57 protein-coding genes (2 of these 57 running past the window's edge) are annotated in these 54,466 nt (G+C 71.0%); 39 read left to right on the top strand and 18 right to left on the bottom strand.

Annotation, left to right across the window (positions count from 1 at the left end):
- The 3 genes in view from ACFVU2_RS12665 to ACFVU2_RS12655 are tightly spaced (at most 10 nt apart) and all read left to right on the top strand, a layout consistent with a single transcriptional unit that may run on beyond the window.
- On the top strand, positions 1-150 hold the 3' end of the coding sequence (locus tag ACFVU2_RS12665) for a TetR/AcrR family transcriptional regulator (RefSeq protein ID WP_387874697.1). Its footprint begins 516 nt before the window's first position; the window shows 150 of its 666 coding nt (coding positions 517-666); its start codon lies off the left edge, out of view; it ends in the stop codon at positions 148-150.
- A gap of 10 nt (positions 151-160) precedes the next feature.
- Positions 161-1,894 (top strand): ABC transporter ATP-binding protein, encoded by a 1,734-nt coding sequence (locus ACFVU2_RS12660; RefSeq protein ID WP_387874694.1) that lies wholly within the window; start codon positions 161-163, stop codon positions 1,892-1,894.
- Positions 1,891-3,867, top strand: coding sequence for an ABC transporter ATP-binding protein (locus tag ACFVU2_RS12655; protein WP_387874691.1), 1,977 nt, complete (start codon positions 1,891-1,893; stop codon positions 3,865-3,867). Before ACFVU2_RS12660 ends, ACFVU2_RS12655 begins: the two co-directional genes overlap by 4 nt.
- 14 nt (positions 3,868-3,881) lie before the next feature.
- On the opposite strand, the gene ACFVU2_RS12650 is transcribed toward ACFVU2_RS12655, so the two are convergent.
- Positions 3,882-4,664, bottom strand: a complete 783-nt coding sequence (locus ACFVU2_RS12650; protein WP_387874688.1) for a DUF1206 domain-containing protein — start codon at positions 4,662-4,664, stop codon at positions 3,882-3,884.
- Between the two features lie 129 nt (positions 4,665-4,793).
- On the opposite strand from ACFVU2_RS12650, the gene nusA reads away from it, so the two are divergent.
- From nusA to rbfA, 4 genes are all read left to right on the top strand, one after another.
- Positions 4,794-5,807 carry a transcription termination factor NusA gene (gene nusA / locus ACFVU2_RS12645; RefSeq protein ID WP_387874685.1) on the top strand — a complete coding sequence of 338 codons (1,014 nt, stop codon included), beginning with the start codon at positions 4,794-4,796 and terminating at the stop codon, positions 5,805-5,807.
- 34 nt (positions 5,808-5,841) lie between these two features.
- On the top strand, positions 5,842-6,117 hold the full coding sequence (locus ACFVU2_RS12640; protein ID WP_387874683.1) for a YlxR family protein: 276 nt from the start codon (positions 5,842-5,844) through the stop codon (positions 6,115-6,117).
- An 80-nt stretch (positions 6,118-6,197) separates the two neighbouring features.
- On the top strand, positions 6,198-9,029 hold the full coding sequence (infB, locus tag ACFVU2_RS12635) for a translation initiation factor IF-2 (protein ID WP_387874681.1): 2,832 nt from the start codon (positions 6,198-6,200) through the stop codon (positions 9,027-9,029).
- Positions 9,030-9,097: 68 nt separating this feature from the next.
- On the top strand, positions 9,098-9,544 hold the full coding sequence (rbfA, locus tag ACFVU2_RS12630) for a 30S ribosome-binding factor RbfA (RefSeq protein ID WP_387874678.1): 447 nt from the start codon (positions 9,098-9,100) through the stop codon (positions 9,542-9,544).
- A gap of 83 nt (positions 9,545-9,627) precedes the next feature.
- On the opposite strand, the gene ACFVU2_RS12625 is transcribed toward rbfA, so the two are convergent.
- On the bottom strand, positions 9,628-10,497 hold the full coding sequence (locus tag ACFVU2_RS12625) for an A/G-specific adenine glycosylase (RefSeq protein ID WP_387874676.1): 870 nt from the start codon (positions 10,495-10,497) through the stop codon (positions 9,628-9,630).
- A 42-nt stretch (positions 10,498-10,539) separates the two neighbouring features.
- On the opposite strand from ACFVU2_RS12625, the gene ACFVU2_RS12620 reads away from it, so the two are divergent.
- Entirely contained in the window at positions 10,540-11,118 is a 579-nt protein-coding gene (locus ACFVU2_RS12620) for a hypothetical protein (protein ID WP_387874675.1), read from the top strand.
- Between the two features lie 28 nt (positions 11,119-11,146).
- Here ACFVU2_RS12620 and ACFVU2_RS12615 read toward each other — a convergent pair whose 3' ends face one another.
- Both ACFVU2_RS12615 and ACFVU2_RS12610 read right to left on the bottom strand, forming a co-directional pair.
- Positions 11,147-12,154: a ketopantoate reductase family protein gene (locus ACFVU2_RS12615; protein WP_387874673.1), complete on the bottom strand. Its 1,008-nt coding sequence runs from the start codon at positions 12,152-12,154 to the stop codon at positions 11,147-11,149.
- A gap of 71 nt (positions 12,155-12,225) precedes the next feature.
- Entirely contained in the window at positions 12,226-13,746 is a 1,521-nt protein-coding gene (locus ACFVU2_RS12610) for a DHA2 family efflux MFS transporter permease subunit (protein ID WP_387874671.1), read from the bottom strand.
- Positions 13,747-13,841: 95 nt separating this feature from the next.
- Here ACFVU2_RS12610 and ACFVU2_RS12605 point away from each other — a divergent pair, with 95 nt between their 5' ends.
- From ACFVU2_RS12605 to ACFVU2_RS12580, 6 genes are read left to right on the top strand one after another with little or no spacing between them, the layout of a single operon-like run.
- The gene (locus tag ACFVU2_RS12605) at positions 13,842-14,474 is read left to right on the top strand and encodes a TetR/AcrR family transcriptional regulator (protein WP_387874668.1); all 633 of its coding nucleotides are present in this window, start codon (positions 13,842-13,844) and stop codon (positions 14,472-14,474) included.
- Positions 14,471-15,379 (top strand): tRNA pseudouridine(55) synthase TruB, encoded by a 909-nt coding sequence (gene truB / locus ACFVU2_RS12600; protein WP_387874666.1) that lies wholly within the window; start codon positions 14,471-14,473, stop codon positions 15,377-15,379. Before ACFVU2_RS12605 ends, truB begins: the two co-directional genes overlap by 4 nt.
- Positions 15,376-15,744, top strand: a complete 369-nt coding sequence (locus ACFVU2_RS12595) for a hypothetical protein (RefSeq protein WP_387874665.1) — start codon at positions 15,376-15,378, stop codon at positions 15,742-15,744. Before truB ends, ACFVU2_RS12595 begins: the two co-directional genes overlap by 4 nt.
- A 49-nt stretch (positions 15,745-15,793) precedes the next feature.
- Positions 15,794-16,267: a hypothetical protein gene (locus ACFVU2_RS12590; RefSeq protein WP_387874664.1), complete on the top strand. Its 474-nt coding sequence runs from the start codon at positions 15,794-15,796 to the stop codon at positions 16,265-16,267.
- Positions 16,264-17,205 (top strand): bifunctional riboflavin kinase/FAD synthetase, encoded by a 942-nt coding sequence (locus tag ACFVU2_RS12585; protein WP_387874661.1) that lies wholly within the window; start codon positions 16,264-16,266, stop codon positions 17,203-17,205. Before ACFVU2_RS12590 ends, ACFVU2_RS12585 begins: the two co-directional genes overlap by 4 nt.
- Entirely contained in the window at positions 17,202-18,425 is a 1,224-nt protein-coding gene (locus tag ACFVU2_RS12580; protein WP_387874659.1) for a CynX/NimT family MFS transporter, read from the top strand. Before ACFVU2_RS12585 ends, ACFVU2_RS12580 begins: the two co-directional genes overlap by 4 nt.
- Before the next feature lie 88 nt (positions 18,426-18,513).
- Here the strand turns inward: ACFVU2_RS12580 and ACFVU2_RS12575 are convergent, their stop codons facing one another.
- Positions 18,514-19,458, bottom strand: coding sequence for an ROK family protein (locus ACFVU2_RS12575; RefSeq protein ID WP_387874657.1), 945 nt, complete (start codon positions 19,456-19,458; stop codon positions 18,514-18,516).
- Between the two features lie 80 nt (positions 19,459-19,538).
- Here ACFVU2_RS12575 and ACFVU2_RS12570 point away from each other — a divergent pair, with 80 nt between their 5' ends.
- The 5 genes from ACFVU2_RS12570 (at position 19,539) to ACFVU2_RS12550 (ending at position 24,585) form a co-directional block, all read left to right on the top strand.
- Positions 19,539-20,498 carry a sugar-binding transcriptional regulator gene (locus tag ACFVU2_RS12570; protein WP_387874654.1) on the top strand — a complete coding sequence of 320 codons (960 nt, stop codon included), beginning with the start codon at positions 19,539-19,541 and terminating at the stop codon, positions 20,496-20,498.
- Positions 20,499-20,519: 21 nt separating this feature from the next.
- Complete coding sequence (deoC, locus tag ACFVU2_RS12565; protein WP_387874652.1) at positions 20,520-21,542, top strand: deoxyribose-phosphate aldolase; 1,023 nt, start codon at positions 20,520-20,522, stop codon at positions 21,540-21,542.
- A 17-nt stretch (positions 21,543-21,559) separates the two neighbouring features.
- Positions 21,560-23,056, top strand: a complete 1,497-nt coding sequence (locus ACFVU2_RS12560; RefSeq protein ID WP_387874650.1) for an aldehyde dehydrogenase family protein — start codon at positions 21,560-21,562, stop codon at positions 23,054-23,056.
- The gene (locus ACFVU2_RS12555) at positions 23,053-23,913 is read left to right on the top strand and encodes an aldehyde dehydrogenase family protein (RefSeq protein WP_387874648.1); all 861 of its coding nucleotides are present in this window, start codon (positions 23,053-23,055) and stop codon (positions 23,911-23,913) included. The genes ACFVU2_RS12560 and ACFVU2_RS12555 overlap by 4 nt, the downstream gene beginning before the upstream one ends.
- 78 nt (positions 23,914-23,991) lie before the next feature.
- The gene (locus ACFVU2_RS12550; protein ID WP_387874647.1) at positions 23,992-24,585 is read left to right on the top strand and encodes an SGNH/GDSL hydrolase family protein; all 594 of its coding nucleotides are present in this window, start codon (positions 23,992-23,994) and stop codon (positions 24,583-24,585) included.
- A gap of 27 nt (positions 24,586-24,612) precedes the next feature.
- Here ACFVU2_RS12550 and ACFVU2_RS12545 read toward each other — a convergent pair whose 3' ends face one another.
- Genes ACFVU2_RS12545 through ACFVU2_RS12535 form a run of 3 tightly spaced genes read right to left on the bottom strand, consistent with a single transcriptional unit; the run spans position 24,613 to position 26,778 of the window.
- Entirely contained in the window at positions 24,613-25,974 is a 1,362-nt protein-coding gene (locus tag ACFVU2_RS12545) for a M20/M25/M40 family metallo-hydrolase (RefSeq protein ID WP_387874645.1), read from the bottom strand.
- Entirely contained in the window at positions 25,971-26,498 is a 528-nt protein-coding gene (locus tag ACFVU2_RS12540; RefSeq protein WP_387874643.1) for an O-acetyl-ADP-ribose deacetylase, read from the bottom strand. The genes ACFVU2_RS12545 and ACFVU2_RS12540 overlap by 4 nt, the downstream gene beginning before the upstream one ends.
- 1 nt (position 26,499) lies before the next feature.
- Positions 26,500-26,778, bottom strand: coding sequence for a metal-sensitive transcriptional regulator (locus tag ACFVU2_RS12535; protein WP_387874640.1), 279 nt, complete (start codon positions 26,776-26,778; stop codon positions 26,500-26,502).
- Between the two features lie 59 nt (positions 26,779-26,837).
- Between ACFVU2_RS12535 and ACFVU2_RS12530 the strand changes: the two genes are divergently transcribed.
- The 5 genes from ACFVU2_RS12530 to ACFVU2_RS12510 all read left to right on the top strand — a co-directional run bounded on the left by ACFVU2_RS12530 (position 26,838) and on the right by ACFVU2_RS12510 (position 32,571).
- Positions 26,838-27,062: a heavy-metal-associated domain-containing protein gene (locus tag ACFVU2_RS12530; protein ID WP_387874637.1), complete on the top strand. Its 225-nt coding sequence runs from the start codon at positions 26,838-26,840 to the stop codon at positions 27,060-27,062.
- Positions 27,059-29,215 (top strand): heavy metal translocating P-type ATPase, encoded by a 2,157-nt coding sequence (locus ACFVU2_RS12525; RefSeq protein WP_387874636.1) that lies wholly within the window; start codon positions 27,059-27,061, stop codon positions 29,213-29,215. Before ACFVU2_RS12530 ends, ACFVU2_RS12525 begins: the two co-directional genes overlap by 4 nt.
- 168 nt (positions 29,216-29,383) lie before the next feature.
- Positions 29,384-29,812, top strand: a complete 429-nt coding sequence (locus tag ACFVU2_RS12520; RefSeq protein WP_387874633.1) for an RbsD/FucU domain-containing protein — start codon at positions 29,384-29,386, stop codon at positions 29,810-29,812.
- 81 nt (positions 29,813-29,893) lie between these two features.
- Positions 29,894-30,241 carry a DUF6804 family protein gene (locus ACFVU2_RS12515; RefSeq protein WP_387874630.1) on the top strand — a complete coding sequence of 116 codons (348 nt, stop codon included), beginning with the start codon at positions 29,894-29,896 and terminating at the stop codon, positions 30,239-30,241.
- A gap of 170 nt (positions 30,242-30,411) precedes the next feature.
- The gene (locus ACFVU2_RS12510) at positions 30,412-32,571 is read left to right on the top strand and encodes a DEAD/DEAH box helicase (protein WP_387874627.1); all 2,160 of its coding nucleotides are present in this window, start codon (positions 30,412-30,414) and stop codon (positions 32,569-32,571) included.
- On the opposite strand, the gene ACFVU2_RS12505 is transcribed toward ACFVU2_RS12510, so the two are convergent.
- From ACFVU2_RS12505 to ACFVU2_RS12490, 4 genes are all read right to left on the bottom strand, one after another.
- Positions 32,568-33,005, bottom strand: a complete 438-nt coding sequence (locus ACFVU2_RS12505; protein WP_387874625.1) for a MarR family winged helix-turn-helix transcriptional regulator — start codon at positions 33,003-33,005, stop codon at positions 32,568-32,570. The genes ACFVU2_RS12510 and ACFVU2_RS12505 overlap by 4 nt on opposite strands.
- A complete protein-coding gene (locus ACFVU2_RS12500) occupies positions 33,002-33,421 on the bottom strand; it encodes a polyketide cyclase (RefSeq protein ID WP_387874622.1) in 420 nt (139 codons plus the stop codon). The genes ACFVU2_RS12505 and ACFVU2_RS12500 overlap by 4 nt, the downstream gene beginning before the upstream one ends.
- A 91-nt stretch (positions 33,422-33,512) precedes the next feature.
- Positions 33,513-33,698, bottom strand: coding sequence for a hypothetical protein (locus ACFVU2_RS12495; RefSeq protein WP_387874620.1), 186 nt, complete (start codon positions 33,696-33,698; stop codon positions 33,513-33,515).
- Between the two features lie 53 nt (positions 33,699-33,751).
- The gene (locus tag ACFVU2_RS12490; protein WP_387874618.1) at positions 33,752-34,150 is read right to left on the bottom strand and encodes a DUF3224 domain-containing protein; all 399 of its coding nucleotides are present in this window, start codon (positions 34,148-34,150) and stop codon (positions 33,752-33,754) included.
- Positions 34,151-34,226: 76 nt separating this feature from the next.
- Here ACFVU2_RS12490 and ACFVU2_RS12485 point away from each other — a divergent pair, with 76 nt between their 5' ends.
- From ACFVU2_RS12485 to ACFVU2_RS12470, 4 genes are all read left to right on the top strand, one after another.
- Entirely contained in the window at positions 34,227-34,856 is a 630-nt protein-coding gene (locus tag ACFVU2_RS12485; protein WP_387874616.1) for a CYTH domain-containing protein, read from the top strand.
- Positions 34,857-34,993: 137 nt separating this feature from the next.
- Positions 34,994-36,022 (top strand): 6-phosphofructokinase, encoded by a 1,029-nt coding sequence (locus tag ACFVU2_RS12480; protein ID WP_021758361.1) that lies wholly within the window; start codon positions 34,994-34,996, stop codon positions 36,020-36,022.
- 88 nt (positions 36,023-36,110) lie between these two features.
- A complete protein-coding gene (locus ACFVU2_RS12475) occupies positions 36,111-37,034 on the top strand; it encodes an NADP-dependent oxidoreductase (RefSeq protein ID WP_387874614.1) in 924 nt (307 codons plus the stop codon).
- Positions 37,035-37,041: 7 nt separating this feature from the next.
- Positions 37,042-37,449 carry a hypothetical protein gene (locus ACFVU2_RS12470; protein ID WP_387874612.1) on the top strand — a complete coding sequence of 136 codons (408 nt, stop codon included), beginning with the start codon at positions 37,042-37,044 and terminating at the stop codon, positions 37,447-37,449.
- Between the two features lie 26 nt (positions 37,450-37,475).
- Here ACFVU2_RS12470 and ACFVU2_RS12465 read toward each other — a convergent pair whose 3' ends face one another.
- A complete protein-coding gene (locus ACFVU2_RS12465; RefSeq protein ID WP_387874609.1) occupies positions 37,476-37,874 on the bottom strand; it encodes a DUF5997 family protein in 399 nt (132 codons plus the stop codon).
- 33 nt (positions 37,875-37,907) lie between these two features.
- Here ACFVU2_RS12465 and ACFVU2_RS12460 point away from each other — a divergent pair, with 33 nt between their 5' ends.
- The gene (locus ACFVU2_RS12460) at positions 37,908-38,621 is read left to right on the top strand and encodes a LysR substrate-binding domain-containing protein (RefSeq protein WP_387874607.1); all 714 of its coding nucleotides are present in this window, start codon (positions 37,908-37,910) and stop codon (positions 38,619-38,621) included.
- Positions 38,622-38,637: 16 nt separating this feature from the next.
- Positions 38,638-39,918: an alpha-hydroxy-acid oxidizing protein gene (locus tag ACFVU2_RS12455; protein ID WP_387874606.1), complete on the top strand. Its 1,281-nt coding sequence runs from the start codon at positions 38,638-38,640 to the stop codon at positions 39,916-39,918.
- 24 nt (positions 39,919-39,942) lie between these two features.
- On the opposite strand, the gene ACFVU2_RS12450 is transcribed toward ACFVU2_RS12455, so the two are convergent.
- From ACFVU2_RS12450 to ACFVU2_RS12440, 3 genes are read right to left on the bottom strand one after another with little or no spacing between them, the layout of a single operon-like run.
- Complete coding sequence (locus tag ACFVU2_RS12450) at positions 39,943-40,350, bottom strand: DUF1622 domain-containing protein (protein WP_387874604.1); 408 nt, start codon at positions 40,348-40,350, stop codon at positions 39,943-39,945.
- 29 nt (positions 40,351-40,379) lie between these two features.
- Positions 40,380-42,383: an amino acid transporter gene (locus ACFVU2_RS12445; RefSeq protein ID WP_387874602.1), complete on the bottom strand. Its 2,004-nt coding sequence runs from the start codon at positions 42,381-42,383 to the stop codon at positions 40,380-40,382.
- Positions 42,384-42,425: 42 nt separating this feature from the next.
- On the bottom strand, positions 42,426-43,946 hold the full coding sequence (locus tag ACFVU2_RS12440) for an SDR family NAD(P)-dependent oxidoreductase (protein WP_387874600.1): 1,521 nt from the start codon (positions 43,944-43,946) through the stop codon (positions 42,426-42,428).
- 112 nt (positions 43,947-44,058) lie between these two features.
- On the opposite strand from ACFVU2_RS12440, the gene ACFVU2_RS12435 reads away from it, so the two are divergent.
- From ACFVU2_RS12435 to ACFVU2_RS12420, 4 genes are all read left to right on the top strand, one after another.
- A complete protein-coding gene (locus tag ACFVU2_RS12435) occupies positions 44,059-44,385 on the top strand; it encodes a hypothetical protein (protein ID WP_387874597.1) in 327 nt (108 codons plus the stop codon).
- Between the two features lie 58 nt (positions 44,386-44,443).
- Complete coding sequence (locus tag ACFVU2_RS12430; protein WP_387874594.1) at positions 44,444-47,014, top strand: DEAD/DEAH box helicase; 2,571 nt, start codon at positions 44,444-44,446, stop codon at positions 47,012-47,014.
- A gap of 132 nt (positions 47,015-47,146) precedes the next feature.
- Positions 47,147-48,361 carry an anion permease gene (locus ACFVU2_RS12425; RefSeq protein WP_387874592.1) on the top strand — a complete coding sequence of 405 codons (1,215 nt, stop codon included), beginning with the start codon at positions 47,147-47,149 and terminating at the stop codon, positions 48,359-48,361.
- Positions 48,358-48,696 carry a peptidase gene (locus ACFVU2_RS12420; protein ID WP_387874590.1) on the top strand — a complete coding sequence of 113 codons (339 nt, stop codon included), beginning with the start codon at positions 48,358-48,360 and terminating at the stop codon, positions 48,694-48,696. The genes ACFVU2_RS12425 and ACFVU2_RS12420 overlap by 4 nt, the downstream gene beginning before the upstream one ends.
- 50 nt (positions 48,697-48,746) lie before the next feature.
- On the opposite strand, the gene ACFVU2_RS12415 is transcribed toward ACFVU2_RS12420, so the two are convergent.
- Entirely contained in the window at positions 48,747-50,024 is a 1,278-nt protein-coding gene (locus ACFVU2_RS12415) for a uracil-xanthine permease family protein (RefSeq protein WP_387874588.1), read from the bottom strand.
- 78 nt (positions 50,025-50,102) lie between these two features.
- Positions 50,103-50,291 carry a hypothetical protein gene (locus ACFVU2_RS12410; protein WP_387874585.1) on the bottom strand — a complete coding sequence of 63 codons (189 nt, stop codon included), beginning with the start codon at positions 50,289-50,291 and terminating at the stop codon, positions 50,103-50,105.
- Here ACFVU2_RS12410 and ACFVU2_RS12405 point away from each other — a divergent pair.
- The 5 genes from ACFVU2_RS12405 to ACFVU2_RS12385 form a co-directional block, all read left to right on the top strand.
- Positions 50,281-51,606 (top strand): NCS2 family permease, encoded by a 1,326-nt coding sequence (locus tag ACFVU2_RS12405; RefSeq protein ID WP_387874582.1) that lies wholly within the window; start codon positions 50,281-50,283, stop codon positions 51,604-51,606. The genes ACFVU2_RS12410 and ACFVU2_RS12405 overlap by 11 nt on opposite strands.
- Before the next feature lie 94 nt (positions 51,607-51,700).
- A complete protein-coding gene (locus tag ACFVU2_RS12400) occupies positions 51,701-52,012 on the top strand; it encodes a hypothetical protein (protein ID WP_387874580.1) in 312 nt (103 codons plus the stop codon).
- Between the two features lie 35 nt (positions 52,013-52,047).
- The gene (gene trmB, locus ACFVU2_RS12395; protein ID WP_387874578.1) at positions 52,048-52,728 is read left to right on the top strand and encodes a tRNA (guanosine(46)-N7)-methyltransferase TrmB; all 681 of its coding nucleotides are present in this window, start codon (positions 52,048-52,050) and stop codon (positions 52,726-52,728) included.
- A gap of 9 nt (positions 52,729-52,737) precedes the next feature.
- On the top strand, positions 52,738-54,138 hold the full coding sequence (locus ACFVU2_RS12390; RefSeq protein ID WP_387874576.1) for an aldehyde dehydrogenase family protein: 1,401 nt from the start codon (positions 52,738-52,740) through the stop codon (positions 54,136-54,138).
- Between the two features lie 193 nt (positions 54,139-54,331).
- A protein-coding gene (locus tag ACFVU2_RS12385) for an aspartate ammonia-lyase (RefSeq protein WP_387875757.1) crosses the window boundary here: on the top strand, positions 54,332-54,466 show its 5' portion. 1,404 nt of this gene lie beyond the right edge of the window; only the first 135 of its 1,539 coding nucleotides appear in the window; its start codon is at positions 54,332-54,334; its stop codon lies beyond the right edge, outside the window.

The raw sequence follows: 54,466 nt of genomic DNA, 5'->3' as shown, positions 1-54,466 counted from the left end.
TTCTCGTCCGCCTTCCCGACCCTCAACGAGGGCGTCGAGTTCAGCGTGGACGAGCTGGCCCGGATCGCCCTGCTGGGCGTCGCCGGGCGACCGTTCGTCGTCTTCACGCCCTCCGGGGCATCCACCGCCGCCGACGCGGCGCACGAATAGGAGGGCGCACATGCTCCTGAAGCTCCTCGGCCGGTTCCTGCGGCCGCACTGGCGGCTCCTCGTGGGGGTCGTCGTGTTCCAGCTCGCGCAGTCCCTGCTGTCGCTCTGGCTGCCGACCCTCAACGCCGATATCACCGACAACGGCATCGCCAAGGGCGACACCGGCTACATCCTGATGGTCGGCGCCCAGATGCTCGGGGTCACGCTCGTGCAGGTGGCGTGCTCCATCGCCGCGGTCTACTTCGGGGCCAAGGTCGCGATGCGGGTCGGTCGTGACCTGCGCACGGCGATCTTCCACCGGGTGGGGGAGTTCTCGGAGCGCGAGGTCTCGCGGTTCGGGGCGCCCTCGCTCATCACCCGCAACACGAACGACGTGCAGCAGGTGCAGATGCTGGTGCTGATGACGTGCACCCTGCTCGTCTCCGCGCCCATCCTCGCCGTCGGCGGCATCGTCCTGGCGATGCAGCAGGATCTCGAGCTCTCGTGGCTCATCGCCGTGAGCGTCCCGGTGCTGCTCATCGCGGTCGGCCTGATCATCTCGCGCATGGTCCCGCTCTTCCGTCGCATGCAGGAGCGCATCGACCGGGTCAACCGCGTCCTCCGGGAGCAGCTGACGGGCATCCGCGTCATCCGCGCGTTCGTGCGGGAGGATGTGGAGACCGAGCGGTTCGCGGTCGCGAACGACCAGGTGACGGACACGGCGCTCAAAGCGGGTCGCCTGTTCGCCCTGATGTTCCCGATCGTGATGCTCGTCCTCAACGTCTCGAGCGTGGCGGTCATCTGGTTCGGCGGGTTCCGCGTGGACGACGGGTCGATGCAGATCGGAACGCTCACGGCCTTCCTGCAGTACCTCATGCAGATCCTCATGGGCGTCATGATGTCGACGATGATGGCGGTCCTGGTGCCGCGCGCGGCGGTCTGCGCGGATCGCATCGGCGAGGTGCTGGGCACCGAGGCCTCGGTGCGTGCGCCGGAGAACCCGGTGACCGAGCTGCCCGCGCACGGGACCGTCGAGTTCGTGGACGTCGGCTTCGCCTATCCCGGCGCCGAGCAGCCGGTGCTCAGCGACGTGACCTTCCTCGCCCGCTCCGGCGAGACGACGGCGATCATCGGCAGCACCGGCTCCGGCAAGACCACCCTCGTGAACCTCGTCCCGCGGCTCTTCGACGCGACGAGCGGGCTCGTGCTGGTGGACGGCGTGGATGCGGCCGAGCTGGACCCCGAGCTGCTGTGGTCGCGGATCGGTCTCGTCCCGCAGAAGCCGTACCTCTTCTCGGGCACGGTGGCCTCCAACCTCCGCTACGGCAAGCCGGACGCGACCGACGACGAGCTCTGGTCCGCCCTCGAGATCGCGCAGGCGAAGGACTTCGTCGAGGCCATGCCGGACGGCCTGGACTCGCCGATCGCCCAAGGCGGCACCAATGTCTCCGGCGGGCAGCGGCAGCGGCTCGCGATCGCCCGCGCGCTGGTCAAACGCCCCGAGATCTACGTCTTCGACGACTCGTTCTCCGCACTCGACACGGCGACGGACGCCCGGCTGCGTTCCGCTCTGGCGCGCTCGGTGTCCGAGGCCACCATGATCGTCGTCGCCCAGCGCGTCTCGACGATCGTCGACGCCGACCAGATCATCGTCCTCGAGGACGGCCGGGTCGTGGGACGCGGCACGCACGAGGAGCTGATCGAGAGCAATCCGACCTACGCCGAGATCGTCTCGTCGCAGCTGACCGCGGAGGAGGCGGCATGAGCCAGGAAACGGAAGACCGTCGCCCGCCCGCCCGGCCGCCCGCGCGGCGCGGCCCCGGTGGGGGCGGCCCGTTCGGCGGCATGGGGATGCCCGCGGAGAAGTCCCTCAACTTCGGTCCGTCCGCCCGCCGGCTCGCCGGCCAGCTGAAGCCGGAGCGCTGGGCGATCGTCTTCGTCACGCTGCTCGCCGTCGTGAGCGTCGTGTTCGCGGTGCTCGGCCCGAAGCTCCTCGGCAACGCGATCAACCTCGTCTTCGCCGGGGCCCTGTCGAAGCAGTTCCCGAGCGGCGTCACGCAGACCCAGGTCATCGACGGGCTGCGCGCTCAGGGCCAGGGCCAGTTCGCCGACCTGCTCTCGGGGACGACGTTCACCCCGGGCGCGGGGATCGACTTCGTCGCCGTCGGCCACGTGCTGATGTGGGTGCTCGCGCTCTACATCGCCTCGTCGGTCTTCAGCTACCTGCAGGCCTACGTGCTCAACGGAGTGACCCAGCGGACGGTGTACCGGCTGCGCGAAGACGTGGAGGCCAAGATCCACCGCCTCCCGCTCACGTACTTCGACAAGATGCAGCGCGGCGAGCTGCTCAGCCGCGTGACGAACGACATCGACAACATCTCGCAGACGCTGCAGCAGACCATGAGCCAGCTGCTGACCTCCCTGCTCACAGTCGTCGGCGTGGTCGTCATGATGTTCGTCGTCTCGCCCCTGCTGGCCCTGATCGCGCTCATCACCATCCCGCTCACCCTGCTCGTGACCTCGCTGATCGCGAAGCGCTCGCAGAAGCTGTTCGTGGCGCAGTGGCGGAACACGGGTGAGCTGAACGGCCAGATCGAGGAGGCCTTCACCGGCCACTCGCTGGTCAAGGTCTTCGGCCGCCACCGCGAGGTGGAGGAGCGGTTCGGCTCGAAGAACGAGGAGATGTACGAGGCGAGCTTCGGCGCGCAGTTCATCTCGGGCATCATCATGCCGGCGATGATGTTCGTCGGGAACCTCATGTACGTCGCCATCGCCGTCGTCGGCGGCCTGCAGGTGGCCAGCGGCGCGATGCAGCTCGGCGACGTGACGGCGTTCATCCAGTACTCGCGGCAGTTCACCCAGCCGCTGACCCAGCTCGGCTCGATGGCCAACCTGCTCCAGTCGGGTGTCGCGAGCGCCGAGCGCGTCTTCGAGCTCCTGGACGCGGAGGAGCAGTCCGCCGATCCCGAGCGGCCGCAGAGCCCCGACGGGACCAAGGGCCGCCTCGCGTTCGAGGACGTGTCGTTCCGGTACAGCCCGGACAATCCCCTCATCGACGACCTCTCGCTGGTGGCCGAGCCCGGGCAGACGGTCGCGATCGTCGGCCCGACCGGGGCGGGAAAGACCACCCTCGTCAACCTGATGATGCGGTTCTACGACCTGAACGGCGGCCGCATCACGCTCGACGGCGTGGACATCGCGGAGATGACCAGGCACGACCTCCGGAGCCGGATGGGGATGGTGCTGCAGGACACCTGGCTGTTCAAGGGCACGATCCGCGACAACATCGCCTACGGGCGCCCGGGTGCGACGGAGGACGAGATCGTCGCCGCAGCGAAGGCGACCTATGTCGACCGCTTCGTGCGCTCGCTGCCGGACGGCTACGACACGGTGCTGGACGACGAAGGCGGCAACGTCTCGGCGGGGGAGAAGCAGCTCCTGACGATCGCGCGGGCGTTCCTCGCCCGGCCGAGCGTGCTCATCCTCGACGAGGCGACCTCGTCGGTGGACACGCGCACCGAGCTCCTCGTCCAGAAGGCGATGAGCGCGCTGCGGGCCGACCGCACGTCATTCGTGATCGCGCACCGGCTGTCGACCATCCGCGACGCCGACCTCATCCTGGTGATGGAGGCCGGGAGCATCGTCGAGCAGGGCACGCACGCCGAGCTGCTCGCCCGCGGCGGCGCGTACTACACGCTGTACAACGCGCAGTTCGCGGCTCCGGCGGAGGAGGCCTAGAGGCGGGCGGCGGCCTAGAGGCGGGCGGCGACCGAGCGCACCAGCCAGAAGACGCCGTACGCGATCAGCCCGAGCGCGATGAGCACGAGCAGCACCGGGCCGAACGGGAGGCCGACGAGCGTCTTGAGGCTGCCGTCGAGGCCTCCCGCCTTCTCCGGGTCGTAGGTGACGGCGCCGGCGACGACGAGCCCGCCGACCAGGATCAGCGCGATCCCCTTCGCGATGTACCCGATGCGTCCCAGCGTCGTCGTCACCCCCGCCAGCGCGTTCGGGGGCAGGCGCAGGTCGCGTTCGAACCGGTGCGTCACCCCGTTGCGGAGGAAGACGATCCCGCCGATCACGACGCCCAGGCCGATCAGGGCGAGCACGAAGACGCCGCCCGGCACGGCGAGGAGGCGTGCGCTCATCGTCTTCTCCGAGGACGACGCGTCGTGGCCGCCGCCGAGCGCGATGGAGGCCGCCACGACGGCCAGTGCGGCGTAGACCACGCACTTGCCGATCTCGGTCAGGCGCTTGCCCGCTCCCTGCACGGTCACGGCCACAAGGATCTGCCACAGCGAGAGCACGGCGAGCCCGACGACGGCGGCCCAGACGACGAACAGTCCGCCGGGCACGGCGACGATCGCCTGCAGCGCTCCGGACTGATCGGCGTCGCCGCTGCCGCCGAACGCGATCGCGATGGCGATGGCGCCGATCAGGATGTGGAGCAGGCCGATCGTCGCGAGCCCGACGCGCGCGAGTGCCCTCACGGCGGGGTTCTGCGCGGCGCGGGAGGCGGTCCTCGTCGGTGCAGTCATATCCCGCACGGTACCCGCCCGGACGGCCGCGAGGCCGAGGGTCCCGACTTCGCTGAAACTCGGGTACCGTAGATAGTCGAGTCCGTCGCGCCATCGCGCGACGGCGCAATGTGAATAGAGGAGGCCGGCATGGACATCGACCTCAGCGTCTTGCGTCTCATGGAGCGCGAGAAAGAGATCCCGTTCGACGAACTGGTGCACATCATCGAGCAGGCGATCCTGACCGCCTATCTGAAGCACACCAATCAAGCCGAGCACAAGCACGGGCACGGCCACACCGACGAGGTCCCGGGCGCCCGCGTGCACCTGGACCGCAAGACCGGCCATGTGAGCGTCTTCGTCCCGGAGCTGGACGACGAGGGCAACGTCGTCGGCGAGGCGGAGGACAGCCCGAGCGACTTCGGCCGCATCGCCGCGTTCGCCGCGAAGCAGGTCATCAACCAGCGTCTGCGCGACATCGCCGACGACGCCGTGCTCGGCGAGTTCCGCGGCCGCGAGGGCGACATCGTCGCCGGCGTGATCCAGCAGGGCCCGAACCCGCGCATGATCCACGTCGACCTGGGCAGCGTCGAGGCCATCCTCCCGCCCGAGGAGCAGGTGCCGGGCGAGGAGTACGCCCACGGGTCGCGCATCCGCGTCTACGTGACGAGCGTCTCGAAGGGGCCGAAGGGTCCGTCGATCATCGTGTCGCGCACCCACCCGGCCCTCGTGCGCAAGCTCTTCGCACTCGAGGTGCCCGAGATCGCCAGCGGCGTCGTCGAGATCGTCTCGCTCGCGCGCGAGGCCGGCCACCGCACCAAGATCGCCGTGCGGGCGACCGAGCCCGGCGTCAACGCCAAGGGCGCCTGCATCGGAGAGCTCGGCCAGCGCGTGCGCGCGGTGACCGCCGAGCTCAACAACGAGAAGATCGACATCGTCGACTACTCGTCCGATCTCGCGACGTTCGTCTCGAGCGCGCTGTCGCCGGCGAAGGTCACCAGCGCCTTCGTCATCGACGAGTCGCTCAAGGCCGTCCGTGCCCTCGTCCCCGACTACCAGCTGTCGCTCGCGATCGGCAAGGAGGGCCAGAACGCCCGCCTCGCCGCCAAGCTCACGGGCGCGAAGATCGACATCCAGCCGGATTCGATCCTGGATCGCGACTAGGTGCGCGCCGGGTCGCCCGGCGCGCGGGTGTAAGATGGAAGCTGTCAGAACGTGCGTCGGATGCCGTTCTCGCGCCCCCCGATCCTCTCTTCTGAGGATCGTCGCCCGGAATTTGGAACTCGTGGTGGATCACTCCGCCACGCTCCCCGGGCGAGGTGCGTGGCTGCATCCGGTCGACGAGTGTCTCGACAACGCCCTCAAGCGGCGGGCCTTCGGCCGGGCGCTGCGGGTGGAGAAAGCGCTCGACCCGACGGCCATCCGGGCCTACCTACGAGAACAGGCTGAAGAACCAGTGACTTCACATGAGTGACAACCGATGAGCGGCTCGAAATGAGTCCCGTCCGCTACTAACGCCTGCCCTGTCCGGGGTGGGCCCCAGACAGGAGAATTGTGGCTGCAAAACCACGCGTACACGAGGTCGCGAGCGAGCTCGGCGTCGACAGCAAAGTCGCGCTCGCGAAACTCAAGGAGATGGGCGAGTTCGTCAAGGGACCGTCCTCCAGCATCGAACCCCCGGTAGCCCGCAAGCTGCGTGCCGCCCTCGAGGCCGAAGGCCACACCTTCACGGCCGGTGGAACGCCCGACAAGGCGGCCACGGCCGCTCCGAAGGCACCGGCTCCCGGCCCGCGCCCGGCCGCCCCGCGCCCGCAGGCCGCCGAGCAGGAGGCCGAGAGCGGCGCTCCGAAGCCGCAGGCGCCGCTGTCCGTCGCCGAGCGCCAGGCCGCCGCCGAGAAGGCCGCTGCCGAGAAGGCCGCCGCTGAGAAGGCTGCTGCGCAGACCGCCTCGGAGGTCGCGCCCCAGGCCGGCGCCCCGGCCGACGGTCCGTCCGACGCCGCGAAGCCGTCGTCGGCTCCGCGCCCCGCCGGTGGTGCAGGCGCTGCCGGCGCCAGCGGCATCCCCCGCCCCGGCGCCCCGCGCCCCGGAAACAACCCCTACTCGTCCAACCAAGGCATGGGCCAGCGCCCGAGCACGCCGCGTCCGGGCAACAACCCGTTCTCGAGCTCGCAGGGCATGGGCCAGCGTCCGACCCCGAGCAACATCCCGCGTCCGGCTCCGCCGCGTCCGGGCTCGCCGCGCATCGGCGCGCCGGGTCAGGGTGGCGGCCAGGGTCGCCCCGGCGGCAACCGCCAGGGCGGCGGCGCTCGTCCCGGCTTCCAGCAGCGCCCGGGCGGCGCCGGCGGCGGCGCAGGGTTCCAGCGTCCCGGCGGCGGCGCGCCCGGTACGGCCGGAGGCTTCTCGGGCCCCCGTCCCGGCGGTGGCGGCGGTCGCGGTCGTGGACCGGGCGGCGGCACGGCCGGCGCGTTCGGTCGCGGTGGCGGCAAGAGCAAGGCCCGCAAGTCGAAGCGCGCGAAGCGCCAGGAATTCGAGATGCGGGAGGCCCCGTCGCTGGGCGGCGTGTCCGTTCCCCGCGGCGACGGCGGCACGGTCGTCCGACTGCGTCGTGGATCCTCGATCTCCGACTTCGCCGACAAGATCGACGCGAACCCCGCGTCGCTGGTCACCGTCCTCTTCCACCTGGGCGAGATGGCGACCGCGACCGAGTCGCTCGACGAGGCCACCTTCCAGATCCTCGGTGAGGAGCTGGGCTACAAGATCCAGGTCGTCTCGCCCGAGGACGAGGACAAGGAGCTCCTCGAGGGCTTCGACATCGACCTCGACGCCGAGCTGGAGAACGAGTCCGACGAGGACCTCGAGATCCGCCCGCCGGTGGTCACCGTCATGGGCCACGTCGACCACGGTAAGACGCGGCTCCTCGACGCCATCCGCAGCGCGAACGTCGTGGAGGGCGAGGCCGGCGGCATCACCCAGCACATCGGTGCCTACCAGGTGTGGACCGAGCACGAGAACATCGAGCGCGCGATCACCTTCATCGACACCCCGGGTCACGAGGCGTTCACCGCCATGCGTGCCCGTGGCGCGCAGGTGACCGACATCGCGATCCTCGTGGTCGCGGCCGACGACGGCATCATGCCGCAGACGGTGGAGGCGCTCAACCACGCCCAGGCGGCCGGCGTGCCGATCGTGGTCGCGGTCAACAAGATCGACAAGCCGGAGGCCAACCCGGCCAAGGTGCGTCAGCAGCTGACCGAGTTCGGTCTGGTGGCCGAGGAGTACGGCGGCGACGTCATGTTCGTCGACGTGTCGGCCCGCAACAACATCGGCATCCAGGACCTCCTGGACGCCGTGCTGCTCACCGCCGACGCCGGTCTCGACCTGCGTGCGAACCCGAACAAGGACGCCCGCGGTGTCGCGATCGAGGCCAAGCTCGACAAGGGCCGCGGCGCGGTCGCGACCGTGCTCATCCAGTCCGGAACGCTGCGCGTCGGCGACGCGATCGTCGCAGGCACCGCCTACGGCCGCGTGCGTGCCATGGCGGACGAGAACGGCGAGCCGGTCTACGAGGCCGCCCCGTCGCGTCCGGTCCAGGTGCAGGGTCTCTCCAGCGTCCCGCGCGCCGGAGACACCTTCCTCGTCACCGAGGAGGACCGCACCGCGCGTCAGATCGCCGAGAAGCGCGAGGCCGCGGAGCGCAACGCGCAGCTGGCGAAGGCCCGCAAGCGCATCTCGCTCGAGGACTTCACCCGCGCTCTGGAAGAGGGCAAGGTCGAGGCGCTCAACCTCATCATCAAGGGCGACGTGTCCGGTGCCGTGGAGGCGCTGGAGGAGTCGCTCATGAAGATCGAGGTCGACGACTCCGTGAGCCTGCGCATCCTGCACCGCGGTGTGGGTGCGATCACCGAGTCGGACATCGACCTGGCGACCATCGACAACGCGATCGTGATCGGCTTCAACGTCCGCCCGGACGTCAAGGCCCGCGAGCGCGCCGCCCGCGAGGGTGTCGACGTGCGCTTCTACTCGGTCATCTACAACGCGATCGAGGACATCGAGAACTCGCTCAAGGGCATGCTCAAGCCCGAGTTCGAAGAGGTCCAGTCGGGTGTGGCCGAGATCCGCGAGGTGTTCCGCTCCTCGAAGTTCGGCAACATCGCCGGTGTCATCGTCCGGTCCGGGACGATCACGCGCAACGCCAAGGCGCGCGTCATCCGCGACGGCGTCGTGGTGGGGGACAACCTCGCCATCGAGTCGCTGCGCCGGTTCAAGGACGACGTCACCGAGGTGCGTACGGACTTCGAAGCCGGTATCGGCCTCGGCAAGTACAACGACATCCAGATCGGCGACGAGATCGAGACGACCGAGCTTCGCGAGAAGCCCCGCGTCTGATTCGATGCTCAGAAGGCCCGGCGGTTGATCCGCCGGGCCTTCCGGCTTCACAACGAAGGAGAATTCTCATGGCCGACCCGGCACGCGCGAGGAAGCTCGCCGACAGAATCAAGGTCATCATCGCCAAGCGGCTCGACCGCGGCCTCCGCGATCCCCGTCTCGGCTTCGTGACGATCACGGACGTCCAGGTGACGGGCGATCTGCAGCACGCGACCGTGTTCTACACGGTCTACGGCACCGACGAGGAGCGCACGGACACGGCGGCGGCCCTCAAGGCCGCGACCGGCATGCTCCGCAGCGAGGTCGGCAAGAACATCACGGCACGCCTCACGCCGACGCTCGAGTTCCAGCTCGACGCCATCCCGGAGAACGCGGCCCACATCGAGGACCTGCTGCGCGAGGCGCAGAAGCGCGACACCGAGGTGGCCGGCCTGGCCTCCGGCGCGTCGTACGCCGGCGACGAGGACCCGTACGTCAAGCCCCGCGACTTCGATGAGGACGACGAAGAGGAGTGACGTCGAAGTTCATGTCGTGGCGCTCATTCCGAGCGAGTTGGCCGCCACGACGTGAACTTCGACGGGCTTCGGACAGGCGGGCTTCAGGGGAGCGTGTAGCCGCCCTGTGCCCGGACGGCCAGGCCGTCGGCGAGCAGACCCGCGAGCGCGCGATCGCGCTGGGCCGCATCCGGCCAGACGGCCTCGAGCTCGTCACCGGTCACCGGGATGTGCGACCCGCGCAGCTCCGCCATGATGAGGCCGCGCACCTGGCGGTCACTGCCCTCGTACTTCTTCTGGACGGCTTTGCGCGGTCCGTCGTAGGCCGGATAGCCGGCCGCGCGCCAGGCGCACCTCTCGAGCAGGGGGCACTCGTCGCAGCGGGGCGTGCGGGCGACGCAGACGATCGCGCCGAGCTCCATCATCCCGGCGTTGAAGGCGGCGGCCGCCGGCCGCTCGACCGGGAGCAGCGCCTCCATCGCGGCGAGATCCCGCCGTGCACTCGGCGGCCCGGGCTCGGCCTGGCCGTCGACGGCCCGTGCGATGACACGACGGATGTTCGTGTCCACGACCGGATGCCGGTTGCCGTAGGCGAACACGGCGACGGCCCGTGCCGTGTAGTCCCCGATCCCGGGCAGCGCGAGCAGCGCATCCACATCCTCCGGGACGATGCCGCCGTGCTGGTCGGTGATGGCGACGGCCGCGGCGTGCAGCCAGAGGGCGCGGCGCGGGTAGCCGAGCGATTGCCAGGCCCGCACCGCCTCTCCCGACGGCACGGCCGCGAGATCGGCGGGTGTCGGCCATCGGGTCAGCCACTCCTCGAGGCGCGGGATGACGCGGGCGACGGGGGTCTGCTGCAGCATGAACTCGCTCACCAGGGTTCCCCAGGCGGTGAAGCCGTCGCGACGCCACGGGAGGTCGCGGCGGTTGGCGTGGTACCAGTCGACGACGGTCTCGGCGAAGGTGTCACGCATCCTCCGAGGCTACTGCCTGGTCGCCCGGCCTATGCTCGTGGCATGAGACTGCCTCCGACTCCGCGCGTGCTGCTCCTGCGGGATGTGGTGGGGACGATCCGCGCGCATGCGCCGGTCGGCCGGGTGGTGGTCGCGGTCGACGGTGGAGGCGGCACCGCGCCGTTCGCCGACGACCTGGCGGACGTGTTCCGCGAGGGCGGGTCGGACGCCGTCCGGGCGTCGATCGGCGACTTCCACCGCTCGCGTGCCGACCGCACGCGATTCGGCCGGGAGACCCCCGAGGACTACTACCGCTCGTCGTTCGACTACGTGACGTTGCGGCGGGTCCTCCTCGATCCGTTCCGCCTGGCCGGCAGCGCCGGCTTCCAGACGGCCGCGTTCGACGAAGCCAGGGACGTGCCGGTGGAGAGCAGCTGGGAGACGGCCGGACCGGATGCGGTGCTCGTCATCGACGGGGAGTTCCTGCTGCGGCCGGAGCTGCGCGGCGAATGGAGTGCGTCCGTGCTGCTCGTGAACGCCCCCGAGTGGGAGCTGTACGAAGCGGAGGCCCGGCCGCGCGCGTTCGCGGACATCCTCGTCGACGACTCCGACCCGGCCGACCCGGCGCGAGTGAGCCGCTGAACGGGCGGCTCGGCGCCTCGGCAGAGCGTCAGCGCGACAGGAGCGGACGCAGGCGCGTGGCGACGGCCTCCGGAGCGACGAACGCGCCGGTTCGCTCCACCTCGTGCACGAGCGCAGTGAGTTGGGCGTTGACCGGCGCTTCGCGGCCCAGGGCCTCCGCCTCCTGGACGACCGCGCCGTTGAGGTAGTCGATCTCGCTGCGCTGACCGCGGCGGATGCTCTGGAGCGTCGATCCCGGGTTCGGCGTCGATCCCATCCGGCGCTTCATGAGCAGCGGCACGATCTGAGCGGCCCAGCGCGGAGCGCGGGCGACGAAGCGCAGGATGCGGTCGTCGAGTCCCTGGATCGCGCCGTAGCGGATGCCGCGGTCGAGTCCGACGCGGGTCGCCTCCTGCATGCTCGCGGTGATGACCGCGCGCAGTCTTCCGTCGCCGAGCGTCTGCTGCGCGCTCAGGCCGGTGATGGCGGGCATGGCGTTGACCTGGTTGACGATCAGCTTCGTCCACTGGCAGCCGGTGAAGTTGTCGACGGCGAAGGCGGGCATCGCCGCGTCCAGGATGCGGGCGGCGTCGACGGCGGCCTCCGGGGGAGGCCCGTCTCCGGCACCGAGGTAGGTGTTCGCCGTGGTCGTGACCGTGATGCGGCCGGGGGAGAGGTAGCTGGAGGCGTAGAGGGCGAGTGCGCCGACGCAGTCGGAGTCCGGAAGCAGCTCCGTCGCCTGGCGGAGGCCGGCGAGGCCGTTCTGCACGACGACGACCGTGATGCCGCGCAGCAGGTGCGCGTTGTCCTCGATCGCGGAGCGGGCGTCCTGCGCCTTCGTGCAGAGGAAGACCAGTTCCGGCGTCGACTGCAAGGTCTCGGCGGCCTCCACCCGGGCGGTGTGCTCGCCCCAGCCGCCGTCGAGCCGGAGGCCCTCCGCACGGATGGCCGCCAGATGCTCGCCCCGGGCGGTCACCTCGACGATGTGTCCGACGCGGTCGAGCAGCGCCGCGACGGCGCCGCCGATCGCTCCTGCTCCGATGACCCCGATGCGCACGCCGTCCAGCCTACGTCGAGTGCGACGGGCGGGACGGCGTGCGGGGCGGAGTGTGGCACGGAGCGCTGCGCTCAGGCGACCGGGATCGCGGTGGGCGGATCGGCCACGGCGGAGCCGGCGGCGGTCACGTCCGCCGTTGCGGCGTGGTCGGCCTCAGCCGCCGCGGCGAGCCGGGCGGCGAGCCGGGCGGCGAGCCGCCGGCCCGGCAGGGCGAGCGCGATGACGGCGGCGAGGGCGAGGGCGGCGGCGCCGACCCACACGGCCGGGATGGCCGCATCCACGTAGCCCGTCGGGGTCAGGGTCCCGCCGGCTCCGGTGAAGACCGCGGTCAGCACGGCGACGCCGAGTGCGACGCCGATCTCGCGGAGTGTGGAGTTCGCCCCCGACGCCTTCGCGTGGTCCGCGGGGCGCATGTTGGCCAGGACGGCCGTCGAGCTGGGGGCGAAGACGAGCCCCATGCCGATCCCGGCGAGCAGGAACGGCGGCCAGATCTGCGAGTAGGCGACCGTCGCCGACAGCGTCAGCGCGATCCACCCCATCGAGACGGTGAGCAGAACGAGTCCGATGACGATCGGCAGGCGCGTGCCGGTCCGCGACGACACCAGTCCGGTCAACGGGGCGACCACCATCGGGGCCAGCGTCCACGGCATCGTCATCACGCCCGCTTCGAGCGGGGTGTGGCCCTGCACGACCTGGAGGAACTGGATGAGGATGAACACGGCGCCGAAGATGCCGAAGCTGAACGTCATGCCGACGAGGTTCGCCGCGGTGAAGCTGCGGTCGCGGAACAGCCGGAGCGGGAGCAGCGGGGAGGACGTGCGCGACTCCCAGAGCACGAAGGCGGCGAGCAGCACGGCGCCGCCGATCAGCGAGACGAGCACCTCGGCGCTGTCCCAGCCCGCGTCGTTGCCGCGGACGATTCCATAGACCAGCCCGAAGACGCCGGGCGCGGCCAGGAGGAGTCCGACGATGTCGGAGCGCACCCGCGCGCCGAAGCTGTTCGGCAGGGCGAGGAGCACGAGCGGAACGGCGATGACGCCGAGCGGGACGTTGAGCCAGAAGATGGCCTGCCAGTTCCAGCCCTCGACGACCGCGCCGCCGATGAGCGGGCCCAGCGCGACGCCGAGGCCGGAGATGCCGCCCCAGATGCCGATGGCGGCCGGGCGCAGTCGCGCGCTCACGCTGCCCGCGAGGAGGGTGAGGGACAGGGGGAGGAGGGCTGCGGCTCCGGCTCCCTGGACGGCGCGGGCGGCGATCAGCATCCAGGGCTCGGTGGCGAGGGCGGCCGCCGCGCTGGAGAGCGTGAAGACGACGATGCCGCCGAGGAACACGCTGCGCCGGCCGAACCGGTCGCCGAGTCCGACGGCCATGAGCATGAGGGTCGCGAAGCTGAGGGTGTACGCGTTGACGACCCACTGCAGCTCCTCGATGGAGGCGCTGAGGTCGCGGGCGATGACGGGGAGTGCGCTGGTGACGACGAGGTTGTCGAGGGTCGCCATGAACATCGGCAGGGAGGCCGCCACGATGGCGAGCCACACCGGGATGCGCCGGCCGGCGATGGTCCGGGCCGGGGCGAGATCTGTTGCGGTCATGGAGCGGGTGTCCTGTTCTCGGATCGGGGGTCAGATCGAGGTAGTAATCGAATGATTACTCCGGACTTTAGTAATCGACTGATAACCTGTCAAGTGTGACGGACAAGATCAGCGAACGGATCCCCTCGGCCGAGCGCCGCGAGCAGATCCTCGGCGCCGCGGGCCGCGTCTTCGGAGAGCGCGGCTACTTCGGCGCCACCACGGACCAGATCGCCAAAGCCGCCGGCATCAGCCAGCCCTATGTGGTGCGGATGTTCGGCGGCAAGGAGAACCTCTTCGTCGAGGTGCTGGGCCGGGCGCTCGACACGCTGCTCGTCGCCTTCACCGAGACGATCGCGGAGTGGAACGCCCAGGGCCGACCCGCGGCCGGCTCGATCAGCGAGCGCAAGGAGATCAGCCGCCGCCTGGGCCTCACGTACGTCAACCTGATCGAGGACCGCGGCATCCTGCTGTCGCTGATGCAGGCGTTCGGCATGGGACACGACCCGGTCATCGGCGGCAAGGCGCGCGAAGGCTTCATCTCGATCTACCGCATGCTGCGCGAAGACGCCGGCTTCGAGGCCGACGACGCACGGTCGTTCCTCGCCGAGGGGATGCTGCTGAACACCCTTCTCGGGCTCCGCCTGCCCGACGAATACGGCGACGACCCCTGCGCCACGGAACTGCTCGAGAGCACCTTCCGCACCAAGCTCCAGCTCGTGCTCGACACGACGGGGGCCGACGCGTGACCGGCAGCGGCCTGCTGCTGGTCGACAAGCCCGGCGGCATGACCAGCCACGATGTGGTGTCGCGCGTACGGCGGCTCGCCGGGACCCGCAAGGTCGGCCACGCCGGGACGCTCGACCCGATGGCGACGGGCCTGCTGATCGTCGGCGTCAACTCCTCGACGCGCCTCCTGACCTACATCGTCGGGGCCGACAAGGAGTACCTGGCCACCATCCGCCTCGGCTCCGCGACGACGACGGACGACGCCGAGGGGGAGGAGACCGCCCGTGCGGACGCCGAGGCGCTCGCCGCGGTCGCCGACGAGGGCATCCACGCCGGCATCGCAGACCTCACCGGCGAGCTGCAGCAGATCCCGAGCTCGGTCAGCGCGATCAAGGTCGATGGCAAGCGCGCCTACGCCCGCGTGCGTGCGGGCGAGGAGGTCGTGCTGAAACCCCGCGCCGTCACCGTCAGCGAGTTCGAGCTGCTCGCGCAGCGCCGCACCCCGGACGCCATCGACCTGGACGTGCGCGTGGTCTGCTCCTCCGGCACCTACATCCGCTCCCTGGCCCGCGACCTCGGTGCGGGGCTCGGTGTCGGCGGCCACCTGTCGGCCCTCCGGCGCACGCGCATCGGCGACTACGACGTGCGCGACGCCCACGACCTCGATACGCTCGATCCGGAGACGGCGCTGCTGCCCGCGGTGGACGCCGCGACGGCGCTGTTCGATCGCCTCGACCTCACCGAGGAGCAGGCCATCGACCTCACACACGGCCGCCGCATCCACATCGCCGACCGGGAGGGGCCGGGCGGCGTCCCGGTCGCGGCCGTCGCCCCGACCGGTCACCTGGTGGGGCTCGTCGAGTTCCGCGGAAAGGAAGCACGGACCCTCGTGAATTTCCCGACGGACGAGATCGTCACGGCATGATCGAATGGTTCACCGCGGTCCAGGTGATCGTCGCCTGCGCCGCCGGACTCCTGTGCCTCGTGCTCGGCTTCGCCGGCCGCGTCCCGAACGATCTCACGATGGGCGCGGTCGCCCTGGTGGAGGTGCTGCTGCTCGCGCAGCTCGTCGTCACGATCGTGGCCCCGCCGGCCGGCAACGAGCCGAGCGGCAGCCTCCCCGAGTTCTACATCTACCTGATCTCGGCGATCATCCTCCCGGCCGCCGGCGGGTTCTGGGCGCTGATCGAGCGCAACCGCTGGAGCACCGTGATCCTGGGCGGCGTCTGCCTCGCGATCGCGGTCATGGTGTACCGGATGGGTCAGATCTGGTTCGTGCAGGGCGCATGACGACGGCCGGGCCGCGCGTGCACCGCGGGCGAGAATAGAATCGTCTTCGATGTCTCCCCTCACTTCGTCCGCGAGCGAGCGCGCCCAGCGTTCGCCCTCCCGGCGCATCTCCGGCATCGGCCGGGTGCTCGTCTTCGTCTACGGCGTCCTGGCGCTGGCAGCGACCGGCCGCAGCGTCTTCCAGATCATCGACCGCTTCGACGAGGCGCCGGTCGCCTTCACCCTGTCGGCCGTCGCCGCCGTCGTCTACATCGTCGCCACCATCGCCCTGGTCGCGCCGGGGCGGGTCTGGTACCGGGTCGCCTGGATCACCATCACCTTCGAACTGGTCGGCGTCCTGGTCATCGGCTCGCTGAGCCTCTTCGCCCCCGCCGCCCTCGGCCTGCACGACGTCGACCCGTTCGGGCGCGATGCGACCGTCTGGTCGGTCTACGGGATGGGCTACCTCTTCATCCCGCTGGTGCTCCCGATCCTCGGTCTGACCTGGCTGCGCGGCCACCGCCCCCGGACGGACGCATCGTGAAGATCTTCCGCGGCGTCGACGAGGTGCCGGACGGCTTCGGGCCGAGCGCCGTCACGATCGGCAAGTTCGACGGGGTCCACTCGGGCCACCGTGCGGTCATCGCCCGGCTGCGGGAGGTCGCGGCCGACCGCGGTCTGACCGCCGCGGTGATCACCTTCGACCGCAACCCGCTCGAGCTGATCGCGCCCGAGAAGTGCCCGGCGTCGCTGGTCAGCAACGGGCAGAAGCTCGACCTGCTCGCCGGCACGGGGATCGACGCGACGCTGATGGTCGCCTTCGACCGTGCGCTCGCCGACCTGGAGCCCGAGGAGTTCGTCCACCGCATCCTGGTCGACCGCCTCCACGCCGCCGAGGTGCTCGTCGGCAGCGACTTCCGCTTCGGCCACCGCGGCGCGGGCGACGTGGCGCTGCTGCGCGAGCTGGGAGAGAAGTACGGCTTCGCCGTGGAGCTCATCGACGACGTCCGGCCGGAGCACGGCCGCCGGGTCTCGTCCACGTGGATCCGCGAGCTGCTCGCCGACGGAGACGTGGCGCACGCCGGTGAGCTGCTCGGCCACGTGCCGACCCTGCGCGGTGTCGTCGTGCACGGAGCCGCCCGCGGCCGCGAGCTCGGCTACCCGACCGCCAACCTCTCTCCGGAGTCGGAGGGCCTGGTCCCGGCGGACGGCGTCTACGCCGGCTGGCTCACCGATGGCGGCGAGACCTACCCCGCCGCCATCTCGGTCGGCAACAACCCGACCTTCGAGGGCGTCCCGCACAAGCAGGTCGAGGCGTACGTGCTCGACCGCGAGCTCGACCTCTACGGCCACTGCGTCGAGGTGTCGTTCGTGCAGCGCATCCGCGGGATGGTCGCCTACCAGGGCGTCGAGCCTCTGATCGCCCAGATCGCCGCCGACGTCGACCAGGCGCGCGGCATCCTCTCGGCCGAGCCGGCGTGAGCGCGTCCGCGCCGCCCGGCGCGCGACCGCTCTGGCAGGGGCGCGCCATCGCGCTCGTCGGCATCCTGCTCGTCGCCGCGAACCTCCGCACCGCCGTCGCGGCGCTCTCGCCCATCTACGCTGAGATCCGCGCCGAGTTCCCCGTCTCGAGTCTGGGCGTCGGTCTGCTCGGGATGCTGCCCCCGATCTGCTTCGCGGTCTTCGGGCTGATCGCGCCGTCGTTCACGCGGCGCCTCAGTCTCGAAGCGGTCATGCTGAGCGCGCTCGGAGTCATGCTGGCCGGGCACCTGCTGCGGGCCGCGGCGCCGTCGTTCGTCGTGCTGGCGCTCGGCTCCGCGCTCACCTTCGCCGGGATGGGCGTCGGCAACGTGCTCCTGCCGCCGCTCGTCAAGCGCTACTTCCCCGATCGCATCGGGCTCGTGACCTCGCTCTACGCGACGGTGATGTCGGTGAGCACGCTGCTTCCCCCGCTGATCGCGGTGCCGGTGGCCGATGCCGCCGGGTGGCACGTCTCCGTCGGGATGTGGGCGATCGTGAGCCTGCTCGCCGTGCTCCCGTGGCTGCGGATCCTCGTCTCGCACCGGCCCGCGCATCCCGCGCACGACGTCGAGGTGGAGGGGGCGCCTCCCGCGATGGCGGGACGGGTGTGGCACTCGCCCCTGGCGTGGGCGATGGCCGTGGTCTTCGCCGTGTCCAGCCTCAACGCTTACGCGATGTTCGCGTGGCTGCCGCAGATCCTCCACGACGTCGCCGGCACGCCGCCGGCGGAGGCGGGCGCCCTGCTCTCGGTGTACGCGGGAATGGGCATCCCGGCCGGACTGCTGGTGCCGCTGCTGGCCTCCCGGCTCCGCAGCGTCGCCGGGCTCATCTATGCCGCAGTGGCCTTCTTCATCGCGGGATACCTCGGGCTGATCCTCGCCCCCGGCACGGCGACGTGGCTGTGGGTGACCTTCGCCGGGCTGGGGCCGCTGCTCTTCCCGCTCGTGCTCGTCCTCATCAACATGCGCACGCGCACGCACGCCGGCTCCGTCGCGCTGAGCGGCTTCACCCAGGGGCTGGGCTACACGCTCGGCGCGCTCGGACCGCTGGTCGTGGGCGTGCTGCACCAGACGACGGGCGGCTGGACCGTGCCACTCATCGTCCTCACGGCGACGGCGCTCGCGGCGGCGGCGGCCGGCGCGATCGTCGCGCGCCCCCGCGCCCTCGAAGACCGCCGCTGAAACGCGCCGAGAAGGCGAATTCTTCGCCGCCTCGGCACTTTTCGTGCGATTTAGTGCCGCCTGGGCGGGACGGCTGTGGAGTGTGCCGCTAGGCGGGGAGCAGGTTCGCGCGGTGGATGAGGGCCGCGGCCCCGATGAGCGGGCCCTCGGACGAGAGCGCGGACGGGACGATGCGCACCTTTCGCACGAACGGGAAGTAGTGCTTCTCGATCACCTCGCGCATGTGTGCGAAGAGATCGGGCGTCGAGTGCGAGAATCCGCCGCCGATGGCCACGAGCTCCAGGTCGAGCAGTGCGGTGGCCGATGCGATCGCGTGGCCGACCGCACGGCCGGTGCGGGCGATCGCCCGGCGTGCGACCTCGTCGCCTGCGGCGTAGGCGGCGGCGAGCTCCTCGCCCGTGGTGCCCGTGAAGCCGTGCTGTTGCGCCCACGCGACGGTGTGCGGGCCCGAGGCCATCGCCTCGAGCGCGTACGGGTTGCCGAAGGTGTCCTCGCCGCGGATGTCGCCGACCTCCACGTGGCCGATGTGCCCGGCGTTCCCCGTCGGGCCGGTGATGACGTGGCCGCCCACGATCAGGCCGCCGCCGATGCCGGTCGACACCACCATGCCCATCACGTTGTCGACGCCCTGGGCGGCACCCACCCAGTGCTCCGCCATCGTGATCGCGACGCCGTCCATCTCGAGGGTCACGGGCACGTCGAGCCCGGCGGCGCGGGCCTCGGCCGCGATGAAGTCGCGCATCGGATAGTCGCGCCAGTGCGGCACGTTCAGCGGCGAGACGAGACCGCGCACGCGGTCGATCGGTCCGGCGGAGCCGATGCCGACTCCGACGATCGCGGCTCCGGTGGGGAGTGCGGCGAGGGCGTCGCGCACCACGCCGCCCACGGAGGCTTCGAGGTCGGCGACGGTCGCGGTGCGGCCGGTCGGCCGGCGGAAGCGGGAATCGGGGACGAGACGGCCGTCGGCGTCGACGAGCGCCGCCTCGACCTTGGTGCCACCGAAATCGACGGCGAGAGCGAGGGGTGTGGACACGAGCATCACCCTAGACGATTCCCCCATTGCTCATTTGAGCAACGGATGCGCAAAGGTTGCTCACGTCTTAGGCTGGGGGCGTGGCCCTGAACGATACCGACGAGATCCTCGCCGTCAAAGCCGCGGAGCTGTACTACGAGGCGGGCAAGACCCAGGACGAGATCGGCGTCGCCCTGAACGTGAGCCGCTGGAAGGTCGGCCGGCTCCTGGTGGCGGCGCGCGAGCACGGCTTCGTGCGCATCGAGATCGTGCACCCGAGCGCCCGCAGGTTCTCGCTGGAGCGCGAGCTGTGCGGCTTCTACGGCTTGGAAGACGCCGTCGTGGTCCCCGCGGCCGAGAGCGAGGCCGAGACGCAGGCGCGGGTCGCACAAGCCGCGGCGGACTACCTGACCACGCTCCGGCCCGTCCCGCGGACGCTGGGCGTCAGCTGGGGCCGGACGCTGCACGCGGTCGCCGCGCGGCTGCGCCCGGGCTGGGCCGTCGGCGTCAACCCGGTGCAGATCAACGGAAGCGTGTCGAGCACCCGCCAGGCGACGGCCGCGGCCGACACCGCAGTCGTCATCGCCCGCAAGGCGCAGGGCACCGCGACGCTGCTGCCGAGCCCCGCGATCTTCGAGCACGCGGCCACGCGCCGCGCCATCGAGTCCGACCGCTCGGTGCAGTCCGTCCTCGACCTCGCCCGCAGCGCGAGCGCCTACCTCTTCAGCGCCGGCGTCGTCGACACGAGCTCGGTGCACGTCGACTCCGGCTACCTCTCGCCGGAGGATGTGAACGGGCTCGCCGACAAGGGCGCGGTGGGCGACGTGGTCGGCCGGTTCATCACCGGCACCGGCGAGGTCGCCGATCCCGAGCTGGACGGCCGCACCCTCGGCCTCTCCCTCGAGGAGCTGCGCAGCGCCCGCACCAGCATCGCCGTTATCGCCGGCGAGGCGAAGCACCACGTGGCGCACGCCGTGGTCGCCAGCGGGCTCTGCACCACCATCATCACCGACGAAGCCACCGCGAACGACCTCCTCGGCCGCAGCCAGCCGGGCTCGTGAGCAGAACCAGTAAGGAATGACGTGACCATCGAAACCACCGTCCCGCCCGTGCGCACCCTCGCACCGGCGGCGCGTGCCGTCGAGGTGCTCGGCGGCGACCTCACCGAGGCGTCCCTGCGGCGCTACCTGAACGGCATCCCCGGGGTCGACGCCGTCGGCCTGGAGCAGCGTGCGGCCGGTCTGGGCACGCGGTCCATCAAGACCACGAGCAAGCGCTGGGCGCTCGACAAGATCATCGAGCTGATCGACCTCACCACCCTCGAAGGCGCCGACACCCCCGGCAAGGTGCGCTCGCTCGTCGCGAAGGCGCTGACGCCGGATGCAGGCGACCCGGCCACGCCGCGCCCGGCGGCCGTCTGCGTGTACGGCGACATGGTCCCGTACGCGGTCGAGGCGCTCGGCGCCTCGCACGCCGAAGCCCCCGCCGGTGTCGCGGTCGCCGCTGTCGCGACGGCGTTCCCGAGCGGGCGCGCCTCCCTCGCGGTCAAGCTGGCCGACACCGCCGACGCCGTCGCCGCCGGTGCCGACGAGATCGACATGGTCATCGACCGCGGAGCCTTCCTCTCCGGGCGCTACGGCCTCGTCTTCGACGAGATCGTCGCAGTGAAGGAGGCCTGCCGCCGCGCGGACGGCACCTCCGCGCACCTCAAGGTCATCCTCGAGACCGGCGAGCTGAACACGTACGACAACATCCGCCGCGCCTCGTGGCTGAGCATCCTCGCCGGCGGCGACTTCATCAAGACGTCCACCGGCAAGGTGTCCCCGGCGGCGACGCTGCCCACGACCCTCCTGATGCTCGAGGTGGTCCGCGACTGGCACCGTCTCACCGGCGAGGAGATCGGGGTCAAGCCCGCCGGCGGCATCCGCTCGTCGAAGGACGCGATCAAATACCTGGTGACCGTCGCCGAGACGGTCGGCGAGCACTGGCTCCAGCCGCACCTCTTCCGCTTCGGCGCGTCCAGCCTCCTGAACGATGTGCTGCTGCAGCGCCAGAAGCTCGCGACCGGGCACTACTCCGGCGCCGACTACGTGACGATCGACTGAGACGAAAGCAGATCAGAATGAGTTTCCTCGAATACGCACCGGCTCCGGAGTCGCGGTCGATCCTCAGCCTCCGCGACGAGTACGGCCTCTTCATCGACGGCGAGTTCGTCGCCGGGCACGGCACGCCGTTCCAGACCATCTCCCCGGCGACGGAGGAGCGCATCGCGACGATCGCCACCGCCGACACCTCGGACGTCGACGCGGCGGTGGCCTCCGCGCGCCGCGCCTACGAGAAGGTCTGGTCGCGGATGAGCGGCACCGACCGCGGCAAGTACCTCTTCCGCATCGCGCGGCTGGTCCAGGAGCGCGCCCGCGAGCTCGCCGTCGCCGAGAGCCTCGACAACGGCAAGCCGATCAAGGAGAGCCGCGACGTCGACGTCCCGCTGGTCGCTGCCTGGTTCTTCTACTACGCCGGCTGGGCGGACAAGCTGGAGCACGCGGGCCTCGGTCCCGCCCCACGCGCACTCGGCGTGGCCGCACAGGTCATCCCGTGGAACTTCCCGCTGCTGATGCTGGCCTGGAAGATCGCCCCGGCGCTCGCGGCGGGCAACACCGTCGTGCTCAAGCCCGCCGAGACCACGCCTCTGACGGCGCTCCTCTTCGCGGAGATCGTGCAGCAGGCCGACCTGCCGCCGGGCGTGGTGAACATCGTCACTGGTGCGGGGGAGACCGGTCGCGACCTGGTCGCCCACCCCGACGTGAACAAGGTGGCCTTCACCGGCTCGACCGCGGTCGGGCGCGAGATCGCCCGCTCGGTCGCCGGCACCGACAAGAAGCTCACCCTCGAGCTCGGCGGCAAGGCGGCCAACATCGTCTTCGACGACGCGCCGATCGACCAGGCGATCGAGGGCATCGTCAACGGCATCTTCTTCAACCAGGGCCACGTGTGCTGCGCCGGCAGCCGCCTCCTGGTGCAGGAGAGCATCCACGACGAGGTCGTGGACCGCCTGAAGAACCGTCTGTCGACCCTGCGTCTCGGCGACCCGCTCGACAAGAACACCGACATCGGCGCCATCAACAGCGCAGAGCAGCTGCAGCGCATCCGCGAGCTCTCCGACATCGGAGAGGCCGAGGGCGCCGACCGCTGGACCGCCGACTGCGCCATCCCCGAGAACGGGTTCTGGTTCGCGCCGACGATCTTCGACAACGTGTCGACGAGCCACCGCATCGCCCGCGAGGAGGTCTTCGGACCCGTGCTCTCGGTGCTGACCTTCCGCACGCCCGCCGAGGCGATCGCCAAGGCGAACAACACGCCATACGGCCTCTCCGCCGGCATCTGGAGCGACAAGGGCAGCCGCATCCTCGCCGTGGCCGACAAGCTGCGCGCCGGCGTGATCTGGGCGAACACCTTCAACCGGTTCGACCCGGCCAGCCCGTTCGGCGGCTACAAGGAGTCCGGCTACGGGCGCGAGGGAGGCCGTCACGGCCTCGGCGCGTACCTCGTGCCGGGCCGTTCGATGCCGGCCGCCGTCACCTCCTCCGCCCGCCCGACCCGCAAGGGAGCCACGAAATGAGCCGTTTGGCCGTGCCGAAGACCTACAAGCTCTACATCGGCGGGAAGTTCCCGCGCAGCGAGTCGGGCCGCACCTACGAGGTGCTCTCGGCGAAGGGCGCCTTCCTCGCGAACGCCGCGAAGGGCTCCCGCAAGGACGCCCGGGACGCCGTGGTCGCCGCGCGTTCCGCCGTCTCCGGCTGGTCGGGCGCCACCGCGTACAACCGCGGACAGGTGCTCTACCGCATCGCGGAGCTGATGGAGGGTCGCCGGGCGCAGTTCGTCGACGAGATCCAGAACGCCGAGGGCGTGAGCGCGGCCGTCGCCGGAGCCCAGGTGGACGAGGCGATCGATCGCTGGGTCTGGTACGCGGGCTGGGCGGACAAGTTCGCGCAGGTCGTTGGCAACGCGAATCCGGTCTCCGGGCCGTACTTCAACATCTCGGTGCCGGAGCCGACCGGCGTCGTCGCCGTGATCGCCCCGCAGGACTCCAGCTTGCTCGGCTTCGTCAGCGCCGTCGCACCCGCCCTCGTCGCGGGCAACGCGGTCGTCGTGGTCGCGAGCGAGCGGTTCCCGCTCTCGGCGATCAGCCTGAGCGAGGTGCTTGCCACGAGCGATGTGCCCGGGGGCGTCGTCAACATCCTGACCGGTTCGCCGGCCGAGATCGCCCCCTGGCTGGCGTCGCACGCCGACGTCAACGCCCTCGACCTGGTCGGCGCGGGCACGCTGGAGTGGGTCGATCTGCAGATCGCGGCGGCGGACACGCTCAAGCGCGTCCTCCCGCCGGAGAACGGCGCGGACGCCGCGGCCCCGTCGCTCGACCGCATCGCGTTCTTCACCGAGACGAAGACGGTCTGGCACACCAAGTCCCTGATCTGATCCCGACCGCCTGCCCGACCCCCTCGCCTCCCCGCCCGATCTGGGGGAGGATGGAGGGAGTTGGGGAGGAAGGTTCGAATGCCGGAGGAATGGGACGCAGGACGGGGCCCACTCGCCCTGATCGGAGACAGCCTGACGCAGGGCGGTGACTGGGGCGCACTGCTCCCGGGCGAGACCGTCTGGAACTTCGGTGTCGCGGGCGACACGACGGACGACGTCCTGGCGCGCCTCGACGATGTCATCGGCTCCGCACCGGCGACGGTGGCCTTGCTGATCGGCACGAACGACCTGGCCTGGCGCCGCTCGGCCGAGCACGTCGTCCGCAACGTGGAGACCGCGCTCGTGACGCTCCGCAAGGAGCTGCCGGAGGTGCGAATCCTCGCCCAGTCCGTGCTCCCGCGCGCGGTCGAATTCGCGGATCAGATCAAGGACATCAACCGGCACCTCTGGCAGTTCGCACCCACCGTGCACGCAGGCTGGCTGGACCTCTGGCCGGCGATGGCCCTGGAGGACGGCGAGCTGAACCCGGCGTACACCGAGGACCGGCTGCACCTGAACGCGGAGGGCTACCGGGTGTGGGCGGGCGAGCTCGCACCCGCGCTCGAACGCGTACGGGAGCTGCCGCCGTCGAGCCGGGCGATCGAGCTGCCGGATCTCGGCGGAGCGGCCTGAGCCGCCCCGCGAACGCTCCGGATCGGTTCAGCTGGAGCGCAGCAGCAGTGCGTAGACGTCGATCCCGCGCAACCACGTGCGCACGTGGATGCGCTCGTCGCGCGCGTGCAGCGTCCCGCGTTCGTCGGAGCTCATCTCGAAGGGCGTGAAGCGGTAGACGGTGTCGCCGATAGCGGTGAAGTGCCGGCTGTCGCTCGCGCCGAGCATGATGTACGGCGTCACGATCGCCCGCGGATGCACCTGCCCCAGGGCGGCGGAGACGCGCTCCCACTCCCGCCCGTCGCTGGGCGACACGGGCGACGGCTCGCTCGCGTCAACGGCCTCGATGCGCACCTGCGGATCGCGGATGGCGCGGCGGAGGTGCTCCATGGTCTCGGCGACCGTCGATCCGACGGCGATCCGCACGTTGACCACGGCCTCGGCGGTCTCGGGGAGGGCGTTGGCGGCCAGACTGCCGCGCAGCTGCGTGACGGCGGTCGTGGTGCGCACGATCGCGCGGGTCTCGTCGCTCAGCCGGCCGAACACGGCCCGCAGCAGCGGCTGGAGGCGGCGCGCGCGGGTGAAGACGGCGCGCAGGGGACCGGTGGCGTGGGCGCCCAGCGTCTCCACCATCCGCAGGTTGGTCTCGGTGAGACGGGCGGGGAAGGGCTTGGCGTTCAGCCGGGTGATCGCGCGGGCGAGGCGCACCGTCGCCGTGGTCTTCGGGGGAGTGGAGGCGTGGCCGCCGTGCTGCTCGACCCTGAGGCGGACGGAGGTGATGCCCTTCTCGCTGACGCCGACGACCGCGATGGGCCGGGTGACGCCCGGGAAGATCCGTTCGACGATGGCCCCGCCCTCGTCGAGCACGAGAGCGGGCCGCACGCCGCGTTCGCGCAGGGCCGCGACGATGGTCTGGGCTCCGGATCCCACCGTCTCCTCGTCGTGGCCGAAGCTCAGGTAGACGTCCTCCCGCGGTGTGAAGCCCTCGGCGAGGAGCCGTTCGGCCGCCTCCAGGATGGCCACCACCGCGCCCTTGTCGTCGAGCGTTCCCCGGTTCCAGAGCACGCGTGCGTCACCCGATCCGGTGATGGTGGCGGCGAACGGCGGGTGCTGCCAGCCGTCGTCCGTGGCGGGCACGACGTCGTAGTGGCCCATCAGGACGGTCGGGCGACCGGTCGGATCGCTTCCGGGCCAGCGGTAGAGCAGCGAGTGGGCGAACTGCTCGCGCTCCAGGGCCGCGTGGACGCCGGGGTAGAGGCCGGGCAGCGCTGCGATGAAGTCGTCGAAGACCTCCCACTCGGTCAGCTCCACGTCGTTGCGGGACATCGTCGGGATGCGCAGGAGGGTGCGGAACCGCTCGAGCGCCGCGTCGTCCCGGACGGCGACCGGGGTCTCGTCGAGCGCGCTCATTCGCCGGCCGCCGTGCGGAAGGCGGCGAACGCGTGGTCGCTGAACAGCACGAAGCGCACATGTTCGACCGAGCCGACTCCGGAGGAGAGGACGGCGCGCACGGTGCTGACGGCGATCCGTGCCGCGTCGTCCATCGGCCAGCCGTAGACCCCCGCCGAGACGGCGGGGAAGGCGACCGTCTCAGCGCCCAGCTCGCGCGCGACGCGCAGCGAGGAGCGGTACGCGTTCTGCAGGAGCGGGGTGCGGTCCTCGTCCTCGGACCAGACCGGGCCGACGGTGTGGACGACCCAGCGCGCCGGCAGGTCGCCCGCGGTGGTCGCGACCGCCTGGCCGGTGGGCAGGCCGTCGGGGAGCGCGGTCTCGCGCAGCAGGCGGCAGGCTTCGAGGATGGCGGGGCCGCCGCGGCGGTGGATGGCGCCGTCGACGCCGCCTCCGCCGAGCAGGGAGCTGTTGGCCGCGTTGACGATGACGTCCACGGCCTGGTCGGTGATGTCGCCGCGGACGATCTCGATGAGGTCCGTCATCTCAACCGCGGTTGTTGGAGAGCTCGTAGACCTTCAGCAGCTCCACGATGGCGTCGTCGCGCTGGCTGCCGCCCTCTTCGAACATCTCGGAGACGTGGGTCCGGAGATGGTTCTCGACCAGGAGCTTGTTGAGGGAGCCGAGCGACTTCTGGATGGCGAGCGACTGGGTGATGATGTCGACGCAGTAGTCCTCGTTCTCGATCATCTTCTCCAGGCCGCGCAATTGGCCTTCCAGGATGCGCGTGCGGTGGAGGGCACGCTTCTTGATGTCCGCGATCACCCCTCCAGGATACCCCGCATCCCATATACCCCTATGGGGTATGTGCTACCGTAGGACGCATGGAAACGACCTACGACATCCTCGGCATGACCTGCGCGCACTGCGCGCGGGCCGTCAGCGACGAGCTCTCGACCCTCGACGGGGTCTCCGGAGTGGATGTGGACGTCGCCGGCGGGAAAGCCACGGTCTCCCATGCCGGAGCGCTCGCCGCCGACGCGGTGCGCGCCGCCGTCGAAGAGGCCGGATACAGCCTCGGCCGTCCCGACCGGCTCCCGCTGCTGTGACCGCGGAGGGCCTCGCGCGCGTCGATCTCGCCATCGAGGGCATGACGTGCGCCAGTTGCGTCGCTCGCGTGGAGAAGCGGTTGGGGCGCGTCGACGGCGTCACCGCGACGGTCAATCTCGCCACCGAACGGGCGAGCGCCCTGGTCCCGGCGGATCTCGACGTGTCCGCCCTGGTCGCCGAGGTCGAGAAGGCGGGCTACGGCGCGCGAGTGGTCCACGACGATCGCGCGGCCGCGGACGGCGGGGCGGTATCCGTCGACGCGGTCGAGAAGCGCGACTCCCGCCGCCTCGTGCCGCGGATGCTCGTCAGCGCCTCCCTCAGCGTGCCGATCGTCCTCCTCGCGATGATCGAGCACCTGCACTTCGCGGGCTGGGAATGGGCGTCTCTGCTGCTCGCCACCCCGGTGGTCCTGTGGGGCGGCTGGCCCTTCCACCGCTCCGCCGCCGTGAACCTGCGGCACGGCGCCACGACGATGGACACGCTCGTCTCGCTCGGCACGCTGACCGCCTACGCCTGGTCCCTCGTCGTCCTCCTGCTCGGCTCGGGAGCCCACGTCTACTTCGAGGTCGCGGCGGTCGTGACGACCTTCCTCCTGCTCGGCCGTGTCGCCGAGGCGCGGTCGCGTCGACGTGCGGGGGAGGCCCTGCGGGATCTGGCGCAGGCGTCCGCCCGGGAGGTCACGCTGCTCGGCGAGTCCGGCTCGGAACGGCGCATCCCGGTCGCCCTGCTCTCGGCGGGCGACCGCTTCGTCGTCCGGCCCGGCGAGCGGATCGCCGCCGACGGGGACGTGCTGGACGGTGCGGCGGTCGTCGATGCCTCGGCGATGACCGGAGAGTCCGTGCCGATCGAGGTCGCCGCGGGCGACGAGGTCACGGCGGGAACCGTGGCCGCGGGCGGGATGCTCGTCGTCCGAGCGGTGCGGGTGGGCGCCGACACGCGGGTGTCGCGCCTGGCCGCTTCGGTCGAGCAGGCGCAGCTGGGCAAGACGCGGGCGCAGCGCTCGGCCGATCGCGTGTCCGCCGTCTTCGTGCCGATCGTGATCGCACTCGCCGCCGCGACCTTCCTGGTCTGGTGGTCCGTCACCGGCGACGCCACCGCGGCGGTGTCGCCGGCGGTCGCGGTGCTGATCGTGGCCTGCCCGTGCGCCCTGGGCCTGGCGACGCCCACCGCCCTGCTGGTGGGTACCGGGCGTGCGGCTCAGCGCGGCATCCTCATCTCCGGGCCCGATGCTCTCGAGCGGGCCGGACGCATCGACACCGTCGTGTTCGACAAGACGGGAACCCTGACCACCGGCCGTATGACGGTCTCGCGGTCCGTCGCCGCCCCCGGGTGGTCGATCGGCGACGCCGTGCGGCTCGCGTCTGCGGCGGAGCGCGGCTCCGAGCACCCGCTCGGCCGGGCGATCGCCGAGGCCTCGCCTTCGGATGCCGTCGTCGCGGGCTTCCGCGCCGTCGCAGGGTTCGGGGTGATCGCGGTGGTCGACGGCCGGGAGGTCGTGGTCGGCCGCGCAGACGGCGACCTGCCCGGCCCGCTCGCCGTCGCGACGGACGAGATCCGCGCGGACGGCGCGACCGCGGTCCTGGTGACCGTGGACGGCGCGCCCGCGGTCGTCCTGGCGGTGAGCGACCCGCTCCGCGCGGACGCCGCCGCCGCCGTCCAGCGCGTCCGCGACCTCGGCGCCCAGCCGGTCGTCCTCAGCGGCGATCACGAGGCCACGGTCCGGGCGACCGTCGCCGCGCTCGGCGGCATCCGAGCCGTCGGCGGTGTCACCCCTGAGGGGAAGACCGCCGAGATCGCTCGGCTGCAGGCGGAGGGACGCACGGTCGCGATGGTCGGCGACGGCGTGAACGATGCGGCCGCACTGGCGACGGCCGATCTCGGTATCGCCCTGGGCACCGGATCGGACATCGCGATCGAAGCGGGCGACCTGACGCTGCTGCGCCCCGAGCCGAGCCTGGTCGCCGATGCGCTGCGACTCTCGCGCCGCATGCTCGCCGTGATCCGGGGGAACCTCTTCTGGGCGTTCGCGTACAACGTCGCCGCTCTTCCGATCGCCGCTCTGGGCCTCCTGGATCCGATGATCGCCGGGGCCGCCATGGCGTTCTCGAGCGTCTTCGTCGTGCTGAACAGCCTGCGGTTGAGACGCTTCTGATCCGACCGCGTCCGGTGGATCATTAGCAGGTCGGAAACCGCGCAATCGGGATGTCGCACGGCGCGTCCACCCCCACTCCCCTTAACGGGGGGTAGGGGAGGACATACTAGTTGGTCTATCCTCAACGCAGGGGTTGAGAAATATTCGTTTTGCAGGAAAGGCCCGACTTTGCTGAAGAACCTCAGCCCGCTGCTGTCTGGTGCGCTCTTGAGTGCACTCGACTCGATGAATGAAGGCGAGACGCTTACCCTCGTCGGCAGCGGCTATCCAGAGAACACCATCACCACGCCCGTCGTCCACCTCGAGGACGCCACTACCACCGAGGACGCCGCCCAAGCGATCCTCAGTGTGTTCCCGCTCGACAACATCCACCCGTCACCGATCGCCTTCCTCGACCTGGCAGGCGAGCCCTACGACGTCCCCGACGTCGCCTTCGCAGTGAACGGCATCGCCTCCGATGCCGAGCTCCGTCGCGTCCCGATGGAGCGCTTGGGCCTCGAGGAGTTCCTCGACCAGGCCAGCAGGTCCGCTGTGATCGTCCGCGTCGGCTCCGACGCGCCTCCGTGCGCCTTCCTGTTCCGCAGGGGAGCGCTCTGAGGCGTCCGCCCATCCCTGGCGGCATCCGTCCCACGAGAAGGTCTCGTCTCGTGCGAAGCGGGTGCCGCTAGGGTGGAGGGGATGTCCACTTCCCACACGCCGCAGCAGCCCACCGTCAGCCGGGCCGCTCTGGCTCCCGGCGTCATCGCCGCGATCGTGCTCCTCGCGGGCCTCGCCCTGATCGGCGGCGCCTGGTACCTCTACGTGCAGTACGCCGTGGCGATCCTCGCCCTCATCCTGTGCGTCTTCGCCGGGCAGGCGAAGCAGTGGTGGTGGCTCGTCGGGCTCGTGCCGATCGCGGTCGTCTGGAACCCGGTCTGGCCGATCACGATCGACGACACCGTCCTGCGCGCTCTGCACGTCGTGGCGGCCGTCTTCATGGTCTGCGCGGCGATCCTCATCAAGATCCCGGCCGACACTCGTCGCTGAACGGCTCCGCATCCGGTAAAATGGTGGTGCGCGGCGATTCATGTGCTGCGCTTCCGGCGTCCCCGACGCCCGGTCGGGGCCACTCGGTCCTCCGGCCGGAGGTCGCGCCGGCCCTCACGCCTATGGCACCGTGCCCTCGGACAGCGCGCGGCGCACCTTCATGGAGGACCATGTCTCGTTCCGGTCAGCGCACCAGCTCGTCGCGCCCACAGCAGCGCCGGACCCGGCACGCCAACAACGACGGCCTCATCCCGGTCCTCGCCCGCAAGGTCCGCGAGGTCGAGGCCAAGGCGGCGGACGGCAAGAAGCTCGGCCCGACGAACCGGACCAAGTTCCAGGTGATCGCCTTCCTGATGCGGGAGGAGCGCGCCCGGGCCAAGGCCGACCCCGAGCTGAGCGACGCGGCCCGTGCCGAGCAGCTGAAGCGCCTCGACGGGATCGCGACGATCCTCGCGAAGACCGCCGCCCGGGACACCTCGCTGATCTCCCTGCTCGAGAGCGAGGCCCCGCCGACGGCGACGGCGCAGAAGATGCGGCGCGACTGGCTGCTGGAGTCGGGCACGGAACTGAGCCCGGACGACCTCATCATCACCGTCGAGCGGGTCGTCTCGAAAGCCGACAGCGTCATCCCGCCCGAGCTGGCCGAGAAGCAGGTCGTGCCGCAGTCGGTCAAGGCACGCCAGCTCTCCAACCCCTTCCTCGCGCCCGACTTCTCGCGGCTCACCCCCGCGCAGCCCACCCCGCGCCGCCGGCTGGACTCATGGGAGCTCCTCGGCCCGCTGTTCAAGTCGTTCGAGTACGGAGCCGGGGGTCAGGCCGCGAGCATGGAGCTCCCGCCGGCCCCGGCGATCGATCGCTATTCGCCTCCCGGGCTCGAGCTGATGCACCACCAGGCGCGGTTCGTCGAGGGCGTGCGCCAGGGGCACCGCACCTTCCTGCTCGCCGACGAGCCCGGTCTGGGCAAGACGGCGCAGTCGGTCCTGGCAGCGTCCGTCGCCGGCGCCTATCCGCTGCTCGCCGTGGTGCCGAACGTCGTCAAGATGAACTGGGCGCGCGAAGTCGAGCGCTGGACGCCGCAGCGACGCGCCACCGTGATCCACGGCGACGGCGAGGGCCTGGACGCGTTCGCCGACGTCGTCATCGTCAACTACGAGGTGCTCGACCGGCACCTCTCCTGGCTGAGCACGCTCGGCTTCAAGGGCATGGTCGTCGACGAGGCGCACTTCATCAAGAACCTGCACTCGCAGCGGTCCCGGCTCGTCCTCGGACTCGCCGACGCCATCCGCTCCAACACCCCGGACCCGCTGCTGCTGGCCCTCACGGGAACCCCGCTCATCAACGACATCGACGACTTCCGTGCGATCTGGCAGCTGCTCGGCTGGATCGACGGCAGCAAGCCGGCCGCCGAGCTGATGGAGCGCCTGGAGGAGACGGGGCTCACCCCGGCCGAGTTCGGGTTCTACGCCGCCGCGCGCGAGGCCGTCATCGACATGGGGATCGTCCGGCGCCGCAAGCTGGACGTCGCCGCCGATCTGCCGAGCCGTCGGGTCGTGGACCTGCCGGTCGAGCTGGACGGCGACCTCGGCCGCTCGATCCGCCAGGCGGAGAAGGAGCTGGCCGACCGGCTGGTCGCCCGCTTCAACCGCGCGGCCGCCGCGGGTCGTCCCGACTCCTTCGACGGAGACGACGACGCGCACCGCACGCACCTCATCCGCCTGGTCGCCCAGTCGGAGCTGGAGGAGTCGAAGTCGGCCAAGACCGGCGACAACGTCTTCACGATGGTCCGCAAGATCGGTCAGGCGAAGGCCGGGCTGGCGGCCGACTACACCGCGCAGCTCGCCCGCTCGGTCGGCAAGGTGGTGTTCTTCGCCAAGCACATCGACGTCATGGACCAGGCGGAGGAGGCGTTCGCCGCCCGCGACCTGAAGACCATCTCCATCCGCGGTGACCAGAGCGCCCTCTCCCGGCAGAAGGAGATCGACGCCTTCAACAACGATCCGGATGTCTCGGTCGCCGTGTGCTCGCTCACCGCGGCGGGCGTCGGCCTCAACCTCCAGGCCGCGTCGAACGTCGTCCTGGCGGAGCTGTCGTGGACGGCGGCCGAGCAGACCCAGGCCATCGACCGCGTGCACCGCATCGGCCAGGAGGAGCCGGTCACCGCGTGGCGGATTATCGCCGCGCAGACGATCGACTCCAAGATCGCCGAGCTCATCGACGCCAAGCAGGGCCTCGCCGCCCGTGCCCTCGACGGCAGCGACGTCGAGGCGGGCTCGGCGGACTCGGTCCAGCTGGACGCGCTCATCCACCTTCTGACGGACGCCCTGGACTAGGCCGGGCGCCCCGCGAGGGGCGTTAGGACCGCCAGCAGGCGGTCGTCCGCCACGTCGGCGAAGAACGCCGCGTCCGCGTCTTCGACGGCGCGGACGGCGGCGGCCGCGATCTCGCTGCCGGCACCCGTGACCACGAGGACTTTTGCGCGCGCATCCGAGGGGTCCGCGTGCCGTTCGATCAGCCCCTTCGCGAGCAGGCGCCTGGTCACCTCGGACACGATCCGCGGATCGGAGCCGGTGAACTCCGACAAACGCGCCTGGTGAGGGAGCTCACCGGAGCGGCCCAGCCACCACGCCGACGTGAGGATCACGAACTGGGGGTGGGTGAGGTCGAACGGGGCGAGAGCCGCGTTCATCGCGCGCTGCCAGCGCAGGGTGGCGTGCCACAGCAGGAACCCGGGGCTCTCGGCCGGTCCGCCGGGGAAGCGCGTCATGCGCGCCGTGCCGCCTGCTCGAACAGCGCCGCCATCGACTCGGGGAAGTCGGCGCTGATCTGCGGTCCGAGCTCCGGACCGGCGGCGTCCGCCCCCTCTCCGGTGATCTCGAGCCGGTGGGTGACGCGGGTGCCCTCCGGAGTGTCGGCCAGCCGGTGCCGGAACGTCAGGACGACGTCGCCGAACTCGGTGCGATCGGCGTACGTCTCGCCCTCCGCGAGGTCGACGATGACGGAGGTGAACGGCTCCTGGCCGTCCGGCGTCACCGTCAGCTCGGTGCCGACCGCGAAGGGGCCGTGCAGCTCGAACGCGTCGGCGCCGGGGTACGTGAGGTCGCCGGTGTGGAGGTCGCGCAAAGCGGTCCACACGACGGTGCGGGGGAGGGCGGTGGTGCCGGTGTGCTCGGTACTCCACATGAGACGAACCTTTCTCTAGGGCTAGATCATCTATGCCTAGACAATAATCTCGACATGCGGGTGCGTCAAGAGGGAAGGGGGACGAGCGGGGTCAGGCGATCCCGGCGTCGTCGGGGTCGAGCGGCACCGGCCGGTCGTCGTCGGGGAGGATGCGGTCGTCCTCCGCGTCGTCCTCGACGGGCGCGTCATCGGCGTCGTGCAGGACGGGAGCGGGCTCGTAGTCGCCCTCCTGGGACTCCACGAACTCGTCCAGATCGTCGTCGCGCCGGTCGCTCATGACACCGAGGGTACCGCCGCGCGCTGCCCCGGTCGAGAGGCGCCGGCCGGCTATCAGCCCGCGATCGAGAACACGAAGGACGGACCCTGCTCGTCGTGCACGATGCGTGCCGCGCCGTGGAATCCGGCGAAGTCACCGGTGCCCGTGCCCGGCACGATGTAGCCGAACGCCGAGGGATCGTCGGGATGCTGCAGCGCCCCGTGGTGCACGGTGAAGGAGCCGCTCCGGCCGTCCGGCAGCGCCCCCGTGACCCGTTCGGCGGCGAGGTAGCCGCGCCCGCCCTCCTCCGTGCCGGAGGAGACGAAATGGGCGATGGAGTCGCCGACCAGCCCCTCCGTGTACCGCTTGCGCATGACGATGGCGCCCACCCAGTCGCCGTCGAGCCCGGCGAGCGGCTCCGGGTCCCAGCCGGTGACCTCGAATCGGGCGGTGATCGTCTCCGTGGTGTCCATGCCCCGAGCCTAGGCACTGCGCGGCCCGGCGCACGTGTGATTTCGCGACAGGGCCGAAGTGGGCTAGACAGGGGGCATGCAGCACCGGAGCCAGGTCGAGATCGAGCGCAAGTACGACGTCGGAGACGACACGGTGCCGCCCGACCTCGTCGGCGTCGGTGCGATCGCGGTCGTGGCGGAGCCCGAGACGGCGGAGCTCGTCGCGACGTACTACGACACGGCCGAGCTGACCCTCGCGCGGAACCGCATCGCGGTGCGCGCACGCCGCGGTGGGGCGGACGAGGGCTGGCATGTCAAGCTCGCGCCGGGTGAGGAGGGCCGTGTCGAGCTCCACTGGCCCCTCGGCGACGGGGAGCGTGAGCCGCAGGAGCTGCGGGACGCGGTCGGGGACGCACTCGGCAGCGACCTCGGGGACGCCCCCTTCGTCCCGATCGCACGCATCGTCAACACGCGCGTGACCACGGTGCTGCGGGATGCGGCCGGGTTCGACCTCGCCGAGCTGTGCGACGACCACGTGCGTGGCGAGAACCTGCGCAGCGGGGGGAGCGACGAATGGCGCGAGTGGGAGGTCGAGCTGCTGAGCGGCGCTCCCGACAAGCGATCGGGGCGGACCGCCCTGCTCGACGGTGTGGAGGAACGCCTGATCGAGGCCGGCGCCCGTCCGTCGGCGAGCGGATCCAAGCTGCAGCACGTCCTCGAGCTCTGAATCCCGCTGCGGGCCATACCGCGCGTGCACCCGCAATACCTCACGGCCTCCGTGAAGTCCAGGGCGTTTTTGTGCTCCGGCGGGAGGTCGGGCATGATGCCTAGGGGCGAATGAGTAACGGCGAGAGACGGAGCACCATGAAGATCGGCATCCTCACCAGCGGCGGCGACTGTCCCGGACTGAACGCGGTCATCCGCGGCGCGGTCCTGAAGGGCGACCGCGTGCACGGCTCTGAGTTCGCCGGCTTCCGCTACGGCTGGCGCGGAGTCGTCGACGGCGACATCATGCCGCTCGACCGCCACAGCGTCCGCGGCCTCTCGCGCCAGGGCGGCACCATCCTCGGCTCCAGCCGAACCAACCCGTTCGAGGGCGAGAACGGCGGCCCCGAGAACATCCAGCGGATGATGGACGAGAACGGCATCGACGCGATCATCGCGATCGGCGGCGAGGGCACCCTCACCGCCGCCCGCCGCCTCACCGACGCCGGGCTGAAGATCGTCGGCGTCCCCAAGACCATCGACAACGACCTCGCCGCGACCGACTACTCGTTCGGCTTCGACACGGCGGTCGAGATCGCCACCGAGGCGATCGACCGCCTGCGCACCACGGCCGAGTCGCACCAGCGCTGCATGGTCGTGGAGGTCATGGGCCGCCACGTCGGCTGGATCGCACTGCACTCCGGCATGGCCGGCGGCGCGCACGCCATCCTCATCCCCGAGCGGCCGCAGTCCATCGAGCAGGTCGTCGAGTGGGTGGAGTCGGTGCGCGACCGCGGCCGTGCCCCCGTGCTCGTCGTCTCCGAGGGCTTCCACCTCGACACGATGGAGGAGGCGCACTCGCACAAGGGACTCGACGCCTTCAACCGCCCGCGTCTCGGCGGCATCGGCGAGATGCTCGCCCCGATGATCGAGGAGCGCACCGGCATCGAGTCGCGCGCCACCGTGCTCGGCCACATGCAGCGCGGCGGCGTCCCGAGCGCCTACGACCGCGTGCTCGCGACCCGGCTCGGCATGGCCGCGGTGGACGCTGTCTACGAGGGCCGCTGGGGTTCGATGGTGTCGCTGCGCGGGACCGACGTCGTCAACGTCTCGATCGCCGACGCGACCGGCGGGCTCAAGACCGTGCCGGACGCCCGCTACGAAGAGGCCGCTCTGCTCTTCGGCTGAGCGTCGCGGTCCGCCGACGCGCGTTCGGCTCTATGGGCGCACGGGCGGCAGGGCTAGGCTCCCTCCTACGAGAGTGGAGGGACGCCGTATGCCCAGATTCGTCCAGTTCGAGGAGTTCGGTTCGCGCGACTTCCTGCAGGTGGTGGACCGGGAGCGACCGTGGCCCGGGCCGGGCCAGCTCCTCGTGCGGGTGATGGCGGCGGGCCTCAACCCGATGGACTACAAGGCGTACCGCGACGAACGGTCGGCCGGGCGGATGGGTGTGACCCTGCCGAGCGGCATCGGTCAGGACTTCGCGGGCTACGTCGAGGAGGTCGGCGAGGGCGTCACCCGGTTCTCCGCGGGCGACGCGGTCTTCGGTACCGCTCCGTTCGCCGCGGTCGCCGATTTCGCCGTCGTCGCCGAGGACGGCCAGGTCGTCGCGAAACCGGGCGCGCTGACCTTCGAGGTCGCCGGATCGCTCGGAGTCGTCGGGCGCACCGCGATGGCGACCACGAGGTCGCTCGGGCTCGGCGAGCACGACACCGTGCTGGTGAGCGCCGCGGCCGGCGGTGTCGGCGTGCTCGCCGCCCAGCTGGCCGTGCGCGCTGGGGCGACCGTCGTGGGCACGGCGGGGGAGGAGAACCACGAGTTCCTCGAGACCCTGGGCGTCATCCCGGTCGTCTACGGCGACGGGCTGGCCGAGCGGGTGCGGGAGCTGCTCGACGGCGACCGGGTCACGGCTGCTCTGGACAACCACGGCGGCGGCACCATCGAGGCGGCGCTGCAACTCGGAGTCCCCGTCGAGCGGATCAACACGATCGCCGTCTTCGGGCCCGACGCCCATGGTGCGCGGAACGTCGGGGGAGCGGCCGCCGGAAACGAGGAGCTCGCCGAGCTCGCCGCCCTCCTGGCGGAGAACGAGCTCATCCTGCCCATCGACTCCATCTACCCGATCGAGCAGACGAGCGAAGCGTACGGGCGGCTGGAGGCCGGCCACGTGCGCGGCAAGATCGTCGTCGTGACGGACTGAGGCGACGATGATCGACGACGACACCGCGCGGCTGCTGCGGGAGGCGGGCCTGCGCTGGCAGCCGCAGTCCGGCGACACGTTCGCCATCGACCGGCCCGGGATGGCCGGGGAGCGCTTCACGGTCAGCGAGATGACGATCGAGCCCCATCACTTCGACAGCGGGACCATCCTGGGCTTCAACGGCACGACGGAGTGGGCGCTCGACTCCCTCGCGGTCGAGGACGCCCTGTGGATCCCGCGCGAGGACCAGTTGCGCGAGCTCCTGGGCGGCTCGTTCCGGCACCTGGCGCGCACCGTCGACGGCTACCGCGTGACGATCGTGCTGGTGGGCGCGGACCGGATGTTCGAGCACGAGGACCCGCCGACCGCGTATGCGCAGGCGCTCCTCGCCCTCATTGGGGCGTCGACGGGCTGAGGCCGTCTCGGGCGGGCCGTCAGCCGTCAGCCGTCGGTGCGACGAGCGGCGCGCTCGGCGTCGCGGGCCTTGACCCGCGCGTTCTCGGCGCGCACCGCGGCCTGTGTCGCGCGCTCGGTGACGAGCCACTCCGGCGGGTCCGCCAGCAGCGCCTTGATCTCGGCGGTCGTCAACGCCTCGTCGACGCCGCCGCGGGCGAGGCCGGAGTTGGAGACGCCGAGCTTGCGTGCGACCTCGTCGCGGGGGTGCGGGCCGTCGGCGCGCAGAGTGCGCAGCCACTCCGGCGGCTCGGCGTTGAGCGCGTCGAACTCGGTCCGGCTGATGTCGCCGTCGCGGAACTCGGCCGGCGCGGCGGGCAGGTAGATGCCGAGCTTCTTGGCGGCAGTGGCCGCCTTCATGGTCTGGGGTCGCTTCTCGGCACTCATGGGATCCAGGTTACCGTTCGGTACGCTCGGAGGATGACCTCCCGATTCGCCCTGACCTTCCCCCGGGGCGTGACCGTCGGCAAGTGGACGCGCGAGTTCGAACGGCGGCATCCGCACGTCGAGCTCGCCGTCGCTCCCAGCACCGATCCGCTGGCCGTGCTGGTGGCGGGGGAGGCCGACATGGCCTTCGTCCGCGACGCGACGGCCGACGACGATCGGCACCTGATCCCGCTCTACGCGGAGGACGTGGTGCTCGTGATGCACCACGAGCACCTGCTCACGCTGGAGAAGAAGCTGCACCGTGCCGACCTCGAGGGCGTGCCGCGCATCGATGGGGAGCCGTCGGAGGCCCTGATGCGGCGTATCGCCGAAGGCGAGGGCGTCGCCCTGTGGCCCGCGTCGGTCGCCAAATCGCTGCGTCGCAAGGACGTGGTGGCGGTGCGCCTAGAGGACGGCGACGAGAGCAGGATCGCGCTGACCTGGCCGCGGGAGGGGCAGCATCCCCTCGTCGACGAGTTCATCGGGATCGTGCGCGGCCGCACCGCGCACAGCTCGCGCAACGCCGACGTCGCCGAGCAGCAGGCGGCGGCCGCCAAGCAGGGGGCGCCGGCCAAGCGGCCCGCGGCAGCCAAGCAGAACGGCAAGCAGAGCGGTAAGCAGACGGGCACGAGCGGATCGGGCGCTGGCCGCTCCCGCAGCACCGGGAAGCCCGCCCCGCGGGGCGGTCGGGGGCGCAAGCGCCGCTGAGGGGCAGAATGGCGGCATGGCAGCCAGTGCGGGCCGCGACGCCCAGTCCGAGATCTACCGCGCCGGGGTGAGCGGGAGCCGACCCCGCATCCCGGTCGGATCGTCCGCCCTCGAGCGCGCAGCGCGACGGCGGATGTCGCGGGCCGCCTTCGCCTACATCGCCGGTTCGGCGGGCGCCGAGCGCACGGCCCACGCGAATCTCCGCGCGTTCCGGGAGCATCGCATCGTGCCGCGCGTGCTGCGCGACGTCTCCACGCGCGACCTCGGCGTCGACCTCTTCGGCACGCGCCGCCCGGCCCCGCTGCTGCTCGCCCCGATCGGCGTGCTGGAGCTCGCGCACCGCGGAGGCGACGCGCTCGCCGCCCGGGCGGCGGCGTCGCTCGGCATCCCCGCCGTGCTCTCCAATCAGGCCTCGGCGCCGATGGAGGAGGTCGCCGCAGCGATGGACGCGGTGGCGCCCGGAGCAGCGCGGTGGTTCCAGCTCTACTGGAGTGCGTCGCGTGAGCTGGTGGCGAGCCTCGTCGAGCGGGCGGAGCGCAGCGGGTGCGAGGCGATCGTCGTCACCCTCGATACGCACGTGCTCGGCTGGCGCCCGCGCGACCTCGAACTCGGCTACCTGCCGTTCAGCCGTGGCCTGGGCATCGCGCAGTACACCAGCGACCCGGTGTTCCGTCGTCTCGTCGCGGACCGGGTGGCCGAGGGCGGCGCGCGGGAGCGCGCGCGGGTGACGCCGGCGGCGATCGCGGCGTTCGACAGCATCCTGCGCCACCACCCGGGCGGTCTCCGGGCGAACCTGCGGTCGCCGGAGCCCCTGGCGGCCGTCGAGACCTTCCTGGATGTCTTCGCCGACCCGTCCCTGAGCTGGGACGATCTCGGGTTCCTGCGGGAGCGCACCCGCCTGCCGATCGTGCTGAAGGGCGTGCTGCACCCGGACGACGCCCGCCGGGCGGTCGACGCCGGGGTGGACGCGGTGCAGGTGTCGAACCACGGCGGCCGCCAGATCGACGGGGAGATCGCCGCGCTCGACGCGTTGCCCGGGGTGGTGGAGGCGGTCGGCGGCCGGCTGCCCGTGCTGTTCGACAGCGGTGTGCGCGGGGGCGCCGACGTCGTGATCGCGCTCGCCCTCGGAGCCCACGCGGTCGCGATCGGGCGCCCGTATGCCTATGCGCTCGCGCTCGCGGGGGAGGCCGGCGTGCGGGAGCTGCTGCGCAACGTGATCGCCGAGCTCGACATCACGATGGGGCTGGCCGGGGTGCGGCGCGTCGACGAGATCGACGCGTCCGTCCTCGCCGGCTGAGCGCGCTCCGCTCGCCGGGCCGGGTCAGCTCGTCGCGGGAGGCTCGCCGGCGCGCCGGGCCGCCTGCGCCAGCACCTGGGGCCCGGTCACGAGCGCGCGCTTCCACGGCGCGACGCCGTCGATCTCGACCTGGAGCGAGAAGCTCAGGATGGTGCGGATCAGCACGATGATCCCGAGCACCACCGCGTCGGTCAGCGTGGGGCTGGAGGTCACCGTCTTGACCAGATCGGCCGCGACGAGGATCTCGAGACCGAGCAGGATGACACCGCCGAAGGTCTCCCGCAGGGTGCGGAACGCGACGGTTCCGCTCCGGCTGCGGCGCCAGGCGACGAGCGAGATCACGACCGCGACGACGAAGCCGAGGGCCATCGCCAGGACGCCGGCGAACTCGAAGGCGACGCCGATGGCCTCGAAGAACGCGTGTCCGTCCATGCGGTCATGGTGCCACAGCGCGCCGCGGATCAGGAGACGTGGACGGCCGGTCGGCGTTTCACATCCTTCTCGGCCTCTCGCAGCACCTCGCGCGTCACCGGAGCGACCTCGCCGACGCCGGTGATGAGGAAGCGGAACATGTTCGAGATCGGGTTGCCCTCGGTCCACTCGAAGTAGATGGTCGGCACGACCCCCGAGATGTCGCGGATCTCGAGCAGCACCGCCGCGATCGTGTTCGGCACGTTGCCGCTCTTGACCTGAAGCACGCGGTACCCGTGCTTCACCACGCCGTGGACCACCAGGTCCTCCTCGAAGTCCGAGGAGTCGGAGGGGAGGACCTCGATGAAGATGGTGCGCGCCCGCTGCGGGATGTGGCTGAACTTGCGCTCGTCCTTGTTCTTCTGCGCGTACTCCTTCGTCGTGTCGACGTCGGGCTCGTGCGAGATGATGCGGATCTCGCCCTCCTCGGCGTCCTCGAGGACGAAGTCGAGCGCCGTCACGTCGAGCGTCACGGACGTGGCGCGCAGCTCGAACGAGCGGCCGACGCGCGACACGATCGAGACGACCAGGATGCCGAGGATGAACAGCAGCGCGATCCGCAGGCCGTCCGGCCGCTCGATGACGTTGACGATGGTCGTGTACACGAAGATCGCGGTGATGATGCCGAAGAGCACGAAGCGGCGCGGCTGCTTCTTGCGCCGGGCGGAGAGCGCCACCGCGAGCGACGCGGACGTGATCAGCACGAGGACGCCGGTCGCGTACGCACCGCCCTGGGCGTCGACGTTCGCCTGGAACACCAGGGTGATCAGGAAGGCGATCGCGGTGAAGACGAGCACCAGGGGGCGCACCGCCCGCGCCCACTGCGGCGCCATCCCGTATCGGGGCAGGTAGCGGGGGACGAGGTTCAGCAGACCGGCCATCGCCGAGGCGCCGGCGAACCACAGGATCAGGATGGTGCTGATGTCGTAGACGGTGCCGAACACGTTCCCCAGGTACTCGTGCGCGAGGTAGGCCAGGGCTCGGCCGTTGGCGGAGCCTCCTGCCTGGAACTCCTTCTGCGGGATGAGCAGTGTCGTCGTGAAGCTCGAGGTGATGAGGAACACGCTCATGATCAGCGCGGCCGTCGTCAGCAGTCGGTGGGCGCCGCGGATGCGGCCGGCCGGATACGCCGGATCGTCGTCGGGCTTGCCCTTGATCTGGGGCATGACGGCGACGCCGGTCTCGAAGCCCGAGAGGCCCAGCGCGAGCTTCGGGAACACGAGCAGCGCGACGCCGACGACCATGAGCGGATTGCCGTTCTGCCGGAACAGCATCCCCCACCAGTCCTCGATGGCGGTCGGGTGGTGGAAGACCTCGACGATGGAGGTGCCGACCACGATGACGTTCAGTGCGAGGTAGATCGCGACCAGGACGACCGCGATGCCGATGGCCTCCCGGAACCCGCGGAGGAACACGGCGCCGAGGAGCGTGAGCAGCACGAGCGTGATGATCACGTTTTGCCCGTGGAACCAGTCGGGGGCGAACGGGTTCTCGATCGCGTGCGCGGTCGCGTCGGCCGCCGACAGGGTGATCGTGATCATGAAGTCGGTCGCGGCGAAGCCCAGGAGAACCAGCACGAAGAGCTTGCCGGCCCACCAGGGCAGGAGCCGCTCGAGCATGGCGATCGACCCCGAGCCGCGGAAGCTCTCGCGCGCCACGCGCCGGTAGACGGGGAGCGCGCCCAACAGGGTGAGGGCGACGAGCACGAGCGTCGCGAACGGTGAGATCAACCCGGCCGCCAGCGCCGCGATCGCGGGCTGGTAGCCGAGGGTGGAGAAGTAGTCGACGCCGGTGAGGCACATGACCTGCCACCAGGAGTGCGTCCGCTCCGGGTTGCGCCCGTGCGGGCCCTGCTGGGTGCCGCGCTCGTCGACCAGTCCCGAGAGCAGCCAGTGGCGGAAGCGGCCCGCCTTCGGGTGCGCATGCCCGGAGGCCTGCGCCTGGCCGGGTACAGGGACGGGCGCCGGTGCGCCGTCCGCCGGTGTGGTCGACATCGTCGCTCCTCGTGCTGGGTCTACGCCCTCACACTAGTTCGCTCACCAGGCCGACGCGCGGTAGTCCTTGAGGAACACTCCGTAGAGGTCTTCGCCGGCCTCGCCGCGCACGATCGGGTCGTACACGCGAGCGGCGCCGTCGACCAGGTCGAGCGGCGCGTGGAAGCCCTCCTCGGCCAGGCGGACCTTGGTGTAGTGCGGGCGCTCGTCGGTGATCCAGCCGGTGTCCACGCTCGTCATCAGGATGTTGTCGGTCTCGAACATCTCACCGGCGCTGGTGCGGGTGAGCATGTTCAGAGCAGCCTTCGCCATGTTGGTGTGCGGGTGTCCGGGGCCCTTGTAGCGTCGGCCGAACACGCCCTCCATCGCGGAGACGTTGACGACGTAGGCGCGGCCCGCCTCCGTGGCGGAGAGGGACGGCCGGAGCCGGTCGATCAGGATGAACGGCGCCGTCGTGTTGCAGAGCTGCACCTCGAGGAGCTCGAGCGGGTCGACGTCGCCGATCGCCTGCGTCCAGCTGTTCACGGTCTTGACGTCCGGCACCAGTCCGCCGGCGTCGATCGCGGTGCCGTCGGCGTGCTTGGCCAGCGACGACGATCCCGGTGCCATGGCCAGGGAGGCCAGGTCGTCCGCCGTGATCGCGCCGGGGCCGCCGAGCTCGGCGATGGTGCCGGCGATCGTGGTGCGCGAGAGGAGGGGGTGCGCGGCGACCGAGGCCTCCAGGGCCTGCGGGTGCGGGTCGGCCGTGTGGCCGAAGGTCTCCATCTCGGGCAGCGGGCCGTCGGGCAGCGGCTGCGACTCCGCCTCGGCCAGCAGCGAATACGAGCCGGGGGAGCGGCGGACGGTCTGCGCGGCGTTGTTGATCAGGATGTCGAGCGGGCCCTGCGCCGCCACCGAGTCGGCCAGCGCGATCACCTGGGACGGGTCGCGCAGGTCGATGCCGACCACGCGGAGCCGGTGCAGCCACTCCGCCGCGTCGGGCAGCTGCGAGAAGCGGCGGACGGCGTCGCGGGGGAAGCGGGTGGTGATGGTCAGGTGGGCGCCGTCGCGCAGCAGGCGCAGGGCGATGTGCATGCCGATCTTGGCGCGGCCGCCCGTCAGCAGCGCGCGCTTGCCGCGCAGGTCGGTGCGCGCGTTGCGCTTGGCGTGGCTGGAGGCGGCGCACGACGGGCAGAGCTGGTGGTAGAACCAGTCGACCTCGGTGTAGTCCTGCTTGCAGATGTAGCAGGCGCGCGCCTTGATCAGCGTGCCCGCGGAGGTCGACCCCGTGCTGCCGGAGGTCAGCTCGCGCCCGCGGGTCTCGTCGTCGATCCGGTCGGGGGCGCCCGTCGCGGTGGCGGCGACGACCGCGCGGTCCGCCTCGGCCACGGCGTCGCGCAGCTCGCGGCGCCGCGCCTGCTTGACGGCCTTGAACATGTGCCCGGTGGCCTGCCGCACGGCGACGAAGTCGGGGTGCTCGCGGTCGAACTCGTGGAGCCTCCCGAGCACGCGGAGCGTGATCTCCAGGTCGGCGGGGTCGATGCCGACGGCGGGGGAGTCGGAGGGAGGGGTCGTGGATGGCACCGGAGAATTCTACGATGCCCCGCTGCACGGACCCTGTCTGCTCGGGCTCCCGGATGCTAGGGTGCCGAAAAGGGGGTGCACCATGGGCGTGCCGATGCAAGAGAGTGCGTTGATGCGCGAGCTGGAGCAGGCGCGCCGCCGCCGCTCGCGTGTGGGGCTGCTGGTCGCGGGGGCGATCGTGGCCGGAGTCGGAGCGTGGCTGGCCGGGCCGTACGGTGTCGTCCTCGTCGTGGCCGGCGAGCCGATCGGCTGGGCGCTCGCCGCCCTCGGCCTCGTCCTGCTCGCCGCGTGCGTGGTCGCGATCGTGGCCGCCGCCCGCACCCGGGCCGTGCCCGCGAGCCTCCCGGGCAAGGCCAACCCGCAGTTCGACGAGCCGCGGCCGTCGAAGAACCCGAACGGCGGGTACTCGATGGCCGGGACGCAGATCGGCTCCCACTAGCAGCCGCCTGCCGAGAGGCACGCGCTCCCGTGCTCCGGCATGGGAGGCTTGAGGCATCATGACGTCTCCAGCACCCGTCCGGCTCCGTGTCGACGACATCCCCGGCCACAGCGGTCCGGGCACCGCGAGCGAGGACGCCGTCTACGACACGTTCGTCGCCTGGGCGGAAGCGGGCGGGTTCTCGCTCTACCCGGCTCAGGACGAGTCGGTCATCGAGATCGTCGCCGGGGCGAACCTCATCCTGAGCACGCCGACCGGCACCGGCAAGTCGCTCGTCGCGGTCGGCGCCCACTTCGCGGCCCTCGCCCGCGGGGAGCGCAGCTACTACACCGCGCCGATCAAGGCCCTCGTCTCGGAGAAGTTCTTCGCCCTCGTCGACATCTTCGGCGCGGAGAACGTCGGCATGATGACGGGCGACTCCGCCGTCAACGCCGACGCACCGATCATCTGCTGCACCGCCGAGATCCTCGCCAACCTCGCCCTCCGCCACGGGGAGGACACCCCCGTCGGCCAGGTCGTGATGGACGAATTCCACTTCTACGCCGACCCCGACCGGGGCTGGGCGTGGCAGGTCCCGCTGCTGACCCTCCCACACACGCAGTTCGTGCTGATGTCGGCGACCCTGGGCGACGTGACCGCCCTCGCCGACGACCTCGGCCGCCGCACGGGACGGGAGACGGCCACCGTCACCGGGGTCGAGCGCCCGGTTCCCCTGCACTACTTCTACGAGCTGTCGCCCATCCACGAGACCATCGACGACCTCCTGCACACCGGGCAGGCGCCGATCTACGTGGTGCACTTCTCGCAGCTCGCGGCGCTGGAACGCGCGCAGTCGCTCTCCAGCGCCAAGATCGCAGACCGGGAGCAGCGCGACCGCATCGCCGAGCTGATCGGCGACTTCCGCTTCACCACCGCGTTCGGCAAGACCCTCTCGCGCCTCCTGCGCCAGGGCATCGGCGTCCACCACGCGGGGATGCTGCCCAAGTACCGCCGCCTCGTCGAGCAGCTCGCCCAGCGCGGACTCCTCCGCGTGATCTGCGGGACGGACACCCTCGGAGTGGGCATCAACGTCCCGATCCGGACCGTGCTGCTCACCGCGCTGACGAAGTTCGACGGCACCCGCCTGCGACAGCTGAACGCCCGCGAGTTCCACCAGATCGCCGGCCGTGCCGGGCGCGCGGGATACGACACCGCCGGCACCGTCGTCGCCCAGGCGCCCGAGCACGAGAGCGAGAACCTCAAGGCGATCGAGAAGGCCGGCGACGACCCGAAGAAGCGGCGCAAGATCGTCCGCAAGAAAGCGCCGGAGGGCTTCGTCTCGTGGGGCGAGCCGTCGTTCCGCAAGCTGATCGAGGCCGAGCCGGAGACGCTCACGTCCTCCATGCAGATCACGAGCGCCATGCTCATCAACGTGATCGGCCGCGGCGGGGACGTCTACGGGCACGTGCGCGCCCTCGTGTTCGACAACCACGAGCCGTGGAAGCGGCAGCTGGCGCTGGCCCGGCGCGCCATCGAGCTGTACCGCTCGCTGCTCACCGCCGGGGTGATCGAGAACGTGGACGGGGAGATCCGCCTCACGGTCGACCTCCAGCCCAACTTCGCCCTCAACCAGCCGCTGTCGCCGTTCGCGCTCGCCGCGTTCGAGCTCTTCGACGCCGAGACGCCGCAGTTCGCGCTCGACATCGTCTCGGTCGTGGAGTCCACGCTCGACGACCCCCGGCCGGTGCTGTCCGCCCAGCAGTTCCAGGCACGGGGCGAAGCGGTCGCAGCGATGAAGGCCGAGGGAATCGAATACGACGAGCGGATGGCCGCGCTCGAGGAGGTCACACATCCGAAGCCGCATGACGAGCTGCTGAACGCGGCGTTCGCGACCTACGCGTCGAGCCAGCCGTGGGTCGCCGACTTCGAGCTGCGCCCCAAGTCGGTCGTGCGCGACCTCTACGAGCGGGCGATGACGTTCGGCGAGTTCGTCTCGTACTACAAGCTCGCGCGCTCGGAAGGCGTGGTGCTCCGCTACCTCTCCGACGCTTACCGGGCCCTCGGTCAGACCGTCCCGCTCGACCTGCGGACGGAGGAGCTCCGCGACATCATCGAGTGGCTCGGCGAGCTGGTGCGCCAGGTCGACTCCAGCCTGCTCGACGAGTGGGAGGAGCTCGTCCACCCCGACGCCGCCCGCCACGCGGCCGAGGCGGGCGAGCTCGCGCCTCCCGCGCCCCGCAACGTCACCACGAATCGGCGCGCCTTCTTCGTGCTGGTGCGCAACGAGCTGTTCCGCCGGGTGCAGCTGGCCGCCCTCGACCGCATCCCGCAGCTCGGGGTGCTCGAGGCGGAGGCCGCGGCGCTCGCCGAATCGGCCGCCCCGTCGTTCTCGGAGCAGCAGTGGGATGCGGCCCTCGAGGACTACTACGCGGAGCACGACGAGATCCTCACCGACGCCGCCGCGCGCTCGGCGTCGATGATCATCGTCGACGAGACTCCGGCGGCGTCGGAGGGTGTCTGGCGGGTGCGGCAGATCATCGCCGACCCGGCGGGCGACCACGACTGGGGCATCACCGCGGACATCCTGCTGGAGGCCTCGGCCCAGGCCGGTGTCGCGGTCGTGAAGGTGACGGGCGTCGGCCGGCTCTAGCGATTTTGACGCATGACCCGCCGCCGTGTGAGTATCTACACGGTCGCATGATCGCGCGCCAGGTCACTTGCATGAAATCCCGGTGAACGCTTGTATCGGGATGGACGCATCCCCGACACGAGAAAGAATCCGGTGGATCTCACCCTCATCATCGTGCTGGTCATTGCGCTGGCCCTGTTCTTCGACTTCACGAACGGTTTCCACGACACCGCGAACGCGATGGCGACTCCCATCGCGACCGGCGCCATGAAACCGAAGGTGGCGGTGGCCCTCGCCGCCGTCCTCAACCTGATCGGCGCGTTCCTCTCGACCGAGGTGGCGAAGACGATCTCCGGCGGCATCATCCGCGAAGGATCCGGTGGGGTGCAGATCACCCCGGAGCTGATCTTCGCGGGCCTCGTCGGGGCGATCGTCTGGAACATGGTCACCTGGCTGTTCGGCCTGCCGTCGTCCTCCAGCCACGCGCTCTTCGGCGGTCTGATCGGTGCCGCGATCGTCGGAGCGGGACTCGGTGCGGTCGACTTCGTCGTCGTGCTCGACAAGGTCATCCTCCCGGCTCTCATCGCACCGGTGACGGCGGGCGTCGTGGCCTACTCGGCGACGAAGCTCGCGTACTGGATCACGCGTCGCTACGACGGGCGCCCGGATGGCCGCGGAGGCTTCCGCTACGGCCAGATCTTCTCGTCGTCGCTCGTGGCGCTCGCGCACGGCACCAACGATGCCCAGAAGACGATGGGCGTCATCACCCTGACGCTCATCGCCGCCGGCTTGCAGACGGCCGGGACCGGCCCGGAGCTGTGGGTCGTCGTCTCGTGCGCCCTCGCCATCGCGATCGGCACCTACTCGGGCGGCTGGCGCATCATCCGCACGCTCGGCCGCGGCCTCACCGAGGTCAAGCCCGCGCAGGGCTTCGCCGCCGAGACGAGCACCGCCGCGACCATCCTCGCCTCCAGCCACCTCGGCTTCGCGCTCTCGACCACCCAGGTCGCCTCCGGTTCGGTCATCGGATCGGGTCTCGGCCGCCGTGGTTCGTCCGTGCGCTGGGGGACGGCCGGGCGCATCGCCATCGGCTGGCTGCTCACTCTGCCCGCCGCCGGCATCGTCGGCGCGGTCGCCGCGCTCATCGCCGGTCTCGGACCGGTCGGGATCCTCATCGACACCGTGCTGGGCGTCGGCGTGGTCACCCTCATCTTCTGGCTGTCGCGCCGCAACCAGGTGCACAGCGACAACGCGGTCGAACCCGCTCCCGTGCAGGGGCAGAGCGAGGTCGCCGCGTCCGCCCGGGCCGTCAGGATCAAGAAGGTCAAGCCGCTCAAGAAGGAGCGCGCGCACAAGGAGTCCGCATGATCGGCATCGACTGGATCGCGTTCCTCATCGTCTTCGCGGCCGCCATCATCGGCGCCTGCGTCGTCGTGAGCCTGTACGCCCTGGGCACCCGCCTGCTCGCCGTCGCGGGCCGTGCTCTCGTGGTCGAGCCGGTGGAGTTCACCGACGCGATCACCGTGATCACGCCGGAGGAGGCCGCGAAGGCCCAGCGCAAGGCCGCGAAGGCGCGCCGCAAGAACCCGCTCACCGACGGGCAGAAGCGCCTCGCCCTCGCGGGCGCATACGCGTGCTTCGTGCTCACCGGGTGTGCCGTGCTCTACGGCCTGTACTTGATCATCCCCTTCTTCCACCACTGAGCCCGCGCAGACCCGCGCCTGGAGCATGCGCGGGCCCGCGAGGCGTCCGCTCAGTCGGTGCCGCGGAGGCGGGCGACGGTGCGCATGAGGTGGTAGACGACGATCGCGGCGATGGTGCCGAGCGCGATGCCGTTGAAGGTGAGCTGGCCCAGGTTCAGGGTGAAGTCCGCGATGCCGACGACCAGCGCGGTGGCGGCGGTGAACTGGTTGACGGGCTTCGAGAAGTCCACCTTGTTGTCGAGCCAGATCTTCACGCCGATGATGCCGATCAGGCCGTAGAGGGCGGTCGTCACGCCGCCGAGCACGCCGGCCGGGATGGTGTTGATGACCGCGCCGACCTTGGGGGAGAGTCCCAGCAGGACGGCCACGATGCCCGCGACCCAGTACGCGGCGGTCGAGTACACCTTGGTCGCCGCCATGACGCCGATGTTCTCGCCGTACGTGGTCGTGCCGGAGCCGCCGAAGAAGCCGGCGACGGTGGTCGCCAGGCCGTCGGCGAAGAGCGCGCGGCCGGTGAGCTTGTTCACCGAGGGGTCGGTGAGCTGCGCGACGCCGCGGATGTGGCCGACGTTCTCGGCGACCAGCACCAGCACGACGGGCAGGAAGGCCGGCAGGATGCCGAAGGTCGCGGCCGGGTTCTCGAACGGGTTGGCCGGGAGGGCGAAGGCCGGCAGCCCGATCCAGTCGGCCGTCGCGACGGCGGAGAAGTCGACCTCGCCCATGATCACGGCGAATACGTACCCGACCGCGACGCCGACGAAGATGGAGAGCCGGCCGAGCAGCCCCTTGAACAGCACGGTGCACAAGATCACGGCGAGCAGCGTGACGAGGGCCGTCCACGGGGCCTGCACGAAGTTGTTCTTCGCCGCCGGCGCCAGGTTGAACCCGATCAGCGCGACGATCGCGCCCGCCACCACGGGCGGCATGAGCGCATCGATCCAGCCGGTGCCGGTGAGGATCACGATGCCGCCGACGATCGCCAGCAGCACGCCGACCGCGACGATCCCGAACAGTGCGCTCCCCATCCCGTTGCTCGCCGTCGCCGCGGTGATCGGGGCGATGAACGCGAACGACGAGCCCAGGTAGCTGGGGAGCCGGTTGCGGGTGATAAGCAGGAACAGGATGGTCCCGATGCCCGAGAACAGCAGGGTCGTGCTGGGCGGGAAGTGCGTGAGCACAGGCACCAGGAAGGTCGCGCCGAACATGGCGACGACGTGCTGGGCGCCCAGGCCGATGGTGCGGGGCCAGGTGAGCCGCTCGCCGGGGAGCACGATCTCGTGGGCGCCGACGTTCTTTCCGTCGCCGTGCAGGGTCCAGGGCAGGGCCATTCAGGGTGTCCTTCGCTCGTGGAAATGGGAATTAGGCTGGAGTGCGGCGCGCCGCGCCCGTGAATCCGCTCCGAATGTTCAGAGCACGTTCATCGACACCTCCGCCTTCGAGATAGTACGGGAGATCACCATTTCCGAATCGACCACCGCGCCCGCGCCGACCGGCGAGGGGCGCCTCGACCGGTTCTTCGAGATCACCAAGCGCGGCACGACCTGGGCCACCGAGGTCCGCGGCGGCGTGCTGACCTTCGTCACGATGGCGTACATCGTCATCCTGAACCCGCTGATCCTGGGCGGGACCCCCGACGTCTCCGGACACTCGCTGCAGGGCGCGCAGGTCGCCGCCGTCACGGCGCTGAGCGCCGGCGTGATGACCGTGCTGTTCGGCCTGGTCGCCCGCCTCCCGTTCGCGTTCGCCGCGGGCCTCGGCATCAACTCGTTCCTCGCCGTCAACGTGGTCCAGGTGCTCACCTGGCAGGAGGCCATGGGCCTCGTCGTCATCAACGGCCTCATCATCGTGCTGCTGTCGGCCACCGGCCTGCGCAAGCTGATCTTCAACGCGGTGCCCGCTCAGCTCAAGACGGCGATCACGGTCGGCATCGGTCTCTTCATCGCGTTCATCGGCTTCGTCGACAGCGGTTTCGTGCGCAGCACCAACATGTCGTCGCCGCCTGTGCAGCTCGGCGAGGCGGGCTCGATCGCGACCGTCCCGACCCTGATCTTCCTGCTCGCCCTGGTGATCATGGGCGTGCTCATGGCCCGCAAGGTCAAGGGCGCCCTGCTCATCGGCATCGTCGCGGCCACGGTCGTCGCGATCATCGTGGAGGCCATCTGGCCGGTCGGCCCGTCCATGGGCGGCAAGAACGCCGGCGGCTGGAACCTCACCGTCCCGCAGCTGCCCGGCTCGCTGGTGTCGCTGCCGAACCTGGGCCTGGTCGGCCAGGTGGACGTCTTCGGCTCGTTCGGCCGCATCGGCGCACTGGCCGCGATCATGCTCGTCTTCACCCTCGTGTTCACGAACTTCTTCGACGCGATGGGCTCCATGACCGGCCTCGCGCGCAGCGCCGGTCTGGCGAAGGAGGACGGCACGTTCCCGCGCCTGCAGCCCGCGCTCATCGTGGAGGGCGTCGGCGCCGTCGTCGGCGGCGCGACCTCGTCGTCCTCCAACACCGTGTTCGTCGAGTCGGCGTCCGGCATCGGCGAGGGGGCCCGGACCGGATTCGCGTCCGTCATCACCGGCCTGCTGTTCCTCCTCGCGATGTTCTTCACCCCGCTGACCCAGGTCGTCCCGCTGGAGGTCGCCGCCGCGGCGCTCGTCATCGTCGGTGCGCTGATGGTCGTGCAGATCCGTCACATCGACTTCGCCGAGTTCTCGAGCGTGCTGCCGGTGTTCCTGACGATCATCGTCATGCCGCTGACGTACTCGATCGCCAACGGTATCGGCGTCGGCTTCATCAGCTGGGTGCTGGTCCGGTCGCTGTCCGGCAAGGCGCGCGAGATCAGCCCGCTGCTGTGGGTCGTGGCCGCCGGCTTCCTGATCTACTTCGCGCGCGGTCCGATCGAGACCTTCCTGCCCCACTAGGCGTGACACGCGGATCCGTCTCGGGGGAACCCCCGAGACGGATCCGGGGGTTTCCCCGATACCGCCGGGTGGCGCGTGCCGCTTGACTGGATGCATGACCAGCACGAGCAGCCCGACCGCCGCCTCCGACTCCGCCGCATCCACGCCCACGGCGTACCGCACCCTCAGCGTGACGAGCTTCGTGCTCGGCCTCGCCTCGATCGTGTTCGGCTGGACCTTCGTCGCCCCGATCGCCGGCCTCGTCATCGGCATCCTCGCCCTCGGCCGCGAGCAGCTGGGCAAGACGTTCGCGGTCTGGGGCATCGTGCTGAACGCGCTGATGCTCTTCGGCGTGCTGATCGGCCTGGTGCTGGCGCTCGCCGGCCTCGGGATCGGCCTCGGCTTCCTCCCGTTCGCCGTCCTCTGACCCGGGAGACTCCGCCCGCCTGAGAGAATGGACGGATGGAACAGTCCCCCCTCGGTCCCCGCAGCTACGTCGTGCGGGGGCGGAAGACCGAAGCCCAGCAGCGCGCGATCGACGAGCTCTGGCCCGCGTACGGCGTGGACTTCGACTGTTCGCCGCTCGATCTGGATGCGCTCTTCGGCCGCAGCGCCGCCCGCACGGTCGAGATCGGCTTCGGGAACGGCGAGAACCTCCTGATCCTCGCCGAGCGGCACCCCGAGCGCGACTTCCTCGGGGTGGAGGTGCACGGGGCCGGTGTGGGACGTGTGCTCGCCGGCGCCCGTGACAGGGGGCTCACCAACATCCGGGTCATCCGGCACGACGCCGTCGAGGTCTTCCATTCCGGACTCGCCGAGCGGAGCGTCGCCGAGGTGCTGATCTTCTTCCCCGACCCGTGGCCGAAGGCGCGCCACCATCGTCGCCGACTCGTGCAGCCGGAGTTCACGACCCTGATCCTGCGGGCGCTCGCCTCCGACGGCGTGCTGCGGCTCGCGACCGACTGGGAGCCGTACGCCGAGCACATGGTCGAGGTCCTCGACGCCGAGCCCGCGCTGGTGAACGTCGCCGGTGCCGCGCGATTCGTCCCGCGGCCCGACGACCGCCCGGTGACGAAGTTCGAGCGACGCGGCGAGAAGCTGGGCCACGCGATCTTCGACCTGGAGTACCGCCCCCGTCCGTAGGATGGGCGCATGACCACTGGGCTCACCGCCATCGGGCAGACCGCCGCCGCTCTGCGCACGACCTTCGACAGCGGGGTCACCAAGCCCCTCGCGTGGAGGCTCGCCCAGCTGCGGGCGCTCCGCCGGCTTCTCGTCGAACGCGCTCCGGAGCTCGAGGACGCCCTGCTCGCCGACCTCGCCAAGAACCCGACCGAGTCGCAGATCGCCGAGATCGGGTTCGTCGTCGGCGAGATCGACCACATGGTCCGCAACCTCCGGCGCTGGCTGCGGCCGAAGCGCGTGAGCGTCCCGGGGGCGCTGCTGCCCGCGAAGGCGTCCACCGTGCTGGAGCCCGTCGGGGTCGTGCTGGTGATCGCCCCGTGGAACTACCCCGTGCAGCTGCTCCTCGCCCCGCTCGTCGGCGCCCTGGCAGCGGGCAACGCGGTCGTCGTGAAGCCGTCGGAGCTCGCCCCGGCGACCTCGGCCGCGATGGCACGGCTCCTCCCGCAGTACCTGGACACCCGGGCGGTCGCGGTCGTCGAAGGGGCGGTGCCCGAGACGACCGAGCTGCTCGCCCTGCGCTGGGACCACATCTTCTTCACCGGCAACGGGCGCGTGGGCCGCATCGTCGCCACGGCGGCGGCCCAGCACCTCACCCCGGTCACCCTCGAGCTCGGCGGGAAGTCGCCCGTCTACGTCGACGACTCGGTCGACATCGCGGCGGCCGCCCGGCGGATCGCCTGGGGCAAGTTCATGAACGCGGGCCAGACCTGCGTCGCCCCCGACTACGTCCTCGCGACGTCGTCCGTCGCGGCCCGGCTGGCCGACGCCCTCCGCGCCGCGATCCGCGAGCTCTACGGCGACGACCCGGCGCAGAGCCCCGACTACGGGCGGATCGTCGACGACCGCCAGTTCGCGCGGCTCGCCGGCCTGCTGGACGGCGCCGGCACGACCGCGGTCGGGGGCGATCGGGACGCCGCGAGCCGATACCTCGCGCCGACCGTTCTCACGGACGTCCCGAGGGATGCGGCCGTGATGGGCGAGGAGATCTTCGGGCCCATCCTGCCGATCGTCCCGGTCGCCGACCTCGACGACGCGATCCGCTTCATCTGCGCCGGCGACAAGCCCCTCGCCCTCTACGCCTTCACCGAGCGCGCGTCGGCGCGGCGCCGCATCCTGACCGAGACGAGCTCGGGCGCGGTCGGTTTCGGCGTCCCCGCCGCACACCTCGCCGTGGGCGGCCTGCCCTTCGGCGGGGTGGGGGAGAGCGGGGTCGGGGCGTACCACGGCGAACGCTCGCTGCGCACGTTCAGCCACGAGAAGGCCGTGCTGAGCAAGTCGCTCGCGCCCGACACGATGAAGCTCATCTACCCGCCGTACACCGAGGGCAAGGACCGCTTCGCGCGCGGCCTGCTGCGCAAGCTGGGCTGAGCGCGCGTCCCGGTGCGCAGGCCGCTCGGCCGCGTCTCGGATTCGAGACGGATCGTCCACCCGGCGTGCAGGGGCTGGCGGTAGGTTGGTGCTGTCGGCGGCCACGAACGGCCGACACCCCGCGCCGGCCCCCTCCGGCGAGCCAACCGCACAACGAGAGGCAACGGTGCTGACCGTGAACCCCAGAGCCATGATGGACGACCCAGCGACCCAGCCGGTCCCCGTGATCCCGCCGCCGGTCGTCGACGCGTCGGAGAACGTCTCCGACGTGCCGGACGCCGCCGCGTCCGGCGGACCGACCCGTACCGAGACCGACTCGCTCGGCAGC

Source organism: Leifsonia sp. NPDC058194, from assembly GCF_042883605.1.
Taxonomy (GTDB): domain Bacteria; phylum Actinomycetota; class Actinomycetes; order Actinomycetales; family Microbacteriaceae; genus Leifsonia.
Note: the sequence above shows the minus strand (reverse complement) of the source record. Positions and strands in the feature narration are given on the sequence as shown.

Bases quoted from the DNA above. Each gene is read 5' to 3' on its own strand.
- ACFVU2_RS12625 (WP_387874676.1), bottom strand. From the start codon at position 10,497: ATGCGTGACACCTTCGCCGAGACCGTCGTCGACTGGTACCACGCCAAC.
- ACFVU2_RS12590 (WP_387874664.1), top strand. From the start codon at position 15,794: ATGTCTCCCCTCACTTCGTCCGCGAGCGAGCGCGCCCAGCGTTCGCCC.
- ACFVU2_RS12610 (WP_387874671.1), bottom strand. From the start codon at position 13,746: ATGACCGCAACAGATCTCGCCCCGGCCCGGACCATCGCCGGCCGGCGC.
- ACFVU2_RS12550 (WP_387874647.1), top strand. From the start codon at position 23,992: ATGCCGGAGGAATGGGACGCAGGACGGGGCCCACTCGCCCTGATCGGA.
- nusA (WP_387874685.1), top strand. From the start codon at position 4,794: ATGGACATCGACCTCAGCGTCTTGCGTCTCATGGAGCGCGAGAAAGAG.
- ACFVU2_RS12455 (WP_387874606.1), top strand. From the start codon at position 38,638: ATGGCAGCCAGTGCGGGCCGCGACGCCCAGTCCGAGATCTACCGCGCC.
- rbfA (WP_387874678.1), top strand. From the start codon at position 9,098: ATGGCCGACCCGGCACGCGCGAGGAAGCTCGCCGACAGAATCAAGGTC.
- ACFVU2_RS12410 (WP_387874585.1), bottom strand. From the start codon at position 50,291: ATGTACGCCATCGTGACGAAGGTCAGCACGCCGCCGCGGACCTCGGTG.
- ACFVU2_RS12465 (WP_387874609.1), bottom strand. From the start codon at position 37,874: ATGAGTGCCGAGAAGCGACCCCAGACCATGAAGGCGGCCACTGCCGCC.
- ACFVU2_RS12530 (WP_387874637.1), top strand. From the start codon at position 26,838: ATGGAAACGACCTACGACATCCTCGGCATGACCTGCGCGCACTGCGCG.
- ACFVU2_RS12620 (WP_387874675.1), top strand. From the start codon at position 10,540: ATGAGACTGCCTCCGACTCCGCGCGTGCTGCTCCTGCGGGATGTGGTG.
- ACFVU2_RS12415 (WP_387874588.1), bottom strand. From the start codon at position 50,024: ATGGCCCTGCCCTGGACCCTGCACGGCGACGGAAAGAACGTCGGCGCC.
- ACFVU2_RS12450 (WP_387874604.1), bottom strand. From the start codon at position 40,350: ATGGACGGACACGCGTTCTTCGAGGCCATCGGCGTCGCCTTCGAGTTC.
- ACFVU2_RS12510 (WP_387874627.1), top strand. From the start codon at position 30,412: ATGTCTCGTTCCGGTCAGCGCACCAGCTCGTCGCGCCCACAGCAGCGC.
- ACFVU2_RS12650 (WP_387874688.1), bottom strand. From the start codon at position 4,664: ATGACTGCACCGACGAGGACCGCCTCCCGCGCCGCGCAGAACCCCGCC.
- trmB (WP_387874578.1), top strand. From the start codon at position 52,048: ATGGAACAGTCCCCCCTCGGTCCCCGCAGCTACGTCGTGCGGGGGCGG.
- ACFVU2_RS12485 (WP_387874616.1), top strand. From the start codon at position 34,227: ATGCAGCACCGGAGCCAGGTCGAGATCGAGCGCAAGTACGACGTCGGA.
- ACFVU2_RS12430 (WP_387874594.1), top strand. From the start codon at position 44,444: ATGACGTCTCCAGCACCCGTCCGGCTCCGTGTCGACGACATCCCCGGC.
- ACFVU2_RS12490 (WP_387874618.1), bottom strand. From the start codon at position 34,150: ATGGACACCACGGAGACGATCACCGCCCGATTCGAGGTCACCGGCTGG.
- ACFVU2_RS12475 (WP_387874614.1), top strand. From the start codon at position 36,111: ATGCCCAGATTCGTCCAGTTCGAGGAGTTCGGTTCGCGCGACTTCCTG.
- ACFVU2_RS12505 (WP_387874625.1), bottom strand. From the start codon at position 33,005: ATGACGCGCTTCCCCGGCGGACCGGCCGAGAGCCCCGGGTTCCTGCTG.
- ACFVU2_RS12390 (WP_387874576.1), top strand. From the start codon at position 52,738: ATGACCACTGGGCTCACCGCCATCGGGCAGACCGCCGCCGCTCTGCGC.
- ACFVU2_RS12540 (WP_387874643.1), bottom strand. From the start codon at position 26,498: ATGACGGACCTCATCGAGATCGTCCGCGGCGACATCACCGACCAGGCC.
- ACFVU2_RS12595 (WP_387874665.1), top strand. From the start codon at position 15,376: ATGATCGAATGGTTCACCGCGGTCCAGGTGATCGTCGCCTGCGCCGCC.
- ACFVU2_RS12445 (WP_387874602.1), bottom strand. From the start codon at position 42,383: ATGTCGACCACACCGGCGGACGGCGCACCGGCGCCCGTCCCTGTACCC.
- ACFVU2_RS12515 (WP_387874630.1), top strand. From the start codon at position 29,894: ATGTCCACTTCCCACACGCCGCAGCAGCCCACCGTCAGCCGGGCCGCT.
- ACFVU2_RS12460 (WP_387874607.1), top strand. From the start codon at position 37,908: ATGACCTCCCGATTCGCCCTGACCTTCCCCCGGGGCGTGACCGTCGGC.
- ACFVU2_RS12400 (WP_387874580.1), top strand. From the start codon at position 51,701: ATGACCAGCACGAGCAGCCCGACCGCCGCCTCCGACTCCGCCGCATCC.
- ACFVU2_RS12640 (WP_387874683.1), top strand. From the start codon at position 5,842: ATGGAAGCTGTCAGAACGTGCGTCGGATGCCGTTCTCGCGCCCCCCGA.
- ACFVU2_RS12435 (WP_387874597.1), top strand. From the start codon at position 44,059: ATGCGCGAGCTGGAGCAGGCGCGCCGCCGCCGCTCGCGTGTGGGGCTG.
- ACFVU2_RS12470 (WP_387874612.1), top strand. From the start codon at position 37,042: ATGATCGACGACGACACCGCGCGGCTGCTGCGGGAGGCGGGCCTGCGC.
- ACFVU2_RS12420 (WP_387874590.1), top strand. From the start codon at position 48,358: ATGATCGGCATCGACTGGATCGCGTTCCTCATCGTCTTCGCGGCCGCC.
- ACFVU2_RS12660 (WP_387874694.1), top strand. From the start codon at position 161: ATGCTCCTGAAGCTCCTCGGCCGGTTCCTGCGGCCGCACTGGCGGCTC.
- ACFVU2_RS12655 (WP_387874691.1), top strand. From the start codon at position 1,891: ATGAGCCAGGAAACGGAAGACCGTCGCCCGCCCGCCCGGCCGCCCGCG.
- ACFVU2_RS12495 (WP_387874620.1), bottom strand. From the start codon at position 33,698: ATGAGCGACCGGCGCGACGACGATCTGGACGAGTTCGTGGAGTCCCAG.
- ACFVU2_RS12555 (WP_387874648.1), top strand. From the start codon at position 23,053: ATGAGCCGTTTGGCCGTGCCGAAGACCTACAAGCTCTACATCGGCGGG.
- ACFVU2_RS12545 (WP_387874645.1), bottom strand. From the start codon at position 25,974: ATGAGCGCGCTCGACGAGACCCCGGTCGCCGTCCGGGACGACGCGGCG.
- ACFVU2_RS12500 (WP_387874622.1), bottom strand. From the start codon at position 33,421: ATGTGGAGTACCGAGCACACCGGCACCACCGCCCTCCCCCGCACCGTC.
- ACFVU2_RS12480 (WP_021758361.1), top strand. From the start codon at position 34,994: ATGAAGATCGGCATCCTCACCAGCGGCGGCGACTGTCCCGGACTGAAC.
- ACFVU2_RS12405 (WP_387874582.1), top strand. From the start codon at position 50,281: ATGGCGTACATCGTCATCCTGAACCCGCTGATCCTGGGCGGGACCCCC.
- ACFVU2_RS12560 (WP_387874650.1), top strand. From the start codon at position 21,560: ATGAGTTTCCTCGAATACGCACCGGCTCCGGAGTCGCGGTCGATCCTC.